Below are 57671 nucleotides of genomic sequence, written 5' to 3'. Positions count from 1 at the left end.
AAAAAGTGGGGAAGAATCTTGTTCCAGGGAAGCAGCGCTCTAACGTTGGATGCGAAAGGTCGGGTCTCGATACCGACCAAGCATCGTGACGCGCTCGTTTCTCAGGTCGAAGGCCGTCTCACCCTCACCCGTCACCCCGATGGATGTTTGCTTGTCTATCCCCGTTCCGAGTGGGAAAAAAAGCGTGAGCAGATTGCCGCTTTTCCAATGTCTGCGCGGCCGTTACAGCGTTTGCTTCTGGGCAATGCGCAGGACGTTGACATGGATGGTTCAGGTCGCATTCTTATTGCGCCTGAGTTGCGTAATGCGGTGGGGCTAACGCGGGAAGTCATGCTTTTGGGTATGGGCAGCCATTTTGAATTATGGGATGCCACCGAGTGGGCACGTCGCGAGGCAGAAGATCTTGCCAAAGGCATGCCTGATGTCCTGGAGCAGTTTTCGTTCTGAATCTGATATGGCGTTTGTGCATAGATCCGTGCTGTTGGAGCCTGCGGTTAACGCCCTCGTTGACCGGGATTTTGGCGACCGAGCTAAAAAACGTGGCGACGTTGCTGTAAGCGCTACGCCCGTCGATGGCATTTTTGTCGACGCCACGTTTGGGCGCGGAGGGCACAGCCGTCTGTTGCTTACACATCTGTCACCGCAAGCCCGACTGGTGGTGTTCGATAAAGACCCTGAGGCCATTGCCGCCGCTGAGGCATTGAGGCAGGAAGATGGCAGGGTAACGGTAGTACATGGCGGGTTTGCCCGCATGGCCGAGCATCTGCAAGAGCTCGGTATAACAAAGGTTGATGGCGTGCTACTGGATCTGGGGATTTCCTCGCCTCAGATTGATGACGCCGGAAGAGGGTTTTCGTTTATGCGCGAAGGCCCTCTCGATATGAGGATGGATACAAGCAGCGGTATCACCGCTGCGCAATGGCTGGCTGAGGCCAGCGTTGACGAAATAAAGGAGGTCATAGCTCATTATGGCGAAGAACGGTTTGCTTTCCAGATTGCAAAGGCGGTTGTTGCTCGCCGCGAATCCAGGCCGCTGTGCACAACGCTCGACCTCGCCGAGCTCGTCGCCAGTGTCGTCCGTACGCGCGAAAAGGGTCAACATCCGGCCACTCGTACCTTTCAGGCTATACGGATTTACCTCAATCAGGAACTCGAAGAACTCGCGCACGCCCTCGCGGCACTTCTGAGGGTATTGGCCCCGGGAGGGCGTCTGTCGGTGATCAGTTTTCATTCTCTTGAAGATCGTATGGTTAAGCAGTGCATCGCCGCGGCCGCAAGGCCCGGCGCGGCACAGGCTCGCCTGCCGATTCCCGAGAAAGATATGCCGCAGCCCATCCTGAAATCTCTGGGCCGCATTTTGCCTGATGCGGTCGAAATATCTGGCAATGTGCGTGCGCGATCGGCCGTACTGCGTGTGGCCGAACGCACCAGCACGCCTCTGCCGGCTGATGATGGTGTTTCTTTTGTGCCGGTTTCGGGGTTGATCAAAAAAACGACGGGGGCCAAGCGTGGTGCCGGAGCACGGCGACCGGGTCGGCCGACGCAGTCGACGAGGCGTGGCTCATGATCCGGCTAAGTTTTCTTTTCGCGGCCTTGCTTACCATTTCCGCGCTGTCATTGGTGACAGCGCGTTTTCAGTCACGCCAGTTGTTCGTGAAGCTGGATCGGCTTGAAGACAAGGCGCGCCAGCTGGATACTGACTGGCGGCGTCTGCAGCTGGAGCGCGCTGAGCTTCAGCGCAATGTGCGTGTCGACCGCTCTGCCCGAGAGGAACTCGGCATGGTGCCCACCACGCCAGATCGCACACTGTATGTTGAGGGGCCGCAGCCACTCTCTGCGCCAGGTGCTGGCAAAGCGGGGCGCCCATGAAGCGAGTCAGGTTTTACGACAGCCCCGTACTAAACAAGCAAATGCCGTTGTGGCGGGCGCGTCTGGTGATGGTTTTGCTGGTATTGGGGTTTGCCGCACTGGCCGGCAAGGCTTTGTACTTGCAGGGGCTCTCCAATGAGTTTCTGCAGCAGCAGGGCGAGCGTCGTTACGAGCGCACTCTGGTGTTGCCTGCAACACGTGGCAAAATATTTGATCGAAGCGGAACAGTTGTTATGGGCTCCAGCGTGCCTGTTCGCGCGATTTGGGCTATACCTGAAGATGCGCGCAACGCATCTGACGCGCAAATTGCCAAGCTGGGTGCGCTACTTGGCATGTCGCTGGCAGACATTAAAGGTCGTATCGCAGGCGAAGAGAAAAATTTTGTTTATATCAAGCGACAAGTTTCCATGGATGTCGCCGGGCAAATTGGCGCACTGAAAGTACCTGGGTTTCACCAACAGGCTGAAATGCGTCGCTTTTACCCAGAGGGTGAGGTTGCGGCTCACGTCATCGGCTTTACCAATATTGATGACAATGGCGTAGAGGGGGTTGAGCTTGCCTTCAATGAGGCCTTGTCCGGGCGGCCAGGTTCCCGCCGCGTCATCAAAGATCGTCTAGGGCGGGTCGTGGAAGATGTACAGGCCATCGTGCCGCCCGTCAACGGTCAAGATCTTATGTTGTCGATTGACGCGGGCATGCAGTTCGACACATACACCGCGCTGAAAGAAGCCTTGAAAGAGCACAATGCGCGTGCTGGTGCCGGCATTGTCATTGATGTTCAGACCGGAGAGATCCTGGCCCTAGTTAATCTGCCTACCTATAACCCCAATGATCGAGGTGATCGCAAAGGCCCGGCGTTGCGTAACCGTGCCCTGACCGACACATTTGAGCCTGGCTCGATCATGAAGCCGTTTACGGCGGGGCTGGCACTCGATATCAAACGTATTACGACCTCCACCCTGTTCAATACCGGTAATGGCCAATACCGCTATCAAGGTTCCACCATCAGTGACGTTAGCCGTAATGGCACGCTGAACGTAGCGGGTATTTTGAGGCGGTCGAGCAACATCGGCATGACCATGATCTCCGAGAAGCTCACGTCCGAAGAAATGTGGACCAGATTCACCGAGTTGGGGTTCGGGCGGCCGCCGCAAGCGAATTTTCCGGGCGTCGCGTCGGGCCGTCTGCGGCCTTGGGAGCGTTGGCGCCCCATTGAGCGCGCGACCATGGCCTATGGTTACGGGCTTTCGGTGTCTCTGATCCAGATCGCGCACGCTTACACCGTGTTTGCGCGTAACGGTGATATGGTTTCGCTGACATTACTGAAGCGTCAAGGCAAGCCAACCAGTGTGCAGGTCTATCGTCCCGAAATCGCGGGCCAGATTCGTGCCATGCTGGAAGCGGCGGCTGGGCCTGAGGGTGCCAAGCTGGCTCAGGTGCAAGGCTATCGTGTTGCTGGCAAAAGCGGTACAGCGCGCAAAATTGTTAACGGCAAGTACAGCCGATCGCTTTATCGCAGCTCTTTCGTGGGCTTTGCGCCCGTATCCAACCCCCGTATTGTGGTTGCGGTCACACTTGATGAACCCCAAGGCAAAGGCTATTACGGCGGTCGTGTAGCGGCCCCGGTGTTTTCGCAGGTCGTGTCTAGCGTGCTGCGCCGTATGGGCGTGGAGCCCGATGCACCTATCGAATCATTGGTGGCCCTCGGGCCTGACGAGGTGGCTCCCCGATGACCGCGCACGACATCATTCGGTGGCTTGAACAGCATGTGGCCCGACAGGCTGATTTATGCCTGGATACCCGCCAGCTTAAGGCTGGCGATGTGTTTTTTGCACGCCCAGGTAAGTCAACCGACGGGCGTGCGTTCATCGAGAAGGCGGTCGCTCAGGGGGCCGGCGCAATTGTTGTCCAGTCTGACGACGCCGCCCCTATTTTGACGACGTCGGTGCCATGGCTGTCTGTACCGGGCTTGCACGATTTGCTGGGGGCAGTGGGAGACCAGTGGTACGGTCGACCTTCCGCCGCTTTAACAATTGTTGCGGTAACCGGGACCAACGGCAAGACTAGCTGCGTGCAGTGGCTAGCCGCCGCCCTGAATGCCGAGGGCGTAGCATGTGGCAGCATCGGCACATTGGGTGTGTTGCTCCCAGATGGGTCCAGCCTGGGTGGGGTGTTGACCACCCCCGATGTGCTCACCGTGCACCGTAGCCTCGCTGAGCTGCGTGACGCTCAGGTGCACGTTGTGGCCATGGAAGCATCGTCCATAGGCCTGGATCAGGGACGGCTGGATGGCGTGGCAATTGATATAGCCGCCTTCACCAACCTGACACGTGATCATCTCGATTACCATCAAACCGAGGCGAACTATCGGCAGGCCAAGTTTTTGTTGTTCAAAAAGCCCGGGTTGCGTCGCGTGCTCGTAAACGCAGACGATGACGCGGGCAAGACCTTGCTGGCTACGTTGTCGCCGGATCTGGCGTGGTCATATTCAATTACTGAGCCTACGGCCGTTCTGTATGCGCGAGACCTTCATCCCTCGGGTAACGGGCAGGTGTTCACGCTGGCAGGGCGTGAGGGAAGTGCTCAGATACTTACGCGCCTCGTGGGCGAACACAACGTATCCAATCTGCTTTTGGTCGCCGGCGTGTTGAAGGAGTTGGGGTGGAGTATCGGACGTATCGCCCGTGCTTTGCCGACTTTGCGCGCTGTGCCCGGACGTCTGGAAGCTGTAATGGCTGTACCTGACCGGCCTGTCACAGATGCCACTGCGCCGCAAGATGCCGCTGTTGAACCAGACGTTCGGCGAGCTAATGTCGGGCCAGTGGTGCTTGTTGATTATGCGCACACGCCTGACGCACTGGAGCGCGCATTGGCGGCGCTTCGCCCTATGGCCGACGTGCGTGCCGGCAGGCTGGTCTGCGTTTTCGGCTGCGGCGGAAACCGTGATGCGGGCAAACGCCCCATAATGGGCCGTATCGCCGAAGAGGGTGCTGATTTTGTCATCGTGACCGACGACAATCCTCGCAGCGAGAACCCGAAAGATATTATTGCTGACATTGTTGCCGGTATGTCTGCACGGCCGCGAGTTACGAGTGATCGGGCTGTAGCGATCATGATGGCAGTCTGGGAGGCAAAGCCAGAAGATGTCGTCCTTGTCGCCGGTAAAGGCCATGAGACTTACCAGGAAGTAAACGGTGTGCGAACGCCGTTTGATGATAGAGAGTGGGCGCGTGCAGCGCTCACATGGCGATCGGGACAGCAAGTCGGTATTTCTACCGACTCACGCACGATAAAGCCTGGCCAGATATTTGTTGCCCTCAAGGGAGAAAACTTTGACGGGCATGGCTATCTGGCAGCAGTCGCGGACGCTGGCGCGCGCGCAGCCATTGTCGAAGTTAGCAACCCGGCTATAGCGCTGCCACAGGTCGTTCTCGGCGATACGCGCCAGGCCTTGATTCGTATGGCGACGGCGTGGCGTGCACAGTTCGATCTGCCCGTTATAGCGGTAACTGGCAGCAATGGAAAAACCACGACCAAGGAAATGATTGCGTCCATTCTGCGAGTAGCGCTTGGTGAGGCTGCAAGCCTGGCCACGCTTGGCAACTTGAACAATGACATTGGTGTGCCGCTGACCGTGTTGCGGCTACGAGCTGGCCACCAGGCCGCTGTTTTCGAGCTGGGCATGAATCACCCGGGTGAGATTGCCGTGCTGTCAGCGATCGCAAAGCCCACGGTAGCACTGGTCAACAATGCGCAACGCGAGCACCAGGAATTTATGCACACCGTAGAAGCGGTTGCCCAGGAAAATGGCGCCGTGCTGGAAAGCCTTGGCGTCGATGGCGTCGCTGTGTTCCCGGGAGACGATTCTTATACCGGATTGTGGCAGGAGATGGCGACGGAGCGTCAGGTACAGCGTTTTGGGCTTAATGCCGCGTGCGATGTCTTCGCTGAAGAGATTGTCGAAGCACCTGATGCCACTCGGTTCCGTCTGTGCACGCCTACGGGCAGTGCATTACTCTCGCTGACCGCGCCAGGTGAGCACAATCTGCGAAATGCGTTAGCTGCTGCTGCGAGTGCCATTTCGGCCGGCTTTTCGTTGAATGCCGTCGTCAAGGGGCTTGAAACATTTAGACCAGTGGCCGGGCGCATGCGACCGCGATCGCTTCCCGGCAATATTCGTCTGATTGACGATACGTATAACGCGAACCCTGATTCGGTACGTGCGGCCATTGATGTACTGGCGCGTCTTGCAGGCAGCAAGGCATTGGTGCTGGGCGACATGGCAGAGGTCGGTGATAACGGGCCAGCCATGCATGCAGAGGTTGGGCATTACGCGCGCGAGCAGGGTATAGACACTTTACTTGCCTATGGCGATGCATGCGCTCATGCGGTTGAAGCATTTGGTCCCGCCGCTCGTCGGTATGGTTCCGTCGAGGAGCTTGCACAAGATCTGATGTTGCAGCTCCCGGCCAATATTCTGGTTAAAGGTTCACGAAGCATGCGCATGGAGCGCGTCATTACGGCGTTAGAAGAAAAATTATCCCCAACTCAAGGGAGAGCCCACCATGCTTCTTGAATTGGCACGATGGTTGTCGGATGCGCATATTCGCGCATTTGGGGTTTTTGAATACATCACATTTCGGGCGGTGCTGGCCTGCGGGACGGCATTGATGATTGGCTTGTTTGCTGGCCCGAGCGTAATCCGAAAGCTGACCGAATTGAAAATTGGTCAGGCGGTGCGTGCCTATGGCCCTGAATCGCATCTGCAGAAGAACGGCACCCCCACCATGGGTGGAGCGCTGATTCTTATTTCTATTGGCGTCAGCACCTTATTGTGGGCTGACTGGACCAACCGTTTTGTTTGGGTGGTGCTGCTGGTGACATTTGGCTTTGGCTCGATTGGCTGGGTAGATGACTACAAAAAAGTCGTCAACCGCGATCCCGAAGGGATGTCATCGAGACGCAAATTCTTCTGGCAGGCATTAATTGGCTTTATCGCGTCGGTGTACCTCACCTTCGCGGTGTCGGCGCCTGCCAATGCTGAGCTGTGGCCGTTGTTTCGTGATTGGGTTATGAGTGGTTTCACCATGGAACTGCCCACCCGTGCTGACTTGATTGTTCCATTTTTCAAATCGGTAAGTTATCCGCTAGGTGCTTTTGGTTTTGCCACGCTGACCTGGTTGGTAATTGTCGGCTCGAGCAATGCCGTCAACCTGACGGATGGGCTTGATGGCCTTGCCATTATGCCGACCGTCATGGTGGGTAGTGCGCTGGGGATTTTCGCTTATGTCGTGGGACGTGTCGATTATTCCAAATACCTGTTGTTCCCATATATACCGGGTGCGTCCGAGCTTATGGTGCTATGCGCGGCCATTGCCGGCGCAGGTCTTGCATTTCTGTGGTTTAACGCCTACCCGGCGCAGGTGTTTATGGGTGATGTGGGTGCGCTGGCACTTGGCGGTGCATTAGGGACAATCGCAGTGATCGTCCGCCAGGAAATCGTGCTGTTCATTATGGGCGGCGTGTTTGTTGTGGAGACGCTCTCGGTCATGATGCAGGTGGTTTGGTTTAAGTACACCAAGAGACGCTATGGAGAGGGGCGACGTATTTTCCGCATGGCCCCGTTGCACCATCATTTTGAGGTCTCCGGCTGGAAAGAAACCCAGGTTGTGGTCCGGTTTTGGATTATCAGCATGATGCTCGTGCTCATTGGTCTTGCGAGTCTGAAACTGCGATGAATATCATGTCCATTCCCTCCGTGCGTATCGATGGCTTGACCCTGATTCTGGGGTTGGGCGAAACCGGTGTTGCGGCGGCATTATGGTGCGCGCGTCATGGGGCGCGTCTCAGGGTGCTCGACACGCGTGCACAGCCGGGTGGCCTGCAGGCGTTGCAGGACGGGTGCGAGGCCGCTCAGGTCGAATACGGGTTAGGGCTGGACGCGTTCACCGACGAGGCGCTGGATGAGGTTCACACCGTAGTATTGAGCCCAGGGCTGACGCCGTCGCACGAGCCAGTCAAGACATTGCTTGCGCAGGCTGCCGAGCGTGGCATTGAGGTTGTTGGCGAGATTGAGTTGTTTGCGCGTGCGCTTGCTGATATGGCTAATCAGGGGTACGAGCCCAAGGTGCTGGCCGTTACGGGTACCAATGGGAAAACGACAGTAACCGCCATGGTGCGCCAGCTTGTCGAGGCCAGTGGGTTGACCGCAAGGTCTGCGGGCAATATTAGTCCTGCGGCTCTGACAGCGTTGGCAGACGCCATTGAAACCGGATTGTTGCCCGATGTATGGGTACTTGAGCTTTCTAGTTTTCAGCTTGACGCGATCACGTCGCTTGCCGCCGATGCAGCGGTAGTGCTCAATGTGACGCAAGACCATCTTGACTGGCATGGCAGCATGCAAGCCTATGTAGCCGCCAAGGCGCGCTTGTTGAAAATGACGCGTATTGCCATTGTTAATCGCGATGATGCGCTTGTGTCAGCCATGGTGTCTGATGTGCGGGGGGCTTACGTACGCAGCTTCGGCTCCAGCGTACCAGAGTTTGAAGGTGATCTTGGGCTTGAGAACAGCAATGGTGTGCAATGGCTTGCTGCTGCGGAAGTAGCTGATTTTGACATGCCTGTCACGTCCTCGCGGCGTAAAAAGCCACAGGCCGAATTGCAGCGGGCTGAAGGACGTATGAGCAGGCTTATGCCTGGTGACGTACTGCACCTGCGTGGTCAGCACAATATGCTGAACGCACTTGCCGCGCTGGCGCTTGGCCGCAGTATAGGCCTGGGGTGGGCTGGCATGTTGCGCGCCTTGCGCGAGTATGGTGGTGAACCTCATCGCATGGAGTTCGTGCGTACCGTGGGCGGCGTCGATTTTGTCAATGACAGCAAAGGCACTAACGTGGGTGCAACTGTAGCTGCGCTTGAAGGCCTGGACACGCCAGTGGTGCTAATTGCCGGTGGGTTGGGCAAGGGGCAAGATTTCACGCCGCTGATCAAGCCTGCGCGCGAACATGCTCGTGCAGTCGTCTTGCTGGGGCAAGATGCCGGGCTTATGGCGCAGACTCTGGCTGAGGCTGAAGTTCCGATGGAACACGCCGCATCCCTGCAGGAAGCCGTTGTGCGCGCGCACGCTCTAGCCCACGAGGGCGACACGGTGCTGCTGTCGCCCGCCTGCGCAAGCATGGATATGTTTAAAAATTATGGGCATCGTGGTCAGTGTTTTGTCGATGAGGTTCAGGAACTGGCCTTGAGCCGGGGAGAGGTGGCATGAGCCTTTTTGCCGATTTTTCCTCTGGCGTGAATGCGGTTCGACCCGGGCGCACTACCATGCCCAGCGTGGATGTCCCGCTGTTGATGATGTCCAGTGCTCTTGTGGTGTTCGGGCTTTTGATGGTGTATTCGGCGTCTATCGCCCTGGCCGATGGCCCCCGCTACGAAAGCTATGGGCGTTATTATTTCGTGCTGAGACACGGGATGTTTATTGTCGTGGGGCTGTTAAGTGCGCTGGTGACGTTCAGCCTGCCGATGAAGTTCTGGGAGCGTTTCGCTGCGCCCCTGTTCATACTCTGCCTGTTGCTGCTGGTAGTTGTGCTGATACCGGGGATAGGCCGCGAAGTGAATGGCGCCAGGCGTTGGCTTCCTTTTGGTCCCGTCAATTTCCAGCCGTCTGAGCTGATGAAAGTCGGCGTGCTGCTGTACGCGGCCGACTATACGATGCGCAAGCAGGAACACATGCAGAACTTTCTGCGCGGCTTTCTGCCCATGGCCTGCGCATTGGCGGTAGTTGGCATGCTGTTGCTGCTTGAGCCCGATCTGGGCGCGTTCATGGTTATTGTTGCCATCGCGGTCGGCATACTTTTTATTGGTGGCATTAACGGCAAGCTTTTTTCTATGCTGCTGACTATATTGGTTGGCAGCTTTCTGCTGTTGATCTGGTTGTCGCCCTGGCGTCGGGAGCGGCTCTTTGTGTATCTGGACCCGTGGAACCCTGAAAATGCATACGGCAGCGCCTATCAGTTGTCACATTCGCTGATTGCGCTTGGCCGTGGCGAGTGGTTTGGCGTGGGCTTGGGGTCTAGCGTTGAAAAGCTGCACTATTTGCCAGAAGCTCATACCGACTTCATCGTGGCAGTCATTGGTGAAGAGTTGGGGTTTGTCGGGCTGATGTGCCTGCTTGCCGTGTTCATGTTTCTGATCTGGCGTGGCTTCGAGATTGGGCGTCAGGCCATCGCCATGGATCGTATTTTCAACGGGCTGGTGGCGCAGGGTGTTGCCTTGTGGTTTGGTGTGCAAACGTTTATTAATGTGGGTGTATGCCTTGGGCTGTTGCCAACCAAAGGCCTGACGCTCCCTATGGTGAGCTATGGTGGCACAGGCATCGTCATGAATCTGGTGGCCATGGCTCTGCTGGTGCGCGTTGATTACGAAAATCGCAATCTCATGCGAGGGAAACGCACATGAGCGCCCGTACCTTACTGATCATGGCGGGTGGCACAGGCGGGCATATTATGCCGGGCCTGGCTGTGGCGCATGAGATGAAAGCCCGGGGCTGGCGCGTTCAGTGGCTGGGTCATCCCGACCGCATGGAAGGCCGGCTGGTTCCTCCCCAGGGGTTTGATCTTGTGCCGTTGCGTTTTGCCGGCGTACGAGGCAAGGGTGTTGCTGGTTTGCTCAAATTGCCCTTTACGCTTTTGCACGCATGCTGGCAGGCGCGCGCTGCCTTGTCCAAGGTGCGTCCTGATGTCGTGTTGGGCATGGGAGGCTACGTGGCCTTCCCTGGTGGCCTGATGGCGGCATTGCGTCGGATTCCGCTGGTCATTCACGAGCAGAATGCAGTGTCAGGCACGGCCAACCGCTGGATGGCCAAATTTGCCGACAAGGTGTTGGTGGGGTTTCCGGGTGCATTGCCGGGTGCCGTCATGGTGGGCAACCCGGTGCGCGAAGCCTTTACCCAAATAGCACCTGCGGCCCAGCGCTATGGTGCGCGGCAGGGCCGTCTACGTATTCTGGTCGTGGGCGGCAGCCTGGGTGCCAAGCCCTTAAATGTCGTCATGCCCAAAGCGATTGCGTTATTGCCCGCCGAGGCTCGTCCACATATTACGCATCAGGCAGGTGAGCAACATCTGTCGGGTTTGCGCGAAGCGTACAAACTTGCCGCTGTCGAAGCTGATTGCCATGCCTTTATTGACGATATGGCTCAGGCCATGGCTGATGCCGATATTTTAATCTGCCGTGCTGGAGCGATGACAGTTGCCGAAGTTGCGGCCGTAGGCGTTGCTGCATTGTTTATTCCACTTCCGCATGCGATTGATGATCACCAAACTGCCAATGCCCGCTATCTCAGCGATTGCCACGGCGGGCTGTTGTGCTCTCAGTCGACACTAACGCCTGAATGGCTGGCGCAATGGCTGGGAAACGTTACACGCGAAGAACTGGCCGCGATGGCGGCCCATGCGCACGAGCACGCCTGCCTGCATGCCTGCAGCCAGATCGCCGACGCATGTGAGCAAGCTGTCAGGAGACAGGCATGAAACACCGAATTCAAAGCATACATTTCGTGGGTATTGGCGGCTCTGGTATGAGCGGCATTGCCGAGGTGTTACTTAACCTTGGCTATGCAATCAGTGGCTCCGATATTCAGGAAACGGCGATTACCCGGAGGCTGGCGCAGCTGGGCGCACGCATTGTCATTGGGCATGATGCCGCCAATATCGAAGGTGTGGGCGCCATTGTTACCTCCACAGCCGTTGCGGGTGATAACCCCGAAGTGCTCGCTGCGCGCGCCGCACGCATTCCTGTGGTGCCGCGAGCCCTCATGCTGGCTGAGTTAATGCGTCTGAAGCGCGGCATTGCCGTTGCAGGAACGCATGGAAAGACGACAACGACGAGCCTGGTTGCCAGCGTACTGGCTTCCGGTGATCTTGACCCCACTTTTGTGATCGGCGGGCGATTGAACTCGGCGGGTGCCAATGCACGCCTTGGTCAGGGCGAATACATTGTTGTGGAAGCGGATGAGTCTGATGCCTCATTTTTGAACCTTCTGCCGGTAATGGCCATTATTACCAACATCGACATGGACCATATGGATACCTATGGTCATGATGTGGCGCGGCTTAAGAGTTCATTCATTGAGTTCACGCAACGCCTGCCGTTCTATGGTTCGGCAGTGGTGTGCGCGGATGATGCCAATGTCAGAGAGATTATTCCGTTTATATCCCGTCCTGTAACAACCTACGGCATTGACAGTGATGCGCAAGTGCGGGCCATCAACGTACGCCCTGAAGGGACGATGATGCGCTTTGATGTCGAGCGTCAGGGGGCGATGGGGGCACTGCCTCCTATGTCGGTGTGTCTGAATCTTCCGGGACGGCACAATGTGCTTAATGCGCTCGCTGCTATTGCGGTGGCTACCGAGCTTGGTGTTGCTGACAGCGCAATTGCACAGGCGCTGGAAACCTTTCATGGTGTTGGCCGACGCTTCAGCCAAGTGGGTGACTTTGATGTTTCCGCTGAACGGGGCCGTGGCCGGTTCACGGTTGTGGATGATTACGGCCATCACCCCGTCGAGATGGCAGCCACGCTGCAAGCCGCGCGCGGTGCCTGGCCTGATCGCCGTATTGTTCTGGCATTTCAGCCACATCGCTACACGCGTACACGTGATTGCTTTGAAGACTTTGTACAGGTTCTCGGGCTGGCTGACGCGGTCTTGTTGACCGAGGTATATGCCGCTGGAGAAAAGCCACTGATCGCCGCAGATGGAAGGGCCCTGATGCGCGCCTTGCGCGTGGCCGGCAAGATTGAGCCCGTGTTTGTTGAGGACGTGGCAGATATGCCGCAGGCCATCCGTAGTTTTGCTTGCGATGGCGATGTGGTGATCATTATGGGGGCGGGTTCGGTCAGTAAAGTGCCTGCTCAGCTGGGAGAGGCAGCATGATCGGAGAATTCGGTCACGTAGGTGTGCTATATGGCGGTAGTTCCGCCGAACGCGAAGTATCCCTGATGTCGGGTACGGGGGTGCACGAGGCTTTGCGCAGCAAAGGTATTGATGCGCACTTGTTTGACACGGGCCGGTACACCCTGGTTGATCTTATCAGTGCGGGTTTTGACCGCGTGTTCATCGCCTTGCATGGTCGCCATGGTGAAGACGGCACTCTGCAGGGGGCGCTGGAGTTGATGGGGCTGCCGTATACAGGCAGTGGCACGCTTGCCTCATCCTTGGCCATGGACAAGATCATGACCAAGAAGATCTGGTTGCAGGCAGGTTTGCCAACCCCGAACTATGTTGCGTTGACTGCCGAATCAGACCCTGAAGCCGTGGCGCGTGAGCTTGGTCTGCCTTTGATCGTGAAGCCGCCTCACGAAGGGTCAACACTTGGTGTGACCAAGGTTGAAACGGTCGAAGCGCTGCAGAGCGCGTATGAACTTGCTGCCCGCTACGACGATGAGGTGCTTGCTGAGCAGTTTATCGATGGGCGCGAGCTTACCGTGGCGGTGCTGGGCAAGGGCAAATCGGTTCGTGCGCTTCCTGTCATCGAAATTATTGCGCCTGATGGCAACTACGACTACGAGCACAAGTATGTGTCGAATGAAACGCAGTATGTCTGCCCGGCGGAGCTGGATTCTGCCCTGACTGAATTCATTCTGCGTGTAGCAGAGCAGGCTTACGTGGCCCTGGGTTGTGAAGGCTGGGGACGGGCCGACTTCATGCTGGATCAGTCTGGCAAGGCCTGGCTACTTGAAATTAATACTTCGCCCGGGATGACTTCGCATTCGCTGGTGCCTATGGCAGCAAAGAGGGCTGGCATGAGCTATGCCGACCTATGTGTCGAAATTTTATCGACGGCGAGCTGCAAAGTTCGCACGCCGTCTACTAATTGAATCGGGGATATTGACGTGTTTTCAGACGCTCGCCTGACTAACTTCATCGCAAATACGCTGGCATTGCTGGCGGTGTTTGCTTTGCTGGCGGGTGTTGTGGCGTGGATTGCTCAGCGTCCCTATTTTGCGATCTCGCGGCTGCAGATTGAGCCTGTAGAAGAGGCGAGCAAGCTTGCATTCGTTTCTCCTGCCAGTGTGCGTGCCACCATTGCGGGCAAGCTGGCCGGCAACTTCTTTTTCGTCAGCCTCGATGAAACCCGGCAGCTGATTGAGTCGGTTCCATGGGTGCGCCATGCCAGCATTCGTAGGGTGTGGCCAGATACCTTGCGCGTGCAAATCGAAGAGCAACAGCCTCTCGCGCTGTGGAATGAAAACGAGATGATCAATACCTGGGGCGAAGCGTTTGTTGCCAATCAGGGTGAGTTGCCGGATGACGCGCAAATGCCGCAGCTGAACGGTCCCGAGAGCTCGGAGCGCCTGGTTGTGCAAAGGTACGCTGAAATTGCGCGCTGGTTTGCGCCTTTGAGCCTGCGCGTTGAAGAAGTCACGCTGAGCCCGCGTTACGCATGGGAGGTGCAGTTGTCTGACGGCATGCGCCTGAACCTTGGGCGTGACCCCGCTGCCGATGTGGCCGACCCTCACGGGCGCGCCGGCGCGCTGCCTTTTGCAGCCCGAATTGAACGATTTGTCAGTGTCTGGCCTCGGCTGGCCCCCAGAATGGAAGGGCACACCATCAGCACGGCAGATCTACGCTATCCCAACGGTTTCGCCATAACGTTGGCCCCTGTTCCAAACACCTCTACAAAGCACTGAAAACTATGACCCGTGACATCAAGGACCTGATTGTTGCACTCGATATCGGCACCAGCAAAGTGGTGGCCGTAGTGGCTGAGATCTTGCCCGAAGGACGCTTCGAAGTGCTTGGACTGGGTCAGCATGAATCCCAGGGCATGCGCAAGGGGGTGGTGGTAAATATTGAGTCTACCGTCAACTCCATTCAGCGTGCTCTCGAAGAAGCTGAACTCATGGCTGACTGCAAAATCCGTGAGGTATACACCGGTATTGCGGGTAGCCACATTACCAGCTTTAACTCCAGCGGCATGGTGGCTGTGAAGGACAAAGAGGTTACTGCAACCGACGTGGCGCGCGTCATTGAGACGGCCAAGGCGGTCAATATTCCGACCGACCAGCAGGTGCTGCATGTTTTGACGCAGGAGTTTATCGTCGATTCGCAGGAAGATATTCGCGAGCCTATCGGCATGAGCGGCCTTCGCCTCGAGGTGCGGGTGCACATCGTAACGGGCGCGGTCAGTGCAGCACAAAATATTGTGAAGTGTGTGCGTCGCTGCGGTCTCGAAGTGCAAGACCTTATCTTGCAGCCACTGGCCTCCAGCTTGGCTTGCCTTACTTCGGATGAGAAAGAGCTGGGCGTCGTGCTTGTCGACATTGGTGGCGGTACCACGGACATTGCCATTTTTACGGGTGGTGCCATACGCCATACCGCTGTCGTGCCTATCGCCGGGGATCAGATCACCAGCGACATCGCCGCCATGTTGCGCACGCCGACGCCTGATGCCGAAGAAATCAAGCTGCGCTTTGGCATTGCCAAACAGATGCTGGCCGGCGCAGATGAACTTATTGAAGTGCCTGGCCTCGGGGATAGGCCCAACCGACAGGTCAAACGGCAGGCGCTTGGTGCGGTGATTGAGCCGCGCATTGAAGAGCTTTTTACGTTTGTACAGCAGGTTGTGCGCCAGTCTGGCTACGAAGATTTGCTGGCCTCAGGTGTGGTGCTTACCGGAGGCACGGCGCTCATGCCAGGCATTGTCGAGCTGGCCGAAGACGTATTTTTGAAACCTGTGCGTGTGGCAGTGCCTGCCTATGAAGGCAGCCTGGCCGATGTTATGCACAATCCGCGATTTTCCACGGTAATGGGCCTGCTGACCGAGGCTCGTTTGCAGCGCGCCCGTGGGCGCAAGGTCGCTCAGCAAAAGGGCAGTTTCAAGACCCTGCTGGCACGCATGAAAGAGTGGTTTATGAATTAGAGCTGTGGTGGTTCTGATTGACAGGCGGGATAAGCCTGCTCACGGAAGCGCTTCAATCCAGGTGCGAGCAATTTTACGTTGGCATTTCGTTTGAAGTCATTCCGGACAATAAGTAAGTAGTACTGGGGATTTGTTCTTGGGTTTTATGTTTTCTTTGGATCTGTGAGGGAGTCAGTCATGATGAATTTTGAAATGCTCGACACGAGCTCAAACGGCACCGTTATCAAGGTGGTCGGAGTGGGCGGCGCAGGCGGCAATGCCGTGGCGCATATGATTCGATCTGGTGTACAGGGAGTGGATTTTATCTGCTGCAACACCGATTCGCAGGCGCTGGTTACCACTGAAGCGCCAGTGCAAATCCGCCTTGGCCGCACTGGCCTGGGTGCAGGTGCGCGACCTGAGCAGGGGCGTGCTGCAGCTGAAACTGCACGCGAAGAAATTCGTGCCGCTCTGAACGGTGCGCACATGGTGTTTATTACCGCTGGTATGGGTGGTGGCACGGGTACGGGCGCTGGCCCTGTGGTCGCTGAAGTGGCCAAAGAGCTTGGGATTTTGACGGTTGGTGTGGTCACTAAGCCTTTCTCGTTTGAAGGCGGCAAGCGCCTGAAGATGGCAGAAGAGGGTATTACCGAGCTGTCAAAGCATGTGCATTCTTTAATCGTCGTGTTAAACGAAAACCTGTACGATTTGATGGATGACGACGCAACACAAGAAGACTGCTTCAAGTCGGCTGACGATGTGTTGCACAACGCATGCGCAGGCATTGCTGAAATCATTAATGTTGAAGGCAATGTCAACGTCGACTTTGAAGACGTCAAGACCATCATGGGCGAGCAGGGCCAGGCCATGATGGGAACTTCGATTGCTTCGGGTGTCGATCGTGCACGTGTTGCAGCCGAGAATGCAATTGCCTGCCCGCTGCTCGAAGGTGTCGACCTTCATGGCGCACGTGGCATGTTGGTCAACATTACTGCCAGTCGCACACTCAAAATGCGCGAGACACGTGAAATCATGGATACCATTCGTGGCTACGCAGCTGACGACGCTACTATCGTCTTCGGTACTGCGTACGACGAGGCCATGGGCGAGAACCTCCGTGTCACCGTAGTGGCCACAGGCCTTGGGCGTGCCCAGGCGCGCCCACAGCTGGTAGCGCATTCCAACGAAGATCTGCGCACCGGCACCGACAATATGTCAGTGTCCGGCGGCTATGACTTCAACACTGATGTACCTGCTGTCATTCGCAACCCCCGTGGCCAGGCTTCGGCACAGGTACGGGCTCTTGAAACCGCTGGCATGGATCATTTCGATATCCCCGCGTTTCTGCGCAAGCAGGCCGACTGATATTGATTTTGCCGGTCCACCGCCCGGCAGATCCAGCCTCTCTCATTCTTGACGGGCTGTACGCCGTCAAGATCCCGGCAGGCACACCTCCGTACCCCAGTGGAGGTGTGCCGTCGCGCATATACGTCGTGCACATGTTACTGAACGCTGCGCTGAGTGGCCCCTGTGCCATCTCAGGCCATTTTGTCCAGGGCCCGTCCTTTGAAGTACCGCGAATACATCGCAGAAAAGGGCGAATTCCCTCTTCCGTCCATTGAAGCCGACTGAAACAAGTATAGTTATGGGTTAACCCTAGGATCGGTTACACTGGGTTTTAATGAAAAGTGCCAGTTTTTTGCGGGCGCCATCACTGTGAAAACCGATCATGCTACGTCAACGCACCATACAACAGCCCGTCAGTACCAAAGGCGTCGGCCTGCACTCAGGCCGTAGGGTCGAGCTTACGCTGCGTCCCGCCGAGCCCAATACGGGTATTGTGTTTCATCGCATTGATTTGCCCGAAATCGTCGACCTGCCGGCCAAGGCTGATCAGGTGGGTAACACCCGTATGGCGTCGGTGCTGCAAAAAGGCAATGTGCGCGTTTCAACGGTTGAGCACCTTATGTCCGCGTTGGCGGGGTTGGGTGTCGACAACCTGCACGTTGATCTTACCGCCGAAGAAGTACCTATCATGGACGGAAGTGCAGGTACATTTGTGTATCTGCTGCGTTCAGCAGGTCTGCAAGAGCAGGCGGCGGCCAAACAGTTTTTGCGCGTACTAAAGCCAGTCGAGGTGCGTGAAGGTGAGGGCGACGACCTTAAATGGGCAAGGCTCGAACCCTACGACGGCTTTGCCTTGTCATTCGCCATCGACTTCCATCATCCAGCCATTGACTCCACAGCCAATTTCGCTGAGGTTGATTTCGAGAAAGATTCTTACGTCAAGTCTATCGCGCGGGCGCGTACATTCGGCTTTGTCAACGAGGTCGAAGCCCTGAGGGCTGCGGGTTTGGCTCGCGGCGGTAGTCTTGATAACGCCATCGTTATGGACGAATTCCGTGTGCTTAACTCAGACGGCCTGCGTTACGATGACGAGTTCGTAAAGCATAAAATACTTGACGCCATTGGCGACCTGTATCTCATTGGCAAACCTCTGGTTGCGCGCTACATAGCGTGCAAGTCGGGGCATGGCCTTAATAACCAGCTGGCGCGTGCGCTGCTGGCCCAGAGCGATGCCTGGGAAATCGTTACTTATGCTTCGGCCGAGTCAGCGCCCAAGGCATTCAGCTACGAATGGAAACTGGCCTGAGGTCAGCTTCTGTGGTGGGCGAGCAAACGGCTTACTGCATCGGCCAACGGCCCTGGTCGCAACTGGCTTCTTAATGTGTCGAAGGCCTGCAGAGCGTTTTCGTCCAGCGGTACGGCCTCTCGTGCAAGTACCGTTGTCGTATTCTGGTTCAGTGCGGCCTGCACGCGCACTTGTGCATTTTCTAGGTTCCAGCCCTTCTGGTTCAGCAAATGTATGATGCGTGGTGCCATCTGTCTGAGCTTTGAGGCGTAGGCGGCACTGGGAACTGCCAGCGTCAGTTGCTGTCTGTCTATACGGGCTACCCGGCAAACCGCTGCCAGCGCAGGTGGAAGCACTGCTTTTGTCGCTTCTTCGGCTGCCAGCAAGTTTCGCGCCATGGCGAGCACGCTCGCGCCATGCTGGTCGCTACCAAGCCAGCTGAGTGCCAGCGAAGCCGGGCTGGCCTTGTGGCCGGCGGTTGCAGACGAAGAACGTGGCATGCGCGTCATGTCAAAATATTTTTGAAAGAGATCTCTGTTTATGCGGAATCGTACAGTTCATTCTAACCCTAACGGCTTGCGGCGCGTATTCATTGCGCTGGCGGCCATTACTGCCATGGGTGTTTCGGCAGCAGCAGGCGCGCTGGTTCAGTCACGCCTGGCTGAGACCGACCAGATCATGTTAAGCCCCCATCAAGAGCGCATCATCAGCGATCAGGTCTCACGAGATTCTGCCTATGTGCGCGAAAACGTCAATCAGCTCGCTGTCAAAGTGGGCGATCTTAAAGCGCAGCTTATTGCCATGGATGGCCTGAGTAAGCGTGTTGCGGATGCGGCCGGAGTTTCGTACACCGACCCCGAAATACTCACCAGCCTGGCCCAACCTGTCGTTGACGAGCCTGTCATCATGGACGACATACAGGCTGGCATACCCACCCAAGTTGGGGCAAGGCCTGCCGGAATTAGCTGGAGTGCAGAGGGTCTTGGTCGTCAGCTAGACGAGTTAACCCATCAGCTCTCCGAGCAGAAAGACTGGTTCAGCATGCTTGATCTGGTGCTTACCAAGCGTATGGGCGTTGAAGCGGGCCTGCCCGATATCATGCCGGTCGATTACCCCTACCTGAGTTCATCGTTTGGCTGGCGCCGTCATCCCATCAGTGGCCGCCACATCATGCACGAAGGGCTTGATTTTGCGGCCCCACGTGGCACTCCCATTCACGCTGCGTCCGGCGGGGTAGTTACCGAGGCCCGCTATGTATCAGGCTACGGAAAATTGGTCGAAATCAATCACGGCAATGGTGTGGTTACTCGTTATGCGCATGCCTCCTCTGTTAACGTCAAGCAGGGTGATCTCGTCGAGAAAGGCCAGGTGATTGCACGGGTTGGCTCCACAGGCCGTTCCACAGGCCCGCATTTGCACTTCGAAGTGCGGATGGCTGGCCATCCGCTAGATCCCACGCTATTTCTGCCTTCGCAAGACGATTCTGCCCCTATGGTGGCCAGTGTCTCTGGCAGCAAAAAAGCCAATGTGCCGCAGCTGCGTTAAACTGTAGCGTTTTCCTGCGGAATCTTCCGCCAACCCATTGACATAGCATGCAAGGTTGCGCCGTGACGGGCGTGCCGGCATCGACGACACAAGAATGGTTTCTTTGCTCAAAAAGCTGATTGGCAGTCGCAACGACCGCATCCTCAAGCAATTTCGCAGACAGGTGGCGCAGATCAACGCGCTTGAACCTGCCATGCAGGCGCTGTCTGACGAGGAGCTGGCTGGCAAAACGCCGGCGCTTCGCCAGCGCTTGGCAGAGGGGGCCTCGCTTGACGATTTGCTTCCCGAGGCCTTCGCTGTGGTGCGCGAGGCAAGCAAGCGGGTGTTCGGCATGCGGCATTTCGACGTCCAGATGATGGGTGCCATCGCCCTGCACAATGGCAAAATTGCCGAAATGCGCACGGGCGAAGGTAAAACGCTTATGGCGACGCTGGCTGTTTACCTGAACGGGCTCACCGGTAAAGGCGTGCATGTTGTAACGGTTAACGATTACCTCGCCAGGCGTGACGCAGAGTGGATGGGTCGGCTTTACAACTTCCTGGGTATGTCAGTGGGTGTGGTCGTTCCGCAGCAAGAAAACGACGAAAAAAAGGCAGCCTATCAGGCCGATATTACTTACGGCACCAATAACGAATATGGCTTTGATTATTTGCGCGACAACATGGAATACCGCGCAGAAGATCGTCGCCAGCGCCCACTTAGCTATGCCATTGTCGATGAGGTTGACTCCATTCTTATCGATGAGGCGCGTACTCCACTCATTATTTCAGGGCAGGCTGAAGACAATACCGAGTTGTATATACGCCTTAACGTCGTGCCGCCCATGCTCAAACGCATGGCTGCCGAGCCCAAACCCCAAGAACCTGAGCCAGAGGGCGATTACTGGGTAGATGAAAAAGCCCAGCAGGTGTTTTTGTCTGAGGCGGGCCAGATACGTGTAGAAGAGGTATTGGCCGAGATTGGTGTGTTGCCAGATGGCGAGTCGCTTTACGACCCGCGGCATATTTCGCTGGTGCACCATCTTATGGTGGCGCTACGTGCCCACACGTTGTTCTTCCGTGACCAGCAGTATGTGGTGCAAAACGATGAAGTCGTCATTGTTGACGAATTTACCGGGCGTCTCATGGCAGGCCGACGCTGGTCTGATGGCCTGCATCAGGCGGTCGAGGCTAAAGAAGGCGTCAAGATCCAGAACGAAAACCAGACGCTGGCATCCATTACCTTCCAGAATTACTTTCGCATGTACGAGAAGCTGTCCGGCATGACCGGTACGGCTGACACGGAAGCCTACGAGTTTCAGGAAATCTACGGGCTTGAAACCGTCATTATCCCCACCAACCGTCCAATGGTTCGCAATGACCAGAACGATCAGGTGTTCAAGACTGATGACGAAAAATACCACGCGATTCTGGACGACATCAAAGATTGCCATAAGCGCGGCCAGCCTGTTCTGGTGGGTACCACCAGTATCGAAAACTCTGAGCGCCTTTCTACTCAACTTCAGAAAGAAGGGCTGGTCCATGAAGTGCTAAACGCCAAGCAGCACGCGCGTGAGGCCGAAATTGTCGCCGAGGCTGGCAAGCCCGGCCATATCACCATTGCAACCAACATGGCTGGCCGAGGCACTGACATTGTGCTGGGCGGCAGCGTCGAGAAGCAGGTAGCGCTCATATGGGCTGACGAATCTCTGAGCGATGCCGAGAAAGAAGAGCGCGCTAAGGCGATCAAGTCAGAATGGGCTCCGGCCAATGAGGCCGTCAAGGCTGCAGGTGGGTTGCGCATTATTGGTACCGAGCGCCATGAGTCGCGGCGTATCGACAACCAGTTGCGCGGACGTGCAGGGCGACAGGGTGACCCAGGGTCATCACGTTTTTATCTGTCTCTTGAAGACTCGCTCATGCGCATTTTTGCGGGTGACCGTGTGCGTTCCATTATGGAACGTCTGCGTCTGCCCGAAGGCGAGCCTATTGAGGCCAAAATGGTTTCGCGCTCCATCGAGTCTGCGCAACGCAAGGTAGAGGCTCGCAACTTTGACGTGCGTAAGCAGCTGCTTGAGTACGATGATGTGGCCAATGATCAGCGCAAGGTGCTGTATACGCAGCGCAACGAAGTGCTTGAGTCTGAAGACGTCTCTGACACCATCGCAAACCTGCGCATGGCTGCCATCTCTGATCAGTTCAGGGCGTTTGTGCCTGACGATTCGGTCGAAGAACAATGGGATATCGCCGGGCTGCAGGCCGTGCTTGAGTCTGAATGGCAAATTTCCCTGCCGTTGCTCGATATGCTCGAGAAAGAGCCTAGTCTTACCGATGACGATCTGCTAGAGCGTACGTTGGCCGAGGCTCATCGTCTTTATCAGGCCAAAGTTGACCTGGTAAGCAAAGAGGGCTGGGCGCCGTTTGAGCGATCCATGTTGCTTCAGGCCATTGACACGCACTGGCGCAACCATCTTTCCTCACTTGATCATCTGCGGCAGGGTATACATTTGCGCGGCTATGCGCAGCGCGACCCTAAGCAAGAGTACAAGCGCGAGGCCTTTGAACTGTTTTCCGCCATGCTTGACCGTGTGCGCGACGAAGTCGTTAAAACGTTGATGACGGTGCGTATTCAGTCGCGCGAGCAGGTTCAGGTAGAAGAAGCCGAGCCCGCTCTCGACAATGTGCGCTACCATCACTCCGATTATGATGCGGCGCTCAGTGGCGAAGATCCGGGTATTGCTGAAGACTCTGCCCAGGGCCGTGCTGGCGCAGCAGCGGGTGCGGCAGCAGGTGTTGCTGGAGCCGCAAAAGTGGGCCGTAACGACCCATGCCCATGCGGAAGTGGCAAAAAGTATAAGCATTGCCACGGGCGCCTGGCTTAAGGGCGTAAACCAACAAAGCGGCTCGTTTTGAGTACATCACTCAACGCGAGCATTCGTGGGCTTAGTGATGCGGGGCATGCCCCGTATTTCAGGCGTAGCCTGCAATTTATACGGCAAGCGTGCCGGGTAGGTAGGCAATGCGGTTGCTTGAGTACTCACATGTTGGAGCGTGCGACTGATTTAAGTGTGTGCTCCAGCGCGAAGCCGATACACTTAAATCAGAAATATCGTCGCTAGCCCCAGAAATATAAAAAAGCCCAGCGAGTCGGTGGCGAAGGTAAGCAGTACCGATGAGCCCATGGCGGGATCTTTGCCAAACTTGTCGCGCAGCATGGGTATTAAAACACCCAGCGTCGCACCGATCAGCATGTTGCATACCATGGCCGCCATCATGACGCCGGCAATAGCTGCTGACCCAGAGATAGCCCAGGCGAAGGCGGCGGCGACAAGACCGCCGCACAGGCCAACCAGCAGGGTAACGATTAGCTCGCGCTTGACCAGTGTCCACGCGTTTGAGCCTGTTACGCGCCCCACAGCGAGTGCGCGGATAATCATTGTCATGGTCTGGTTGCCCGAATTACCGCCTATGCCCGCCACGATGGACATCAGGAAGGCAAGAATCACGATGTGGCTAACCGTACCTTCGAAACGTGAGGCGACCAGCGATGCAATAGAGGCGGTACACAGGTTGATAAACAGCCACGGTGCACGGTTGCGTAGCGCGTCTGACAGGGGGGCAAAGATGTCTTCTTCTTGCAGACCTGCACGCGACAGTGCTTGCTCTTGTGAGTCTTCCTGGATAACGTCAACAACGTCGGCAATGGTGACGCGGCCGATCAGCCGGCCCTGATCGTCCACCACAGGTGCGGACACCAGATCGTAGCGCTCAAAGGCGCCTGCTGCGTCGGCGTCGGAGTCGAGCGGGTTGAGCGTCAGGTAATCGGTAAGCATAACTGACGACACCAGTGTTTCTGGGTCTTTGACCAGCAGCGATGTCAGGTGCAGCGTGCCCTGAAGCTTGTCCTGACGGTCTACGACAAAGATCTGGTCAGTGTGATCGGGCAGTTCTTGCAGACGGCGCAGATAGCGCAGCACCACTTCGAGCGATACATCTTCCCGCACCCTGACCATTTCGAATTCCATGATCGCCCCGACCGTGTCTTCGGGGTAACCCATGGCTTCGAGTAACTGCGCGCGTTCGCCTTCAGTCAGGCCTTTTTGTACTTCGGCAATGACGTCGGGCGGAAGGTCTGCCGCCAGGTCAGCGATTTCATCGGCATCCATGGTGCCGGTGGCGGCCACCAGATCTTGGTGGTCCATGGATTCGATGAGTGACTCGCGGGCCCAGTCATCGACTTCGAGCAGGACGTCGGCGTCATGTTCGGCACTGACCTGTTGCCATACGACCTGTCGCTCCTGCACCGGCAACGATTCGAGAATGAAGGCAATGTCAGCCGGATGCAGATCGTTGATAATCGCCCGGATCTCGTTTTCGTGCTGCTTGTGCAGCAGGCCTCCGAGCTGATGCGATTTGTCGTCGGACTCGTGACGCTGGGCGAGCGATTCCACAACATCTTGACGCTTCAGGATGGTTTGCAGCTCTTGCAGTGCCAGCTGTGCATCTTCAGGCTCGAGACGGCGCGGAATGGAGAGCGGGACGTTTTCCGCCCGTTGCTGGGGATCCGGCATGTGTGGCCTTGCTTTAAACAGGTGGAATGGCGCGGCGTTTGCGCTGATCGTCAGTCGCGACGTAGGTAAGAATAGCCTCGGTTACTTTGACGACTTCAGCTTCCATGCGCTGGCGCTCGGCATACACTTCAACGGAAATCGTGATTGAAGTGGTGCCTACTTTGATGATGTCGGCATAAAAGCTGAGCAGATCACCTACGAATACGGGCTGTTTGAACGTAAATGAGTTAACGGCGATGGTGGCGACGCGCCCGCCTGCACGGCGAGTGGCCGGTATGGAGCCGGCGATATCAACTTGCGACATGATCCACCCGCCAAAGACATCTCCATGGAGGTTGGCATCAGAGGGTTGTGGCATGACGCGCAGTATGGCGCGCCGCTCGGGCGGGGGTAATGTAGTGTCGTGATTCTCGGTATTCAACGTCGCAGTTCCATAAATTACGGTGCTCAGGCGGGTTGTGCTGCCAGCCATTGGCGGGCCAGTTCCACCCAATACGTGGCACCTAGCGGGATAAGGTCATCGTTGAAATCGTAGCTGCCATTGTGCAGCATGCAGGGGCCCAGGCCGTGACCACCTTCGCGATGGTCGCCGTCCCCGTTGCCGATCCATACATAGCAGCCGGGTTTTTCCAGAAGCATGAACGCAAAGTCTTCGGCGCCCATGGAAGGGCGGATTGACTGTCTGACATGCTCTTTTCCCACAATGCTTTCGATGACCTGGGCGCAAAATGCAGTGGCCCCCTCTTCGTTGAGCGTGGGGGGGTACTTGCGATGAAAGGCAAAGTCGACTGAACATTTCATGGCCTGGCAGCTCAGCGTGGCGATGTCGCGCATACGCGTTTCGATGAGATCGAGCACGGCTTCTGAAAAAGTGCGTACTGTACCGCGCAGAAAAGCCTCGTTAGGAATGACGTTGTCGGCTGAACCGCTGTGTATTTGCGTGATACTGAGAACGGCATTGTCGAGTGGGTCTAGCTCGCGTGAAATAATGGTTTGCAGGGCTTGTGCCAGCTGCACGGCGGCCATGACTGGGTCGTTGCCCAGGTTGGGCATACCGCCATGGGCACCTTTGCCCTCAATGCGGATCTCGAACGTATTACTGGACGCCATCATGGCCCCTGGGCGTAGAGCAAACGTGCCTACCGGCATACCAGGCCAGTTATGCATGCCGAAAACGGCCTGCATGGGGAAGCGGGTAAACAAACCGTCGTCGATCATGGCCTTTGCACCGCTGAAGCCTTCTTCGGCAGGCTGGAATATGACGTAGACAGTGCCGCCGAAATCACGGTGCTGGGCCAGGTGGCGTGCCGCAGCCAGTAGCATGGCGGTATGGCCATCGTGGCCACAGGCGTGCATTTTTCCTGGAAACTTACTGGCATGCTCGAAGGTGTTGGCCTCTTGCATGGGCAGGGCGTCCATGTCGGCGCGCAAGCCCAGAGCGTAACCATTTTGGGTGTTGCCTTCGATTACGCCCACCACCCCTGTTACGCCAAGGCCGCGATGAACGGTGATGCCCCAGGACTCTAGCTTTGAGGCTACAAGGTCGGCAGTACGGACTTCTTCGTAAGCCAGTTCGGGGTGTGCATGTATATCGCGGCGTATGGCAGCAATTTCGGATTTCCATCCAACGATAGTTTCAGCAAGTTTCATGGCCAAGTGTCCTATGTATTGTCAGGGTGAAACCGTTGGCGAGCTAAGTCGGTATTTTAGATTTTTTTCATGTGAGGCTGGATCATGGCGTCAAGAGCCGGTGCCGTGTGCTCGTTGCCTGCATAGACATAGCCTTTGATGGGCCATGAGTCTTGATGGCGGATGTCTTCGCATATGCCACCCGCCTCGCGCACAATAACGGTGCCAGCAGCAACGTCCCAAGGGGCAAGACCCATTTCCCAGTAGCCGTCGTATCGGCCGCAGGCTACCCAGGCAAGATCTAGCGCTGCAGCGCCATGACGCCGTACGCCACGTGTATGCCGTATGGCATGATGCAGTGTGGGCATGTACTCATCATAAAACGAGAAATCGCGAAACGGGAAACCCGTACCCACGACCGAGTCTGCCAGCGAACTTGCGTTTGATACCGTGATGCGGTGTTCATTAAGCCACGCACCTACGCCGTACATTGCTGTGAAAAGCTCTTCGCGGTTGGGGTCGTACACTACCCCTATGACGGGTGTGTCGCGCTCAAGAGGCTTGTCGCCATCGACCAGGGTGCCTGCATGCGCAATCAATGCAATGGACACTGCATATTGCGGAATGCCATGCAAGAAGTTGGTGGTGCCATCAAGCGGGTCGATATACCAGCTCGCCAGGCCTGCTGTCTGCCCACCGCTCTCTTCGGCTACGATGCCATAGTCGGGCGTGCGCTGGCGCAATATTTCGATGACGGCGTTTTCAGATTCGCGGTCAGCCTGCGAGACTAGATCATTGCGCATTTTGGTGTCGATAACCAGATCTGCCCGATTATGCGAGTACGCCTGTAAAATGGCCGCAGCGGCGTGCGCGGCCGTAACGGCGGCGTCCAGACAGTCGCTGAGAGGAAGACGGGTTGGTTGCATCGTGTTTAAGGCCCTTTGTCGACATGAGCACTGCGCGCTCAATCACACCACGCATTGTACGTGATGACTATTCAGTTTGGGTTTCAAAGGTTTATGCCTCGCTCCTATCAGCCGCTCATTCCGGCCACCCTGTCGTTTAATGAAAATGGGGTTCCGTTCAGCACCAGGTTTGGCGATGTGTACCATGCGCGCGCCGGGGCACTGGATGAAGCGCGCAATGTCTTTCTCGTAGGCAATAACCTGCCAGAGCGTTGGCGCGGAAAATCCACCTTTACCGTCTGCGAGGCGGGTTTTGGCTTGGGCCATAATTTTCTGATGCTGTGGCATGCATGGCGTAATGACCCAGCCCGCCCTGCGCGGCTGCACATGGTGTCGTTTGAGGCGTATCCTTTTTCACGCGCTGATATGAGCGGCTTTCTGCTGACGTATCTTGATGGGCCCGAGCGCAAGCTGGCCGCGCAACTAGCCGAAGCCTGGCCTCCGCTGCTGCCCGGTATGCACAGGCTAGAGTTCGAGGGTGGGGCAGTTACGCTCACGCTGGCATTCGGGCCCATCCAGCGCCTGGCCCGTCAAGTGTCGGCCCGTGTAGACGCATTTTTTCTCGATGGTTTTGCGCCCCGTCTCAATCCCGATATGTGGTCGCCCGCTTTGTTCGGGCAGATGGTGCGCATGGCGAATAAAGACGCAACGGTCGCCACATGGTGTTGCGCGGGGCAGGTAAGGCGTGACCTTGCCAATGCTGGCTTTCTGGTCAAAAAAGTGGCAGGCTTTGGCGGTAAGCGTGAAATGACGCTTGCGGTGCTCAGGCCCGAAATACGACGTCCGGCAGGTGGTCGGCGTGTGCTTGACCCCGTAACGATCATCGGGGGTGGCCTGGCAGGGGCGGGGGTGGCGCAGGCGCTCGCCCTGCGTGGGCACGAAGTGACCGTCTTTGACCCCGTCTTCGCGCAAGGCCTGGGGGCCAGCCACCTGGGCCATTTGGCTGCGGGGCTTACCCCTCTCATCAGTGGTGATGACGATTTTCGGGCGCGACTGAGTCGCGCTGGCTGCCTGCGCGCGCTGCAACGATGGCAAGGCTTGGGGTTGGGAGCTCGTCCCAAGGTCTGCGGCACACTTGATATTATGCGAGCACCCGAAGACGTGACCACGTGTTACAAAGCGCTCGCATTTTTAAAGTTTCCTCCCGATTGGGTCCGCTGGCTCGATGCCCAAGAGGCATCTGATAGAGTAGGAGTGTCACTGGACGCCGGGGGGCTCTGGTTTGAGCAGGGCCAGGTTGTGAGGCCTGAGCTCTTGCTTGAGGCCTTGTTCAGTCAGCCAGGCATACGGTGCGAAGCGCGCGCGGTCGGTGCGCTGCGCCGCGACGCGTGTGGCATGTGGCAGCTGTTTGATACGCAACACAGGTTCCTGATGCGTACCTCTCAGGTGGTGCTGGCCAATGCTCGGGCGGTACCGAGTTTGTTTTCCTCGATTCCGGGGCAGACAGTCCCGCCGCTGCTTTCGGCCATGTTGTCCATGGCAGGCCAGGTTAGCTACCTGCCAGCCGATGATGCGCCCGCACTGAGCGCGATTGTGGCGGGTGCAGGTTATGGTCTGCCGTCAGTTCAGGGGCGTTATGTGGCCGGCAGTACGTATGAACCTCGTGCCGTCGCCAGTGCCATTACCGAGCAGGGGCATCGTGAGGTGATGGCAAGGCAGGCCGCTTTGCTAAATCAGGCTTTTCCGCCGTCGGGGGTCATGCCGGGTGTGCTGGACGGCTGGGCTGGCTGGCGTGCAATGCTCTCTGACCGCCTGCCAGTTGTTGGCAAGGCGTGCAATGTTTTACCTCAAAGTGTGCAAGATGTTGCACAGCGGCGGGGGATGGTGGATGATGTACGGGGGGAGACCGGCCTGTGGCTAACTTGCGCGTATGGCTCGCGGGGGTTGAGCTGGGCGGCGCTGGCAGGCGATATTATTGCCGCACGCCTGGGCAATGAGCCTGTGCCGCTGGAACGAGAGCTTTTGCACCGAATTTCGCCACGCTAGCAGGCTTTACTGTAATTCAATTTGCAGGTCTATTCCTGTTCGGGGCAGTTTTCAGGCGTTTTGAAAGGCGCATGAATACTGTCGATTTTATTTTATAGCTCAAATCCGTCAAAATAATGGCTTTTGAATGCTTTACGGGCGAAAGCCCAGAGGATTGCGCTGTGCCGCCCAAGTCTAATCTTGAACACGTGACGCAACTTGCCGACCTGGACTTCCTGTCATCCAAATCGATGCGCGCCGAATTTTTTGCGGGCAATGTCGGGCTGCAGCTTCAAATTGAAGCGCATGCTCCGGGGGTCTACCGGGTTCGTTGTGCAAAGCCTGATGAACTCTTGCCCGAAAAGGCCAATGCTCGCGCCAGAGCCAGGGCGCAAATGCTTCTGGCACGCGAAGAAGCCGTTGGCGAGCTTGCCGTCAGCTCGGTAACCGACCTGTCTCACGAGGGATGGCGCATTGAGCAAGGCGATATTGCGCTCGAACTTACCCGTTCTTCCATGCATATCTCAGTATGGCGCAACGACGATCTGGTGTTTTCTACCGTCGATGGGGCTACGTTGGGGCTTGCCGAGGGTGACACACCTATCTGGCAGTTCTGTGCAGAGCTCGATGGCGACGATCTGCTTTATGGCGCGGGTGAGTGCCCAGGTCAGCTCGATCGCAATGGTTCGCATCTTGTTACTGATGACGCTGCCGCACGGGCATTGCCGTTAGTCTGGAGCACGCGTGGCTGGGGGTTGTATCTGAACACGCTCTCGCGCGTCGAGCACGATTTCGGTGCGACCGATGCCGGTCAGTATCAGCTTACGCTGCATGACGAAATCTTCGATCTGTTTATATTTATCGGTGAGCCTGCCGAAATCATCAACCAGTACACGGCGCTCACTGGCCGTGCAGGTCAGCCTGGCCTGCCGCTCATGGGGGTTTGGCTCGATCAGGCCAGCGGCCAGTCGGTTGATGAGATTCTTCAGGTCGCACAAAACTTCCGCGCCCAGCAATGGGGGCTTGATGTTGTCAATCTTGCTCCGCCTGCGCTCAATGGTTTCCAGACCGACAAGCCGGCTTTTGAGTGGGATGCTTCACGCATCACTGACATGCGCGAGCTCGCGGGCCGTTGTGAAGAAGCCACTCTGCAGCTGGCTGGGCCTACGTTTCCGGGCGTACTTGCAGACACCGATTTGTTTTCCGACTGGGAAGACCGGGGTTGGCTGCTCATAAATGACGACAGCGAGGCGCTGGTGTTGCCAGGCATTGAGGCCACGGGCGGCAGGCCGTTTGGTCTGCTCGACCTCACTCACAAAGATGTCTATAAGCTGTGGGTTGAGCGCCAGCGTCAGAGTTTTGAAGATGGTCTGGTGGCACCTTCCTGCAACGCGCAATTCGATATACCTGACGACATAACTGCCCGCGGGGGTGAGAGCGGCGCGCTGCTGCGCACGCTTTATCCCATGCTGGTACGTCAGGCATTGTTTGATGCCGTCGCGGGCCACAAAACGCCGCAAGAGGGCGTGGTCTGCAGTGCCGACCTTTTCCCTTCCGTTCAGCGCTTCGCGTGGCAAACGGGGCCGCGTACCGGCAATAACTGGCAGGCCATGGAGCACACGTTGCGCACGGCGCTCTCGCTGGGTAACAGCAGCGTGCCTGTACAGATGCATGCCTTGGGTTCTGCGGTTCATCCCACTGATGACATGACGCCAGAGCTATACGTGCGTTGGCTTGCCATGTGTGTCTTTTCAGGAAACTTCAGTTTTCAAGCCCTGCCAGGCTTGTTGCCATCCAGCTTTGACGAAGCCACGCAAGAGCTGGTGCGCCACTGGCTGCAATGGCGATATCGTCTGGTGCCTTATGTACTGGGCATTATCGAAGAGGCTGTACGCACGGGTCAGCCTGTGCAGCGTTCAATGGCGCTTGCGTTCCCAACTGACTACGTAGCCCAGCAGTGGGATACGCAATATATGCTTGGGCCTGCTTTGTTGGTGGCACCAGTGGTTCAGCCCGGTAACAAGGTGCAGGTATATCTGCCTGCCGGCGACGCATGGTGGGATCTGAACACTGGCTGGCGTTACGAGGGCGGCACAACCTGGACTGTCGAAGTAGGGCTTGATGCCTTGCCACTGTTTGGTCGCGAGGGGCATATGCTGTGTCTCGGCCCTACCGTACAGCACTCGGGGGACTTCAACTCGGCCCGTATTCTTGATGAGGTATGGATGTTCGGCATGCCCGAGCACAGCCCCGTAGTCATGCGCAATAAAATTCGCGTTATGCAAATGCAGGGTTCCAGCTATATCAAAGGCCTTGAGGGGCTGCGCATATTGCCTTCCGAGGGGCTTGAGGTCAAGCGGCGCGGTGCTGAAGTGCGTATTTCACGCGCACGTTAAACGCGTGCTGGGGGCATGGTCGTTACCGCAGTACTGACGACTTCCCCAGCTGCTTCATTCCTGCAGCGACCGCTAAGGCGGTTCCTGCTGCGGTCCTAGAAACGACCTCTACAGCGATTCATTCCTGCAGCGACCCCTACAGCGATTCCAGCAGGGATCCTAGCAGCGATCTCTACGGGATTCCAGCATTGATCCCCTGCAACGATCCTTACAATGATCCCAGCAGCGATTCCCACATTACTCTCCAAAACAACGCCCTCACAGCAATCCCAGCAGGCGCTCTAGGCGCTGGCATTGCAGCAGGGGCGTCAGGCCTAAGAAAAGGCCGTGGCAGGGGGTTTGAGGCAGTTTACGTTATGCCTTGGCGCCTTCCTTGCTGTCTGTGGATGATAAAACAGCAGCCTGCAGTGGTACATCAATCGTTAGTGTGGGGTTGAAGGTGGCGTTTTCTATTGTGTCGTCGCGTACGTAGCCACGAGGGTTGCACACTACGCGGGTGCCGTTCACCGTATAGTCAAAACTGTCGTGCGTATGCCCGTGTATCCAAAGCGCTGTGCGGTCGGCGCTCATAAGGTGGTCGCTGTCTGACACGAAGCAGCAGTTGATCAGCGAGCATTCAAAGCGTGGATGCACGCTTTTCGTCGATGGCGCATGATGGGTAATGACCACAGTGGGCCCGGCGTGAGGCTGCGATAGTTTGTTTTCAAGCCATTGGCAATTTTTTACGAAGACGCGCTCCACTTCAAGAGGCGTTAACGTGGTGCCAGCTTTTTCACTTGAACCAATACGAGAAAAATCACGGATCATTTCAACTGCTTTCTGCATGGCTTGCTCACGGCGCGGCCCTGAGCCGTAAAGATTGAAGCCACTCCACAGTGTGCTGCCCAGGAAGCGAACGCCGCCCAAGATGATTTCGTCATTGTCGAGCACATGGATCTGCGTGCCACTGGCCAGTTCTTTTAGCTGTTTGATGGTGTCAGGAAGATTGCTGCCATAAAACTCGTGGTTTCCGGGCACATACAGCACAGGCTGTTCAAAATCGCGTGCCCAGGCGATAGCCTGGGCTGGTCGGCTGATGTCGCCTGCCAGGATAACTATGTCTGCGTCAGTATGAGGATGAGCCATGCCGGCCACCCCCAAATGCAGGTCTGACAGAATCTGCAGCCGACAAAATAGGCTATTTGCACAGCTTGATTTGACAGCTGAAAAATATTCGTTCATAATCTCGCTTCTTCGGTTGGGTCGTTAGCTCAGTTGGTAGAGCACCGGACTTTTAATCCGTTGGTCGCGCGTTCGAGCCGCGCACGACCCACCAACCTGTTTTGGAAACCAGCCCTCGTGGCTGGTTTTTTTTTGCCAGCAATATGCTCAGTCTACGTGCATGTTTTGTTGATGGGTTGCGCCGTTACTGCATACCATAGGCATAGCGTGCGGCTGATGCAAGTGCTGCCTTATTGGCAAGGTATGCCCGCAACGGTTTATATGTCTGTGGGCTATAAGAAATTACTAATTTGATAATATCTGTTATGTTAAATTAGGCAGGCGTTTTTTTGTAGCATACGCTTGTTCCCTGAAAGCTGTCATCTTGATCCTCCTAGAAAACATCCACAAAACTTATGCTTCGCCAGGCCGTGTTTCGCATGCGCTGGCGGGAGTCGACCTGACTATTGCTCAGGGAGAAATCTTTGGCATTATTGGCCGCTCCGGCGCGGGTAAAAGCACGCTTATCCGCATGCTTAACCTGCTCGAACGCCCAACCCAGGGGCGTGTTGTTGTCAGCGGTGAAGACATTACACAGTACAACGACGCCCAGTTGCGTGTTTTCCGGCATCGCGTAGGCATGGTATTTCAGCATTTCAACCTGCTGCGTTCACGCACCGTACTGGATAACGTTAGGTTTCCGCTTAAGCTGGCAGGGCTTGACCGTGCCAGCCAGATTAAGCGTGCGCAAGAGATGCTGGACCTGGTGGGGCTTACCGATCATGCCAACAAGTATCCTCGCCAATTATCGGGCGGGCAGCAGCAGCGCGTAGGCATTGCCCGCGCACTGGCCAACCACCCTGAGCTTTTACTGTGTGACGAAGCCACCTCAGCGCTAGACCCCGAGACCACACAGTCGATTCTTCGATTGCTGCTCGACATCAACAAGCGTCTGGGCCTCACCATTGTCCTCATTACGCATGGCATGGATGTCATACGCAGTGTGTGTGACAAGGTAGCAGTCATTGATGCTGGCATTATTGTTGAAGCAGGTGACGTGCTAGATGTTTTTCTGCATCCACAGCACCCGGTTACTCAGTCTCTGCTTTCCGAAAGCGGTATTGACGCCGAGGGTTGGCGTGATATGGCGCACCAGGTGCAAGGGCGGCTGGTGCGGCTTAGTTTTCGGGGCGACGCAACTGTGCAGCCCATGCTAAGCCGAGTTAGCCGCGAGTTGAGCGTTGATCTGAGCATTTTGCAGGGTTCGGTGGGCAGCATCAAGGGCACGCCCTATGGCCAGCTTGTGATCGCGGCACAGGGCGCCTCGTCGGCGTTGCAGCAGCTGGAATCGCTGTTTGCTTCCGAAGGTGTTGAATGCGAGGTACTCAGGGCATGATGTTTTCAAACGTAGACTGGCCGCTCATCTGGGAAGCGACCGTAGATACCTTCTTGATGACAGGGTTTTCGTTGCTGTTCACGATCATCATTGGCTTGCCGCTGGGCATTGTGCTGTTTCTGACAAGCAAGCACCAGTTACTCGATAACGCGCCGGTTTATCATGTGCTGTCGTTTGTTGTAAACGTGTTGCGCTCCGTGCCGTTTCTCATTTTGCTCATCGTCATGATCCCGTTCACGCGCGTTCTGGCAGGCACCTCGCTGGGTGTGCAGGGGGCGATTCCCCCACTGGTGGCCAGCGCCGCCCCATTTTTTGCCCGCTTGGTAGAAAATGTCCTGCGCGAACTTGATCCCGGTGTATCAGAAGCCTGCCGCGCCATGGGCGCGAATTCCCGCCAGACCGTATTGATGGCGCTGGTGCCTGAAGCCACCACAGGTATTGTGGCGGCCGTCATTGTCACCGCCATTGCGCTGGTCGGTTACTCGGCGATGTCAGGAGTAATTGGCGGTGGAGGGCTGGGTGACCTGGCCCTGCGATTTGGTTATCAGCGTTACCAGACAGACGTCATGGTCGTGACGGTTGTCATTCTTGTTGTCATGGTTCAGCTTTTACAAGTGTTTGGCGACAGGCTTGTCGCCAGGCTGAACCGCAAATAAGCTCACTCAGGAGTTGCTCATGTTGCTCAAAAAATTCGTCCCCGCCCTTGCCTTGGGTATTGCCGCCGTGCTGGCAGGCCCGGTTCATGCCGAAAAACTTAGCGTTGCAGCAACGCCGGTTCCGCATGCCGAACTGCTTGAACACGTCAAGCCAATATTGGCCAAAGAGGGTGTTGAACTCGATATCAAAGTGTTTACTGACTACGTGCAGCCAAATCAACAGGTTGCCGATGGGCATATCGATGTTAATTTTTTCCAGCACCAGCCTTATCTTGATTCGTTCAATAAGGAGCACGGCACCAAGCTCGTTACCGTGGGGCTGGTTCATGTCGAGCCCTTTGGTGCATATTCTACAAAAATCAAAAATATTGCTGATCTAAAAGAGGGAGCCTTGGTTGCTCTGCCTAATGACCCTTCCAATGGGGCGCGGGCGTTGCTGTTGTTGCAGAAAGAGGGGCTGCTCAAGCTGAAAGACCCATCCAATATTTTGGCTACATCGCGTGACGTGGTCGAAAACCCCAAGAAGCTTAAGTTTCGCGAGCTTGAGGCAGCGACACTGCCCCGTGTATTGCCTGACGTTGACCTTGCGTTGATCAATACCAACTATGCGCTGGAGGCGGGCCTTAACCCTCTCAAAGATGCGTTGTTCATAGAAGGTGCTGATTCGCCTTACGCCAATATCATTGTGACAACGCCCGCAAAAAAAGATGACCCGGCTGTCAAAAAGCTGGTCCAGGCCTTGAATAGCGCTGATACCCGCGAATTTATCAAAACCCAGTACAAAGGCGCGATTGTTCCTGCATTTTGATGTTTTCTTGAGCAATGCACGATTTGGCCTTGCCCAATAGGGCAAGGCGGCCGGTATACGAGATGTGTCAGTTTGCCCATACAGCATGAAGTGCCTTCCACGGATGGCAGTTCATGCTGTTTTTATTGCGGGATTACCCTTGTTTGGCCACGTTTTTGGTGTTTTTTGCAGGGTTTTCCCGCCAGCCCTTAAATGGCTTTCGGTTACCATACTCTTTTTGCAAAGGAGCCTCCTCTATGTTCAAGAATAAAGTCAAAGCTGTACTGGTCGGTTTGACGCTGGCAATGGCGCTACCTGCCATGCATGTCTCGGCACAAGAGAAGGAACTGCTGGTTGCGACCGATACGGCGTTTGTGCCATTTGAGTTCAAGCAAGACGGCAAGTACACCGGTTTCGATATTGATCTGTGGGACGCCATCGCCAAAGAGGCTGGCCTTAAGTACAAGCTGCAGCCCATGGACTTCAACGGCATTATTCCCGGCCTTCAGACGGGTAACATTGATGCTGCGCTGGCCGGCATTACCATACGTGACGATCGTAAAAAAGTCATTGATTTCTCCGACCCGTATTATGAAAGCGGCCTGGCTATTCTGGTCAATAACGCGACCAACGACATCAAAACTGCCAAAGACCTTGAAGGTAAAACTGTGGCAGTAAAAATAGGCACAGCCACTGTCGATTATCTGAAAGAAAACGTGCCTCAGGCCAAGCTCAAGCTGTTTCCCAACATTGACAACGCATTTCTCGAACTCGCGACCAACCGCGTCGACGCAGTTGTGCACGACACGCCCAATGTGCAGTATTACGCCAATACGGGTGGCAAGGGCCGTGTAAAGGTTGTTGGGGCACTAAAAAGTGGCGACTACTATGGCATTGCTTTCCCCAAAGGTAGCGATCTCGTGCCAACGGTAAACAAGGCGCTCAAGGCTCTGCACGATAACGGCAAGTATGACGAGTTGTATACCAAATGGTTTGGTGACAAGGCCGCAAAGGTCGATTGATCGAGTCGCTTTTGTTTGTACGGCGATCGGGTGAAAACACCGGGTCGCCGTTTTTCGTTCAGAAACACCGGTGCTGCAGAACAGCTCTGCACTTTTTAAGGCGATTAACGTGGAATTTGACTGGTCTGTCATCTGGGCTGCAATGCCCAGCCTTTGGGAAGGTACCAAGCTTACCATTCAGATTACCTTACTGGGCCTCGTTGGTGGCACAGCCATAGGTTTTCTGACGGGGGTCACAACCACCTATGTGCGGGTGCAGGTTACCTGGAAAAGTCTTGCTGTGGCGGTTGTCACCCTGATTGTGCTGACACTCTTGTGGAAGCTGCTGGCCTGGCTGGGTGCCATATTAAGTGTGCCGGGTTGGGCCTGGACGGCGATGCAGGTGCTGGTTGCCGTTATCTTGATCTGGCGCTTTGCCTCATACATACCTGCTGCATTGTCTTTTTTGTCGCAAGTGTATATTTTGGTGATACGCGGCACGCCCATTGTGGTGCAGGTCATGTTTATTTATTTTGCTGTTCCGCTTATTTTTGGATGGCGCATCGAAGCGGTACCGGCTGCCATTTTTACTCTGGTTATCAACTCGGGCGCTTATATAGCCGAAATTGTGCGGGGAGGCCTGCTGTCAGTGCCTAAGGGCCTGAAAGAGGCGGGGCAGGCCATGGGGCTGCCGTTTTACAAGATATTGGCATACATAATCGGCCCGGTTGCACTGCGCCGCATGATTCCGGCCATGGGCAACCAGTGCATTATCAGTCTTAAAGACTCGTCACTATTTATTGTAATTGGCGTGGCCGAGCTTACGAGGCAAGGCCAGGAAATTATCGCTGGTAATTTCAGGGCAGTGGAGATCTGGGGGGCCGTGGCTGTGATTTATCTGATTCTCACGGGTATTATTGCGCTCGCGCTCAAAGTTATTGAACACAGGACGCAAATTGTATGAGCATCGTCGAATTCAAAAACGTCGTTAAGCGGTTTGGCGATACAACGGTACTCAATGGCATTGACCTTACCGTCGATAAAGGTGAGGTCGTTGTTATTGTTGGCCCTTCGGGCTCGGGCAAATCAACCATGCTGCGTTGCATTAATGTGCTTGAAACCATTGAAGACGGTGACCTTACGGTCAATGGCCTGAGTGTACGTGGCAAGAGCGCACAGGTTCGTGAGCTGCGTCGCGAAGCGGGCATGGTTTTTCAGCAATTTAACCTGTTTCCGCAGCTCACTGCCCTGGAAAACGTGATGTTCGGGCCGCTGCATACGCGTGGTGTTGGCAAGGCCAAAGCGCGTGAGGAAGCCATGGCCTTGCTCGACAAAGTTGGCCTGGCAGCCAAGGTAAATAGCTATCCTGGAGAATTGTCAGGTGGACAGCAGCAACGCGTGGCGATTGCCCGGGCGCTTGCCATTCGGCCCATACTCATGCTGTTTGACGAGCCCACCTCGGCACTCGATCCCGAGCTGCGGCATGAGGTTTTGACCGTTATGCAAGATGTGGCCGAAGAGGGCATGACCATGATTGTGGTGACGCACGAAATGGGTTTCGCGCGTAAAGTGGGTACCCGGCTTATTTTTATAGACCAGGGCAAAATTGCCGAAGATGGGCCTCCGGGCGAATTGCTGGACAACCCGCCCAGCCAGCGCTTGCGCGAGTTTTTACAGCACGTAGCCTGAGTGTTTGGCGCTTTACTTTGAGACAATCAAGGTGCGGGTTGCCACAATTTTTTCAGCGCCATCGCGACGAATTTTGACGGTGACCTGACGTGGGCGGAAACCCTCGGGCAGATCCAACTCGCCTTCGGCTTGTACGTAACGCTCCAACGCCAGTTCAAACGGCGGCAAGGTAATGCTGCCCGATTTGCCGTTGCTGTAGCGTCCGGCAACGGTAAACTCGGCATTGCCATTGAATATCGCTGTTTTGCCTGCGTCTTGCATGACCAGAATCTGATATGTAAGTTTGTTGTTGTCGAAGCCAAATGTTGCCGCGCGAATGCCTGGCGATGTACCGCGAGGGTCTGCGGGCATGGCCTCGGCGAACATCTTGATGTCCCCGATTTGTTTTGCGATCTGCGCTTGCGCCTGTGAAAGCGATTTTCCCTGAGACTCAACCTTGGCGGTAGCCTCGGCAAGCTCTCGTGTGGTTTTTGTAAGCTCTGACTGCAGACGCTGTTTGTCCATGCCCAGACTGTTCAGATCATAGTGCAGCTGTTCTGACTGCTCCACTGTGAGGCGCGTGGGGCCGTAGCTTTTTTGCAGAAAGAGCAGTCCGCCTGCGCCAAGAACGATGCCTGTAAGCAAGAGCACCAGCCAGCGCGGAATGCGCCGGGTACGTCGAGTAGCTCCGTAAGCGGTGGGCTTGAAAACATGGCGTTGCTGACGACCAAACATAAATTGAGTATTCCTTTTGTTGCTGAAAGCGCGCGCAGATTGATGTGCGCAGCAAGAAAACGTTAGAGAATAGCCCGGAATGCGTTAGTGTTACAGCGTCAGGCAGGGCTCGTTTCATTATGAATACCGTTGAAACATATTGTCACGCTGTTTTTCACGGTACGAGACCCTATAAAGTTTAACGTGAGGCTGCTGCTCGGCCAAGCGCGTCCCATCTTTCCTGGCGGGGCCAGTAGGTGAGTCGCCTGTGGAAATAAGCAGTGAGGTCATCGTTGCAGGGTGGTAGTGTGCACGCGGGGCTTGTGGAAAGTTAACTGCCGTACTGGGGTTCGGCGATTGTCTAGCCATATATTTAGCCAGCGCTGAGGCGGCGGTCTAACGAGGCTAGACGTGCCGGGGTGCCAACATCTTCCCATTGGCCGCTATGGTGCATGCCGACAACCATACCCGCTTGCATCGCCTGACGCAGCAAAGGCGCGAGCTTGGCAAATTCCCCTTTTTGTACAGAATGGAACAGAGTGGGTTGATACACACCAATGCCTGCAAAGGTGAGAGGGTGAGCGCGCGAGTCGGCTGTGTTGCCTGGTTTGTCGGTTAGCCTGCCATCTGTGTCCAGTACGAAATCACCCTCGGGGTGTTGAGGAGGGTTGTCTGCCATGAGCAGCCATGCTAGATGATTTTCAGTAAGCAGACGCTGGCCCTGTTGAATGGCTTCAGAGGGTTGCCAATCGCTCCATACGTCGCCATTAACGACAAGAAACGGTTGGTCTTGAAAAAAATCAAGGGCTTGTGCAATGCCACCTGCGGTTTCAAGGCCGCCTGCGGGTTCGGCCGAATACTGTAGTCGGGCACCAAACTGCGAACCGTCTTTCAGGGTTTGTTCGATTTTTGAGCCCAGCCAGGCGTGGTTGATAATGATGTCAGTGAGGCCGGCATGAACGAGACGCTGTATGTGCCAGACGATAAGCGGCTTGCCGCCGACAGGTAGCAAGGGCTTTGGGGTGGTGTCGGTGAGAGGCCGCATGCGAGTGCCGCGACCGGCCGCAAGAATCATGGCTCGCATCAAAACGTGAAACCTGTAGTGGTTTGATGGTTTTCAAGCCTGTCGAGAATACGCAACAGTGGACGGAATACGCCGTATCGGTTGGCCACTTGCCGTGTATAGCTACTGACGCGGGGAATGTGGTCAAGATAATGATGCTTGCCATCTCGGTGCGACAGCCGCGCAAAGACCCCGAGAATACGAAGATTACGTTGAAGGCTCATCCATTCGTAGGCACGGTGAAATGACGCGAAATCGTCATCCACAGGCAGGCCTGCGGCGCGGGCGGCCTCCCAGTAGCGGATAGCCCAGTCAAGTTGCTGTGGCTCTTCCCAGGTTGTGCGGGCATCCATGACCAGTGACGCGATGTCGTACGTGATGGGGCCGAAAAGTGCATCTTGGTGATCGATAACGCCAGGGCAGGCGTCATCGGGGCCCACCATGAGGTTGGGCGAATGAAAATCGCGATGCACCAGCACCGAGGGTTGACGGGCGTTGTCTTGAACCAGGGTGTCAAAGATGCTGGCTAGTGCTGTCTGCTCGGCATCGCTGAGCGGACTCTGGCAATGTTTTTGCGCATACCACTCTGGAAATACAGTAAGCTCTTGCTGCAGTCGCACGACGTCATAATGTGCCAGGCCGGTAGCATCGGCGTGCTGCATCTGTACCAGCGCGCCGATGGCGCCCTTATACATGGCCTGTAGGCGTGAGTCAGGCAGCCCGCTCTGGATAGCCTGGTAAAACGTGCTATTGCCCAGGTCAGATAGCAGCAGAAAGCCTTGCGCCAGGTTTTGCGCCAGTATTTTCGGCACGTTCAGGCCCGCCTTCGCCAGGCGTTGGCTGACATCGACGAAGGGGCTACAGTCTTCGTGCGGAGGCGGAGCATCCATGATGATGACAGGCCCCTGGCTGGCGTCAATACGGTAGTAGTGGCGAAAGCTGGCATCACTTGACGCCGGTTGCAGCGTCTCGGGAACGAGTCCCAGGCTTTCGGGCAGGTCATGCAGCCATTGTTGCAATGTAGCAAGACGCTGGGTCGCGTCGTGTGTCATGGTTTGTTCCATATTGGGTGTGTAGACAAATACGATAGGCGTTGCGTCATGCTTTAATCACGCATGCGAAGGCTTCTCTATAATACCGGGTTGCCAATCCTGGCGGTCGGGGGTTGTGTCAAAATATAGTCTGTTTCAGGAGACGAGATCCTCGTGCGTTCGGTTTTGTGGGCAATTCTAATCGCGTTCGGCTGCGTGCCGGCGGCGCAGGCGCAGGCGCAAAAGCCGGCGTCGGGAACGCTGCCGTCCCTCACATCCAGCGGCCTCACTGTTGCTCCCAAGCTAAATTTGCACCAGAACATTAATGAAGACGAAATGTCTTCTTTTCTAGTCGCTGACAAAATCGAAACTGATCAAAGCGGCAAGGTCATCATGACCGGCAACGCCGAGGTGCGTCGTATTGATTCGGTGGTTAAGGGCGACTACATCGACTATGACCGTAGCACCGGCGATGCCCGTGTGCGAGGAAACGGCCTCATCATGCGTGACGCCACCATTGTGCGTGGCTCAGAGCTCAACTACAACATTAACAGCGAAACGGGTGAAGTTACTGATCCCAATTTCTGGCTGGGTTCGACGGGTGGTGCAGGCAAGGCGGCGCACGCTGACATCTTGAGCCGCACCCGGCTGCGACTTACTGATGTTAATTACGCTGGCTGCCCTTGTCCCGATCCGGCCTGGTATATCTCATCGCAGCAAGTCGATCTTGATTTCGATAAAAACGAAGGCATCGCCCGCAACGGCGTGTTGTACTTCAAGAAAGTCCCCATTCTGTATTCGCCCTATCTGACCTTTCCAGTCAAAAAAGAGCGTAAATCGGGGTTGCTGGTGCCCACTTACGGGGCGTCATCCAATAGTGGGTTCGATCTCTCAATACCGTATTACTTCAATATTGCCCCTAACTACGATGCCACGCTTACGCCTCGCTACCTCAGCAAACGCGGTGTTCAATTGGGGGGGCAATTTCGCTATCTAGGGCGTAAATACAGCGGTCAGCTCGACGGCACCTGGCTGGGTCACGACCATGTCACTGGTGAAGACCGCTGGATGCTGCTCGGTCAGCACAAACAGATTCTGGGTAATGGATTCAATGCCTATCTCGATTATCGGCGTGTGTCAGACGACGATTATTTTCGTGATTTCTCGTCATTTGGCATGAGTGACGCGTCTGTCAATTATTTACCCAGTTCGGCGCGCGTTACCTGGAGCGGCTACAAATATTTCAGTGGCTCTTTGTCGGCATTCAAATACCAAACCTTGCAAGATAAAACCACCAACTACGAGCAGCCGCAGTTTGATAAACTGCCCGAGCTCTACATGCGTGCTGCGCGATATAACTGGGGTGGGTTTGATGTTGTGTCTGAAAATTACGCCACACGCTTTAGCATGCCTTTTTATTCAGGCCGGCTGTCCAAGTTTGATTACTGGCGCAATCATCACATTGCACCCGACGGTACTCGCCTCAGTTCGTACACAACGATAGCCTACCCCATTGTGCGTGCAGGCTGGTATGTAACGCCTAAGATGGGCTTGCACATGAGCCAGTACAATACCAATTGGTATGGAGCCGATACAGGTTTTGTGGGGCTTCCAGATTCGCAAAGCCGTGTGCTGCCCATTATGTCGCTTGATTCCGGCATGACCTTTGAGCGCAATACCACGCTGTTCGGCAATGACTCCATTCAAACCCTTGAGCCTCGCGTGTATTATCTGAATGTCCCGTATCGGGATCAATCAGATATCCCCATCTACGACACCAGCATTGCCTCATTCAATTATGCGCAGGCCTTTGGTGAGAATATTTTCAGCGGTGGCTGGGATCGCATTTCCAATGCAAACCAGTTGACTATCGGTCTGACATCGCGCTGGCTCGACGCTGAAAGTGGTTTTGAACGCTTGTCTCTGTCGGCTGCCCAGCGGCTGTACTTTGAGGATCAGCGTGTCACTCTGGGCGCCGAAACACCCCGCACAAACACGCGGTCAGATTATCTTGTCGGTGCCAGTGCTGCGCTAACCGATAAGTTCAATGTGCGGTTCGACGCGCAATTTAACCCAGAGTCGCGCGAACGCAATCGCATGTCGGCAGGAGTTCGCTGGAGCCCCAAACGTCTCACCTCATTGTCGGTATCGTATCGTTATGAACGTGACCCGCTCATGGTCGCCAACCCTGACGTCTATGTGGATCCCGAAGATGATCGCACGCGTGAACAGATTAGCCTGGCGGGTCAATGGCCGTTGACCCGCAGTCTGTATACCATGGGGCGCTTCGATTACTCATTACAAGAAAAGCGTAATACTCAGACCATTGTTGGTCTGGAGTATAAAGGCGACTGCTGCTGGACAGCGCGCATGGTGCTTCAGCGCTATGCCGTATCCCGCGGTGACACCAATACCGCAGTATTTTTCCAGCTGGAGCTGGCCGGACTCGGGTCGCTTGGTACCGACCCGATGCGGCTGCTTAGCGACAGAGTTATCGGATACGAGCCGGTAACTCCTCCTATATCTGAAAAAACGACCTTCGAGAGGTATGAATAATGCATAGACTGCCCGCCAAACGCTGGATTGTGTCTTTTTTGGTTGCCCTGGCGGGAGCCATATTGCTGCCAGGCACCTCCCTGTTAGCGAAGCCGGCAACGTCTTCCGCCAAGAGCCCTGCAGAGCCTGCAGCCAAGCCCGCCGGTGCCCAGTTTGTCGACGGCATTGCGGCTGTCGTCAACACCAACGTAATTACTTTGCAGCAGGTCAATGCCGATATGCAAACTGCACGACAGCAGTTGCAGCATCAGAATATTCCGATACCCGATGAGGCAACGTTACAAAAACAGGTTTTGCAGCGCATGATCACGCAAGAGCTCCAGCGCCAGGAGGCAGAGCGCCTGGGTATTCGGGTTTCCGAGGCGCAGCTTGCCCAGGCCGTGCAGGCCGTAGCGGGCCGCAATAAGCTTACCGAGGCTCAGTTGCGACGCGAAATCGAAAAATCAGGCGTCAGCTGGGACCATTATCTCGACAGCGTGCGTACTGAGGTTCGCATGGATATGCTGCGCCAGCGCGCCGTCGACAGTACTGTCACCATATCCGATGGCGAGATTGACTCGTTTCTGAAAAATCAGGATCGACAAGCTGGCCGTACACCTCAACAGAGTAGGCAACAGTCGGTAGCACCATCGCGCGCGTCGGCCCAGTCTGGTCCTCAGATGCTGGGTATCGCACAGATTCTGGTAGCCGTCCCCGAGGGCGCAACGGCCTCTCAGGTTGAGTCATTGCGGCAAAAGGCCGAGGGCCTGCTGGCCCGAGTTCGTAGCGGGGCTGACTTCGCCGGCGTGGCTGCGGCCTCTTCAGATGGCCCGCAGGCACTTGAGGGCGGCAATTTGGGTGTGCGCCCTGTTGATGGTTGGCCTGATCTGTTTGTGCAGGCAACCCAGTCACTGAAAGCAGGCGAAGTGGGCAAAGTTGTCCGCAGTGCTAATGGTTTCCATATTCTCAAAGTAACTGCCAAGGGTGCCGCGTCGGCCCAGCCTCAGGCCAGGCCTGCGGCGCCACCCACGCTTGCCGATGCATCGCCCACGCCGCAGCAGCAGGGGCCCATGATTGTCACGCAAACGCATGCACGCCACATTCTTATCAAGATCAGCAAGGTCATGTCTGATCAGGCCGCGCATGATCGCGTCGAGCAACTGCGTCAGCGCATTCTCAACGGTGAAAGCTTCGAAGACCTTGCCAAGCGTTATTCAGAAGACGCAAGTGCGCCACAGGGTGGCGATCTTGGCTGGCTTACACCTGGCGAAACCGTGCCAGCGTTTGAACAGGCCATGAATGCGCTACAACCCGGCCAGGTCAGTGAACCAGTTCGTTCGCAGTTTGGCTGGCATCTCATTCAGGTGATCGAGCGGCGCAATAAAGACATGGGCGACGAGTTCAGGCGTATGGAAGCACGCAAAACGCTGTTCGAGCGGCGCATAGAGCCTGCGTACGAAGAATGGCTTAGCCAGTTGCGTGGTCATGCTTATATTGACAACCGCCTCGATCCCGAATCGAGCAGTGGCAGGCGTTAAGACGATGGTGCATCAGGCGCGCAAGCGATTCGGTCAGCATTTTCTCGTTGACCAGGGCGTTACGGAGTCCATCGTCAGGGCAATAGACCCAGGCCGCGATGATACGGTTATTGAAATCGGGCCTGGGCTTTCGGCCCTGACGGGGCCGCTGCTGCAATCGCTCAATCATTTGATTGTGGTTGAAATTGACCGTGATCTGGCGGCACGCCTGCGTAGGCAACATCCGGCTGACCGGATCACTGTTATTGAAGGCGATGCACTAAAAACTGATTTTTCTGCGCTTGGAAGCCGATTGCGTCTAGTGGGCAACTTGCCGTACAACATTTCCAGCCCGTTGTTGTTTCATTTAATCGATTGTGCTGATCAGGTCGTCGATCAGCATTTTATGTTGCAACGCGAGGTTGTAGACCGCATGGTGGCCAAGCCTGCCACCGGTGACTATAGCCGCCTGTCTGTCATGCTGCAGTCGCGCTACCGCATGTTCAAGCTGTTTGATGTTGCGCCTGAAGCGTTTGATCCGCCGCCGCGGGTGGTGTCGGCCATTGTGCGTATGGTTCCGTTGCCAGAATCCAGGCCACGTCCGCGTAGCGACCGCGTATTTGCACGCGTCGTAGCGCGTGCATTTGCTCAGCGGCGCAAGATGCTGCGTCGTGGGCTGGCAGATTGGGCTGAACACATCGACTGGGATGCGTTGGGAATACCCCCGACGGCTCGCGCCGAGGAGCTTTCCGTGTCGCAATTTATAGCACTGGCAGATTGTCTCCTGGATGCGGGCGTCATAAAGGCCGAAACCGCCTGAGGTCAGTTCACGTGTTTCGAGAGAGCGCTGTTGGACGTATCCGCCTGCGGTCGATATGGCCGGCAGGCCAACACATGGGCGCAGAGGCCAGCACCATGTGTTGCAGGCAAGAAGAGCGCGTGAACCCAGACTACGTCTCGCAGCCTGGCGCGCTTTTTTATGAGAGCCAGTGTTTCAAGTCGTAGTAGCGCACCGTGGTGCCATCTTCGACGCGGGTGCCAGCTGGTATGCGGGCAAAGCCACTGGCCCAAGGCAACGAGCTTATGATGCCTGATCCTTGTTGAAAGTATGGCCGTAGGCGAGGCTGGTCGTCGGCCACGAACTCGGCATGAACACGCAGAAACTCTTCACGTTTTTCTTCAAAAGGCCTGTCAGCCATAATTTTGCCGAACTGCACATCTGGGATCACGGTGGCACGGCCCTGCATGGTGCGAATCAGTGGCGTGACCAGTAAAGTGAACACGGCGAAGGCTGAAACGGGGTTGCCGGGCAGGCAGACAATGGGCTTGCTGCCGATGTGGGCGAGAGCTACGGGCTTGCCCGGTTTCATGAGTACGCGCCACAGATCGAGTTTTCCTCCGGCCTGTTCGATGGCAGGCTTGACCAAGTCTTTTTCGCCGACTGACACGCCGCCTACGGTCAGCACGACATCGCAGTCATTTAGCAGCGTGGACAAGGCGTTATCAAGTGATTCGGCGGTGTCCAGCGCATGCAATGCGTGTACAACCTCGACCCCGAGGTTTTCTGCCATGGCTGTCAGCATGGGGCCATTAGAGTTATAGATGTTTTCATCGCTTCTTTCTTGCCCGGGCAGAATCAGCTCGTCACCTGTGGTCAGAATGCCCACACGCAGCGTTGGGTAAACATGCACTTCGGCATATCCTTGCGAAGCGAGCAAGGCGATTTCAGCGGGGCCCAGCAAGGTGCCCTTGGCAAATAGCTGTGCGTCAGTGGCAATGTCTTCACCTTGGCGACGTATATGCGTGCCAAGTACAGGCGGGACTGAGATCGTAAAACCTTCTTCAGTTTCTGCGCCATCTTCTTGCATGACGACAGTATCTGCACCCTCAGGAATCAGGCTGCCCGTAAAAAGGCGTATGCACTGACCTGGCTGTAGTGGCTCTGGGCGTACCCCCGCAAAGCAGCGCTGTTGTACGGGTAGTGGTTTGCCTTGCTCATAATCGGCCAGGCGGATGGCGTAACCGTCCATGGCGCTGTTGTCGGCCGGGGGCAGATCCAGCGATGCAAACAGAGTTTGCGCCAGAACCCGACCTCTTGCCTTGCGTATCGGGCAGACTTCGGTGATATTGGGAGGTGTACCGGCCGAGGCCATGCGGGCCTGGGCTTCATCGAATTCAAGCATGTAAAAACACTCCAGAATGACGGGGCAGTTAGGTTTTGTTCGCTGGCGCGTCCAAACCTTTGTTAAGTTTTGTCCGCTGGCGCGTCCAAACCTTTGTTAAGTTTTGTCCGCTGGCGCGTCCAAACCTTTGTTAAGTTTTGTTCGCTGGCGCGTCCAAACCTTTGTTAAGTTTTGTTCGCTGGCGCGTCCAAACCTTTGTTAAGTTTTGTCCGCTGGCGCGTCCAAACCCCATTGTTGGGTTTTGTCGGCGTCGGACTGGCGCTGTTCTACCCAGAAGCGTTTGCCGTCGGCCAGGGTTTCACGTTTCCAGAAGGGGGCGCGGGTTTTGAGGGCGTCGATGATGTATTCGCAGGCGCGGAAGGTGTCGCCGCGGTGGGCGCCAGCGACTGCAACGAATACAATTTGATCGGTGTTGCTGAGTTCGCCCACGCGGTGTACCACCAGACACTCAAGCACGTTCCAGCGAGTGCAGGCCGTTGTGCAGAGGGCTTCTATTTCGCGTTCGCACATGCCTGGGTAGTGCTCAAGAAACAGAGTGTGGGTGGGCGCGTGTTCGGCATAATCGCGCACATAGCCGGTAAAGCTGACCAGGGCCCCTGTTTTGCCGGGGTGTCGCTGACGCAGTGCTTCGGTTAGTTGGGCGGCGTCGAAATCGTCTTCTTGTACAACAACCATGGTTAGCCTCCGGTCACGGGTTCAAATACGGCTACCTCGTCGCCCGGTTGTATGAGCGTGTCATGTGGCACATGGTATTGATTGACGGCAAGTTTGAGGCGTGTAACGGGTGCAAGTTGGGGGAAGCGGGCTTCGAGCTGGGCTAGCCAGTCGCTTCCCGTTATGGGGGCGTCAAACGGGCAGGATTCGTGTCGCTGTCCGGTAAGCTCGGCGACTTGGGCGAAGTAAAGTACGGTAATGGTTGCTGGGTTGGCCACGTTAGTCTCCTGGCGGGGCATGCAAACACGGGCCCCGTTGTTATGGCCTATTCTAGCTCATCGAAATAGGGTGTTGCCGTGCTTAAGTGCAAGGCTGCAGGCTATGCATGTGCCAGTGTGACGGCAAGGCCGGCACCAGCGAGAAAAGGGCCGAATGGGTAGCTGCCTTTGGCGAATACAGTGCGCTGATGGCTCATGGCGAATAGGGTGCCGGCGAGGCTGGCCAGCATCAGCACATACAAAATGTGCTCAATGCCGCAGCAGGCGCCCAATGCGGCCGCCAGTTTGAGATCGCCTCGCCCCATGCCTTCTGTTTTGGCGATTTTTGAGAACAACCCCATTACTAGCCAAAGAAAGCCGTATCCCACGAATGCGCCAAGCAGTGCATGAGTAACATTGGTAGCGGCTGAGGGTTGCAGGGCCACGATCAGGCCTGCGGAAAACAACGGCAGGTTCAAGGCGTCGGGCAACAGGCCTGTACGGATGTCGATGAGCGCCAGACTGCAAAGCAGAGATGCTTGAAAAGCTAGCGCAAGCGCATGCGCGGACCACCCGTACCGACCAAGAAACCAGATATGGCTGGCGGCGAGAACGAGGACGCACACAAGCACGGCAAAGCGTTGGGCGGGGGTTGAAAAACGAAACTGTGGATGTGCGAGCGAATAGAGCAGGGTGGCTGTGTTGGCCAGTTTACCTTGCTCGATGGCCTTGGCATACGCTGCGGCGAGCGCAGCGCTGTATAGCCCCGACAAGCCTCCGAGTAAACTGGCGAAAGCAAACGCCCACATAGTGAGTGTATTAAAGTGAGGGGCCTGTGCGGGCTGGAAGTGCGCTAGTGCTTAGTTGGCGTTTGCCCGCCACTCGCCGCTTTTTCCGCCTGACTTGTACAGCAGTCGAACCTGCTCGAGTACTATGCCTTTGTCGGCTGCCTTGCACATGTCGTAGAGTGTGAGGGCGGCCACGCTGCAGGCGGTCATGGCTTCCATTTCTACGCCGGTTTTGTAGTCGCTGCGGCAGGTGGCCTGCACGCGGATAGTATGTGCTGCATCATCAGGGAAGAAGTCAATGCCCGCAAAGCTGAGTGGCAGGCTGTGGCACAAAGGAATAAGTTCGGCGCAACGTTTGGCAGCCAGTATGCCGGCAATGCGTGCTGTATTGAGTGCGTCACCTTTGGCGTTGTTGGCGGCTGACAACAGGGCGTAAGCGGTAGGGCTTAGGCGGACAACGGCTTCGGCGATGGCTGTGCGCTGGGTTGATTGCTTGTCGCCGACGTCAACCATGCGGGCTTCGCCGGATTCGTCGATATGGGTAAGCGTGGGCGTTTGCCCGGAGATTTTGGTCATGTGTGGTGTCGCTGCGAATGAAACAAGAGACCTATCATATACGGTATCTGGTCTTGAATAATCCGTAGTTGCCGTAGTAGGTGTTGCACCAGCGTGCCGCAATGCAACAGTTTTGCGTGGATATCCTGACCACGCGGTACCTAGGTCGCGACGTACCCTGCATCGGGAGCGTATCATTATGCATTCATGCCGCCGATGGCTGCGGATGGCAGGCCTCAAAGGTCATGTCGTGGCCGTGCTTTACCTATTTCGGGCCTGGCTGCGTTTTTTCATGGCGTCAGCGCGTTCGCGACTGCCGCCGTTTTTCGTTCCCTCACTACGAAGGGAAATCAATAATTGCTTGCGGAGATTGTCATGGCTATAAAAATTGGTGACCAGGTTCCAGACGGCGTTCTCACCGAGTTTATTGAAACTGAGACCGATAGTTGTGCAGTCGGTCCTAATCAGTTTCAGGTTTCAGAAATGGTCAAAGGCAAGAAAATTGCCCTGTTTGCGGTTCCTGGCGCCTTTACGCCAACGTGCTCAGCCAAACACCTTCCAGGCTATGTTGAATTGGCTGAGCAGATGCATAAGCATGGCGTCGACGAGATCTGGTGCGTGGCAGTCAATGACGCGTTTGTAATGGGTGCCTGGGGCCGCGATCAGGGTGTAGCCGGCCGCGTACGCATGCTGGCCGATGGCAGTGCCGCCTGGGTACGCGCTTTGGGGCTGGATGCTGATTTTTCTGCGCGCGGCATGGGCGTGCGTTCGCAACGCTTTTCGGCTGTGCTTGAAGATGGCGTGGTCAAGCATTTGAATGTTGAGCAAGCTGGCAAATTTGATGTCAGTGACGCTGCCACGCTGCTCAAGCAGCTTAGTTAGTTAACCCTGTTTTTTTGCCAATAGTCATACGGAGCCCTGCGGTACGCCATGGTGCAAATGATTGCCTCGTTTTTTTCACTCTATCTTGCCACCGTGTTGTTGCTGGTCGGGTCGGGCTTGTTCAACACTTACATGGGTCTAAGGCTGACCGCCGAGTCGGTGTCGGAACTTTGGGTGGGCAGTCTGATTGCCATTTATTATCTCGGGCTGGTCTTTGGGGCGCGTATAGGGCACAAAATCATTATCCAGGTCGGGCACATTCGCGCGTATGCGGCGACAGCAGCCATTGTGACTATTACCATACTGGTCTTGGCCCTCGTTAATAACCTGTGGGCCTGGCTGGGTTTCAGGTTTCTTGCCGGCATTGCCATGGTCACTCAGTTTATGGTGATAGAAAGCTGGCTTAATGAGCAAACAGAAAACGCCCAACGCGGTCGTGTTTTCGGCTTTTATATGATTTGTTCAAGCTGTGGCACCGTGCTGGGGCAGTTGTCGCTCACGCTGTTCCCCAGCCTGAACTACGAGCCATTGATCTTTGCCGCTATGTGCTCGGCGCTGTGTCTGGTGCCTGTGGCGTTGACACGTCGCATGCACCCCACTATTCAGGTGCCGGCCCCCATTCATGCCAAGTATTATCTGGCACGGGTGCCCATGTCGCTAATCATTCTGTTTGTCGCCGGCATGGTAACGGGTGCATTTTATGGGCTTGCGCCCGTGTTCGCGCTCAAGCAAGGGCTTAACAATAGCGAGGTTGCTGTATTTTTGGCGGCATCGGTGGCGGCTGGGCTGTTGGCGCAGTGGCCGCTGGGGTGGCTGGCCGACCGTGTCAATCGCGCCGGCATGATACGTTTGTGTGCACTGATCCTGGCCTTGTCCACTATCCCCTTGTGGGGCTGGTGGACAATTCCATACTGGGGCCTGGTGGTATTTTCATGCATATTGGGCGCGTTGCAGTTTACGCTTTACCCGTTGGGGGCTGCTTTCGCCAACGACAACGTCGATCCCGACAGGCGTGTAGGACTGAGTGCGATCCTCTACATGGTGTACGGCATGGGCGCATGTGTGGGGCCCATGTTTGCCGGCTTGCTCATGCGCGAGTTGCACCCTGAGGTGTACTTTGTGTTTGTTTCTGGCTGTGCGTTTGTGCTGGTAGCCGTAATTCGTCCGCAGCAGGTTACGGGCGCCAACCTGAGTGAAGACGCCCCTACGCATTTCGTGCCTATGTCTGACAGCCTGCAAAGCTCCAACATTGTGGCATCGCTTGACCCTCGCGTAGACGTGGAGAGCGATGTGTCGTTTGAAACCCCGCCCGAAGAAATGCCGGCAGGCTCCCTGCCGCCCGATCCTGACGAAGCGGTGCAGGCTGGAGCTGGTTTGGAAGAAACTGCGTCAGCGGTGGCTTCGGCAGCGCCAGGGTTGGTCACAAGCGTCGCGGCTGAGACGGGCGATTTAGCGGCAGATGCACCGGAGTCGGCATTGCCGAGATCGGTATCGCCAGAAGTGAAAGTCGGAGCTGCGGCACCAGAGTCAGCATTGCCAAGGCCGACCGCGCCAGAAGCGGCAACAGCGGGGTCAGTAGCATCAGGTTCAATCGGAACAGCTACGACAGCGGCTGACGCAAGCGATGCATCGTACTCAGCATCGAATGCGGCCAGGCACAGACGATCGCAGCAGAGCGACTCAGAACCATCGATTGGGCCAAACCAAAAGCCAGATCCGGCTATTGGTTAATAATTCGCGCCAGACCTAGCGCCCCACAAAACAACCTCGTGGGGCACTTGGTCTGCATAACACCTCTGAGCCGTGTGTACTTAATACTCTGCGGTCTGAAAGAAAGCCCTGAGCTTTTGGGTACGCTGGCCTGGCCTGGGTCTGCTTCTGAGTGGTTTGGGTAAGTTTCTACGCCCAAGCGGGATCAGCGAGGGATGAGGATCACAATGGCGCTAATGGCAAGCACAATGCCTAGTGCGTTTACCCACGACAGACGCTCACGAAAGAAGCCCGCACCGACCAAGGTTCCCAAAGAAATAACCCCGATGTTCATGGCTGAAAAAACCAGCGTGGGGTTGTCGGGAAAGACCTGATGGGCGCGGATATAAAAGTAAATGTTGCCGAAGTTAAGCAGGCCCAGCACCAGGCCCGCCACAATGTTGCGCCGCTGCCATACCGTGCGCCTGAGCGTCAGGTAAATAAAAATTAGAATCCCTGCCAGTGCGAAGGCGGCGAACAGACTGCTGGAAAACACGGCACCGCTTTTTGCCAGTTGCTTAAATAGTATGTCTATGGTGCCGTAGCCCACCCAAACCGCAAGCAGCAAGCCTGTGGTTTTGAACGTGTCACCGGACCCTGAAGATTGGCGGGGACGCAGCAGCAGACAGACAAGTGCGACCAGCGCAATGGCAATGCCCATCAGCTTGGTGCCGGAAACGTCCTCGCTGAAAATGACGAAAGCGGCGATCAGCGGTATGAACAGCGATAGCCGTTGTGCTGCATCGCTTAGCACGATGCCTGCGTGCCGAACTGCGCCGGCCATAGCCAGAAATATGGTGGGCAGCAAAACACCAAGCAACGCCAGTATCCACCACGGGGTAGAGGGGCTGAGCAGCGAGGCAGGCTGCGGCCTAAGCACAATAAGACAGAGCGCGGCCGCCACGACGTAATTGACGGCGATGGCCTGATCAATGGCAATGTTCTGCCTTCGGGCCATCTTGAGCAAGATTGATACGGCAACGCTACAGGCGATGCTGATAATGAGAGTGTGCATTGAAGTGTGATCGCCTGAGTTTTAGCGTGCCGTCTCGTGGCAAGGTGTGTCGGAGGGTGCTTGAGCGGCGGAGGAAGAACCGGCCTGGGCCGTATCGCTAGCTGGTGTGCTGCCTGTGGCCGACATATCCAGCCGCTGCAGCAGCTGCTTGTCGCGGATGACGTTGGGGTTGCCCGTTGTCAACAACTGATCACCGTAGAAAATTGAGTTGGCACCTGCCAGAAAGCACAAAGCTTGCAGTGAGTCGTCCATTTCTTCGCGCCCTGCGGAAAGCCGTACGACGGCGCGCGGCATGGTGATGCGCGCTACAGCGACTGTGCGCACAAACTCGAAAGGGTCGATGTCTTCGCCTTGAGCGAGCGGAGTGCCTGGCACCTTGACCAGGTTGTTGACGGGCACAGAGTCGGGGTACGGTGACAGGTTTGCTAACTGCTGTATCAGGCGCGCTCGGTCGCGACGCGTTTCGCCCATGCCCACAATGCCCCCGCTGCATACGTTAATGCCCGCTGCCCGCACACGCTCGAGCGTGTCGAGGCGGTCTTGGTAGGTGCGTGTGCTGATGATGGTGCCGTAGAATTCGGGCGATGTGTCGAGGTTGTGGTTGTAGTAATCAAGGCCGGCATCGCGCAACATTTCGGCTTGGCCGGGCTTGAGCATGCCCAGGGTGACGCAGGTTTCCAGCCCCATACCTTTAATGGCTGTGACCATTTCGGCGACCAGATCGACTTGGCGGGCAGTGGGTGAGCGCCACGCAGCGCCCATGCAAAAGCGCTGTGCTCCGCTTTCTTTGGCCCTTCGAGCCGCCTCAAGCACTTCTTGCACGGGCAGCAGGGCTTCTTTTTCGACTTGTGTGTCATAGCGCGATGATTGCGGGCAATACGCACAGTCTTCCGGACACCCCCCTGTCTTGATGGAGAGCAGCGTAGACAGTTGAACCGTGTTGGGTTCATGGTTTTGCCGGTGCACGACTTGGGCACGAAGCAGCAGATCCATAAATGGGAGCTCGTACAAGGCGAGGATGTCGTCGAGTTTCCAGGCGTCGTTGGCGTGGTTGGTGGGCGAATGCCTGGCTACCTCTGTAGCCGTCATGGTTGAGCGGGGCATGCTGACGATTCCTAAGCAATATGGAGCGGCTATGTTAGGAGTATGAAGGCGAGTTCACAAGCGCGAAATTGAGAGAATAAGGAGGAAAATAAAGACTATTTAATCGTATTTGATGGATTTTGCTGCCTACAGCGCTTCAGAGTAATGCAACTGTGTCGAAGTCGGTCGCGTCGTAAATTAGTGTCAATTTGTTACTTTGGTGTTTGGCGCCCCGCGATGAGCCTCCAAGCATTATTTTTTGCCTGATGCGCGGCGTTGTGCGTCAGAGCCATCTAAGCACGGGCATGCCTTCTTGGCCCAACAGTACATAAGCCAGTTGCCCATAGCGTTGGGCGAGCGCGTCGGCCTCTGCTTGTGAAGGCCTGAACAGCACCACGGTGGGCTCGATAGGCGGGCTTCCATCCTCGGCACTGTTATACCCCTGCATAGATGTTAGGCCCAGCGCCTCAGTGTCGCGCTGTAGCGCGCGCTGAGCTGCCTGGTTGATGGCATGGTCTACGACACACCCTCCAGGGTTGTAGGCAGTGATAAGTGCGGCACAGTTAGCCTCAAGGGCTATAAGAAGTGCCCGGGCCGCAGTGCTGGCTTGCCCAATGTGCAAAACAATGTCGGCGCCAGGAGCCTCGATGACATACCGGGCGGCGTCAAAGGCTTGGCGAATGCACACGCTATTGCTGGTATTGGGCATGGTGTATCTGTGCGAAGGCGTTTCGCCTGCAGCATACAGGGTGTGGTGATTTTTCAGCAAGCGTGCGGGCGTGGGTTAAGTCCTTGGCCGTTGCGCTTGGGCGCATTTCAACGATGTCTCTATTCAAGCAGATTTACCGTTGATGCGTAACCGCCCCGTGCAGAGTTGATGCTGCGCGTTGAACAGCGAGCGGAAGGCCAGTAGCGTTACCCCGAGTGTGCCTAGTGCGGTAGCTGCAGCAATGATGAACATGATAATGATCTGGTAGCGCACGGCTGCTGCGGGCGAGGCGCCTGCCAGCATCTGGCCGGTCATCATGCCCGGCAGGCTCACCACGCCCATTACCATCATGGCATTAATGGTAGGAATGAGCGCAGTGCGCATGGTCTCGACGATTAGCGGGTGAGCTGCCTCCCAGCGCGTGGCGCCCAGCGCCAGGTCGGCCTCGATCACATCAGATTCGCGCGCCACCCCTTCCATGAAGCGATCCAGCGCCAGTGATACGCCAGTGAGCAAGTTGCCCAGTACCATGCCCAGAACCGGAATCGCGTACTGAGGAGAAAACCACGGGTGAACGTTGATAATGCCTGCCAATGCTGCCCCAGTGACTACGAAGGCCGCGCCCAGCACTGATAGCAGGCTGTTCCAGTAGATGCCCTGAAAGCGCCGCCGGGTGCGGCGTACTGCAGCCGCGCTGGCCAGCGCCGCCATCACCAGACCGATGCCGACCACTGGTAATGGCGTGCGTAATGCAAAAATCGATTCAAGAATGAAGCCGACCAGCAGTAGCTGTACCGTCATGCGTATGCTGGCCACCAGCAGGCTGCGAGCCAGCCCCAGGCGCAGCCACATTGAAATCGCCAGATTGGCCACAATCAGCGAGGCCGCAAAACCCAGCTGCCAGTTGCTTAGGTTGATGTAGCTGGTGTTCATTCGGCAAGCTCCAGCGTGATCAGGCGGTCACAGGTGCGCTGCAGTTGGATGCTGTCATGACTAGTCCAGATACAGGCGCGATCAGCGGCATCGGCCATCCAATGTTCGATAAGCAGCTCGATCGCCGTTACGGCATTGGCATCGAGCGAGGCGGTCGGCTCATCCAGCAGTAACACTTCTGGCTCCAGCAGCAGTGCGCGCAGCAACGCCACAATTTGTGCCTCACCACCAGATAGTCGCTCGCAGCGCTGCTGCAGGAAACGATCCTCGCGCCCCAGCGCGGCCAGCAGCTCGTGGGCGCGATCAAGTGGGAACGAGCTGTGTGCATGGGCATGAAAACTAAAAGGGGCGCGCAACGCAGCCTCTACACTGCCCTCACGCAGGGCCGGGCGTTGAGGGATGTACGCGACCTGGGCACGGTATGCCGGCATCTGCCAGTTTGTTAATGCACGGCCACGATATTCAAGCTTGCCTTGCTGCAGCGGCTCCAGGCCAGCCAGCGTGCGCAGCAGCAATGTCTTGCCACAGCCCGAAGGGCCGGTGATGCCAAGTCGCTCACCCGGTTGCAGGGTTATTGCTAAATCATGCCATAGCAGCTGGCCGCCGATTTGAAACCCTAGATGCTGTGTGCGCAACAGCGGCGCTCGAGGCGGGGGCGCGGCGGTTTGGGCTGGTGAGTGGCGCATGACTCGGCTGGCTTCCTGTCTGGTTGGCCTGACCACTAAAATTCGAGCGTCAACGTAACGAACCCGCCAGACGAGACATGGATAGGTATTGACCTACCTAGTGTTGAGTAAGGTTCTTGCGGTTTACGTGGCGTAGCAAGGGCACAGTGGACGGCTTATTGTCTGTTGGTCAGTCTGCCGTACACGGGTTCGTTTGGTACTGCATGATAATCGTCTGGTCGGGCGACATGACCACGGTCGTAAATATCTGCACTCAAGTGTATTTCAGATTTTGAATATTTAAGGGTGGACAAGCAAAAAGGGCCAGCCCAATTGAATGGCTTACCCGTCAGGGTTTTCCTAGGTTTGACAAAAAAATAACAATATTACAGAATATTTCAACTGTCTTAAGGCTGTAAATATACTGTAACTCTTCCCCTTTTTTCGCAGGATGAGGCACCATGAAATATATTTTACGACGTGTGGTTCCTGTGGTCCTGGCGTTTGGCCTAGTGGGTTGTTCGGTCACCTCGCAAGATACGGTAATGACGACCGAAAAACGTACGGGAGGTTTTCTGGGCCTCAGCACTAAGAGCGATATTGATGTTGATACGCCCAAGGCATTCGCCGAAGTGCAGAAGGTAGTGATAGGCGGTTTCAAGGTTGGCTTCAACCAAAGCAAGAAGCTGCAGAAAAAGGCTGGAGGAATGTTCTCGGGCGGCATGGGGGGCAACTCTACGGGGCTGGTCAAGCTTGACGGTGTCAGCCCTGAGGTCCATCAGCGTATCGTGAACGAGGCTCACGAAAAATTCGTTCAAGCTTTAATCGCCCAGGGCTACGAGGTCCTGCCGCGCGAGACTTTCACCGGCAACCCGGCATACGCAGGTACAACGGAATACGACTTTCCGTATAAGCACGATCAATCCGGACTGTTTTCCTCCTACGGTGTCGGTACCTTCTACTCCCCCTCGCAGATCGGGCCCAAGCAGCCCGTTTTCTTTGGTGAGATTCAAGGTGTCACTGGTGGCCTAGGCACCTCAAACCCAGGTATTGCCGTCGCCAAGTTTGGCGAACAAACGGGCGCTCACGTAATCAATGTCACCTATCTGCTCGATTTTGCCGGAGCAGGTGGACACGCCGGTGGCTCTTTCAGCACGCTGGGCGTCGGGCAGGTAATGTCGGTGG

Annotated in this window: 50 protein-coding genes and 1 tRNA gene (1 of these 51 running past the window's edge); 32 read left to right on the top strand and 19 right to left on the bottom strand. The window is 56.2% G+C overall.

Annotated elements, in window-relative coordinates; translation table 11 throughout:
- The first annotated feature begins 18 nt into the window (after positions 1–18).
- The 15 genes from mraZ (at position 19) to lpxC (ending at position 18417) form a co-directional block, all read left to right on the top strand.
- Entirely contained in the window at positions 19–447 is a 429-nt protein-coding gene (gene mraZ, locus FQ179_RS18485; protein WP_180123305.1) for a division/cell wall cluster transcriptional repressor MraZ, read from the top strand.
- A gap of 7 nt (positions 448–454) precedes the next feature.
- Complete coding sequence (gene rsmH, locus FQ179_RS18480; RefSeq protein WP_149398810.1) at positions 455–1567, top strand: 16S rRNA (cytosine(1402)-N(4))-methyltransferase RsmH; 1113 nt, start codon at positions 455–457, stop codon at positions 1565–1567.
- Positions 1564–1869, top strand: a complete 306-nt coding sequence (gene ftsL / locus FQ179_RS18475; RefSeq protein ID WP_149398770.1) for a cell division protein FtsL — start codon at positions 1564–1566, stop codon at positions 1867–1869. Before rsmH ends, ftsL begins: the two co-directional genes overlap by 4 nt.
- Positions 1866–3602 carry a penicillin-binding protein 2 gene (locus FQ179_RS18470; protein ID WP_149398769.1) on the top strand — a complete coding sequence of 579 codons (1737 nt, stop codon included), beginning with the start codon at positions 1866–1868 and terminating at the stop codon, positions 3600–3602. Before ftsL ends, FQ179_RS18470 begins: the two co-directional genes overlap by 4 nt.
- A complete protein-coding gene (gene murF / locus FQ179_RS18465; protein WP_149398768.1) occupies positions 3599–6445 on the top strand; it encodes a bifunctional UDP-N-acetylmuramoyl-L-alanyl-D-glutamate--2,6-diaminopimelate ligase MurE/UDP-N-acetylmuramoyl-tripeptide--D-alanyl-D-alanine ligase MurF in 2847 nt (948 codons plus the stop codon). Before FQ179_RS18470 ends, murF begins: the two co-directional genes overlap by 4 nt.
- A complete protein-coding gene (gene mraY / locus FQ179_RS18460; RefSeq protein WP_149398767.1) occupies positions 6435–7607 on the top strand; it encodes a phospho-N-acetylmuramoyl-pentapeptide-transferase in 1173 nt (390 codons plus the stop codon). Before murF ends, mraY begins: the two co-directional genes overlap by 11 nt.
- Positions 7604–9133, top strand: a complete 1530-nt coding sequence (gene murD / locus FQ179_RS18455) for a UDP-N-acetylmuramoyl-L-alanine--D-glutamate ligase (RefSeq protein ID WP_149398766.1) — start codon at positions 7604–7606, stop codon at positions 9131–9133. The genes mraY and murD overlap by 4 nt, the downstream gene beginning before the upstream one ends.
- A complete protein-coding gene (gene ftsW, locus FQ179_RS18450) occupies positions 9130–10323 on the top strand; it encodes a putative lipid II flippase FtsW (protein ID WP_149398765.1) in 1194 nt (397 codons plus the stop codon). The genes murD and ftsW overlap by 4 nt, the downstream gene beginning before the upstream one ends.
- Complete coding sequence (gene murG / locus FQ179_RS18445; protein ID WP_149398764.1) at positions 10320–11393, top strand: undecaprenyldiphospho-muramoylpentapeptide beta-N-acetylglucosaminyltransferase; 1074 nt, start codon at positions 10320–10322, stop codon at positions 11391–11393. Before ftsW ends, murG begins: the two co-directional genes overlap by 4 nt.
- The gene (murC, locus tag FQ179_RS18440; protein WP_149398763.1) at positions 11390–12796 is read left to right on the top strand and encodes a UDP-N-acetylmuramate--L-alanine ligase; all 1407 of its coding nucleotides are present in this window, start codon (positions 11390–11392) and stop codon (positions 12794–12796) included. Before murG ends, murC begins: the two co-directional genes overlap by 4 nt.
- Positions 12793–13740, top strand: a complete 948-nt coding sequence (locus FQ179_RS18435) for a D-alanine--D-alanine ligase (RefSeq protein ID WP_149398762.1) — start codon at positions 12793–12795, stop codon at positions 13738–13740. The genes murC and FQ179_RS18435 overlap by 4 nt, the downstream gene beginning before the upstream one ends.
- A gap of 15 nt (positions 13741–13755) precedes the next feature.
- Positions 13756–14553 (top strand): cell division protein FtsQ/DivIB, encoded by a 798-nt coding sequence (locus FQ179_RS18430; protein ID WP_149398761.1) that lies wholly within the window; start codon positions 13756–13758, stop codon positions 14551–14553.
- A 5-nt stretch (positions 14554–14558) separates the two neighbouring features.
- The gene (ftsA, locus tag FQ179_RS18425; RefSeq protein WP_149398760.1) at positions 14559–15785 is read left to right on the top strand and encodes a cell division protein FtsA; all 1227 of its coding nucleotides are present in this window, start codon (positions 14559–14561) and stop codon (positions 15783–15785) included.
- 177 nt (positions 15786–15962) lie between these two features.
- Positions 15963–17129, top strand: a complete 1167-nt coding sequence (gene ftsZ, locus FQ179_RS18420; RefSeq protein WP_149398759.1) for a cell division protein FtsZ — start codon at positions 15963–15965, stop codon at positions 17127–17129.
- A gap of 364 nt (positions 17130–17493) precedes the next feature.
- Positions 17494–18417 (top strand): UDP-3-O-acyl-N-acetylglucosamine deacetylase, encoded by a 924-nt coding sequence (lpxC, locus tag FQ179_RS18415; protein ID WP_149398758.1) that lies wholly within the window; start codon positions 17494–17496, stop codon positions 18415–18417.
- Between the two features lie 2 nt (positions 18418–18419).
- Here lpxC and FQ179_RS18410 read toward each other — a convergent pair whose 3' ends face one another.
- Positions 18420–18905: a DUF721 domain-containing protein gene (locus FQ179_RS18410; protein ID WP_149398757.1), complete on the bottom strand. Its 486-nt coding sequence runs from the start codon at positions 18903–18905 to the stop codon at positions 18420–18422.
- A gap of 31 nt (positions 18906–18936) precedes the next feature.
- Between FQ179_RS18410 and FQ179_RS18405 the strand changes: the two genes are divergently transcribed.
- Together FQ179_RS18405 and secA are read left to right on the top strand one after the other, a co-directional pair.
- Entirely contained in the window at positions 18937–19941 is a 1005-nt protein-coding gene (locus tag FQ179_RS18405; RefSeq protein ID WP_149398756.1) for a M23 family metallopeptidase, read from the top strand.
- Between the two features lie 94 nt (positions 19942–20035).
- On the top strand, positions 20036–22801 hold the full coding sequence (gene secA, locus FQ179_RS18400; RefSeq protein WP_149398755.1) for a preprotein translocase subunit SecA: 2766 nt from the start codon (positions 20036–20038) through the stop codon (positions 22799–22801).
- 213 nt (positions 22802–23014) lie between these two features.
- Here the strand turns inward: secA and mgtE are convergent, their stop codons facing one another.
- From mgtE to FQ179_RS18380, 4 genes are all read right to left on the bottom strand, one after another.
- Positions 23015–24490: a magnesium transporter gene (gene mgtE / locus FQ179_RS18395; RefSeq protein ID WP_149398754.1), complete on the bottom strand. Its 1476-nt coding sequence runs from the start codon at positions 24488–24490 to the stop codon at positions 23015–23017.
- 13 nt (positions 24491–24503) lie between these two features.
- Complete coding sequence (locus tag FQ179_RS18390; protein WP_370459898.1) at positions 24504–24848, bottom strand: acyl-CoA thioesterase; 345 nt, start codon at positions 24846–24848, stop codon at positions 24504–24506.
- Between the two features lie 89 nt (positions 24849–24937).
- Entirely contained in the window at positions 24938–26140 is a 1203-nt protein-coding gene (locus FQ179_RS18385) for a M20 aminoacylase family protein (RefSeq protein ID WP_149398752.1), read from the bottom strand.
- Between the two features lie 56 nt (positions 26141–26196).
- Positions 26197–27045: an inositol monophosphatase family protein gene (locus tag FQ179_RS18380; RefSeq protein WP_149398751.1), complete on the bottom strand. Its 849-nt coding sequence runs from the start codon at positions 27043–27045 to the stop codon at positions 26197–26199.
- 93 nt (positions 27046–27138) lie between these two features.
- Between FQ179_RS18380 and mnmC the strand changes: the two genes are divergently transcribed.
- Both mnmC and FQ179_RS18370 read left to right on the top strand, forming a co-directional pair.
- Complete coding sequence (mnmC, locus tag FQ179_RS18375; protein WP_149398750.1) at positions 27139–29070, top strand: FAD-dependent 5-carboxymethylaminomethyl-2-thiouridine(34) oxidoreductase MnmC; 1932 nt, start codon at positions 27139–27141, stop codon at positions 29068–29070.
- Positions 29071–29231: 161 nt separating this feature from the next.
- Positions 29232–31445 (top strand): glycoside hydrolase family 31 protein, encoded by a 2214-nt coding sequence (locus FQ179_RS18370; RefSeq protein WP_149398749.1) that lies wholly within the window; start codon positions 29232–29234, stop codon positions 31443–31445.
- 354 nt (positions 31446–31799) lie between these two features.
- On the opposite strand, the gene FQ179_RS18365 is transcribed toward FQ179_RS18370, so the two are convergent.
- A complete protein-coding gene (locus FQ179_RS18365; RefSeq protein WP_149398748.1) occupies positions 31800–32666 on the bottom strand; it encodes a metallophosphoesterase in 867 nt (288 codons plus the stop codon).
- Positions 32667–32684: 18 nt separating this feature from the next.
- Between FQ179_RS18365 and FQ179_RS18360 the strand changes: the two genes are divergently transcribed.
- The 7 genes from FQ179_RS18360 (at position 32685) to glnQ (ending at position 38174) form a co-directional block, all read left to right on the top strand.
- Positions 32685–32760: transfer RNA gene (locus tag FQ179_RS18360), tRNA-Lys, on the top strand.
- Between the two features lie 270 nt (positions 32761–33030).
- Positions 33031–34041: a methionine ABC transporter ATP-binding protein gene (locus FQ179_RS18355; protein WP_149398747.1), complete on the top strand. Its 1011-nt coding sequence runs from the start codon at positions 33031–33033 to the stop codon at positions 34039–34041.
- Entirely contained in the window at positions 34038–34697 is a 660-nt protein-coding gene (locus FQ179_RS18350) for a methionine ABC transporter permease (RefSeq protein ID WP_149398746.1), read from the top strand. Before FQ179_RS18355 ends, FQ179_RS18350 begins: the two co-directional genes overlap by 4 nt.
- A gap of 19 nt (positions 34698–34716) precedes the next feature.
- A complete protein-coding gene (locus FQ179_RS18345) occupies positions 34717–35505 on the top strand; it encodes a MetQ/NlpA family ABC transporter substrate-binding protein (RefSeq protein ID WP_149398745.1) in 789 nt (262 codons plus the stop codon).
- A gap of 236 nt (positions 35506–35741) precedes the next feature.
- A complete protein-coding gene (glnH, locus tag FQ179_RS18340) occupies positions 35742–36506 on the top strand; it encodes a glutamine ABC transporter substrate-binding protein GlnH (protein WP_149398744.1) in 765 nt (254 codons plus the stop codon).
- Between the two features lie 109 nt (positions 36507–36615).
- Positions 36616–37449, top strand: a complete 834-nt coding sequence (locus FQ179_RS18335) for an ABC transporter permease subunit (RefSeq protein ID WP_149398743.1) — start codon at positions 36616–36618, stop codon at positions 37447–37449.
- On the top strand, positions 37446–38174 hold the full coding sequence (gene glnQ, locus FQ179_RS18330) for a glutamine ABC transporter ATP-binding protein GlnQ (protein ID WP_149398742.1): 729 nt from the start codon (positions 37446–37448) through the stop codon (positions 38172–38174). The genes FQ179_RS18335 and glnQ overlap by 4 nt, the downstream gene beginning before the upstream one ends.
- 12 nt (positions 38175–38186) lie before the next feature.
- On the opposite strand, the gene FQ179_RS18325 is transcribed toward glnQ, so the two are convergent.
- From FQ179_RS18325 to FQ179_RS18315, 3 genes are all read right to left on the bottom strand, one after another.
- The gene (locus FQ179_RS18325) at positions 38187–38888 is read right to left on the bottom strand and encodes a DUF6776 family protein (RefSeq protein ID WP_149398741.1); all 702 of its coding nucleotides are present in this window, start codon (positions 38886–38888) and stop codon (positions 38187–38189) included.
- Positions 38889–39240: 352 nt separating this feature from the next.
- Positions 39241–39951 carry an N-acetylmuramate alpha-1-phosphate uridylyltransferase MurU gene (gene murU / locus FQ179_RS18320; protein WP_149398740.1) on the bottom strand — a complete coding sequence of 237 codons (711 nt, stop codon included), beginning with the start codon at positions 39949–39951 and terminating at the stop codon, positions 39241–39243.
- Positions 39951–40982 (bottom strand): aminoglycoside phosphotransferase family protein, encoded by a 1032-nt coding sequence (locus FQ179_RS18315; RefSeq protein WP_149398739.1) that lies wholly within the window; start codon positions 40980–40982, stop codon positions 39951–39953. Before FQ179_RS18315 ends, murU begins: the two co-directional genes overlap by 1 nt.
- A gap of 153 nt (positions 40983–41135) precedes the next feature.
- Between FQ179_RS18315 and FQ179_RS18310 the strand changes: the two genes are divergently transcribed.
- From FQ179_RS18310 to rsmA, 3 genes are read left to right on the top strand one after another with little or no spacing between them, the layout of a single operon-like run.
- The gene (locus FQ179_RS18310; RefSeq protein ID WP_149398738.1) at positions 41136–43517 is read left to right on the top strand and encodes an LPS-assembly protein LptD; all 2382 of its coding nucleotides are present in this window, start codon (positions 41136–41138) and stop codon (positions 43515–43517) included.
- The gene (locus FQ179_RS18305) at positions 43514–45034 is read left to right on the top strand and encodes a peptidylprolyl isomerase (RefSeq protein ID WP_370459897.1); all 1521 of its coding nucleotides are present in this window, start codon (positions 43514–43516) and stop codon (positions 45032–45034) included. Before FQ179_RS18310 ends, FQ179_RS18305 begins: the two co-directional genes overlap by 4 nt.
- Positions 45035–45038: 4 nt before the next feature.
- A complete protein-coding gene (gene rsmA / locus FQ179_RS18300) occupies positions 45039–45833 on the top strand; it encodes a 16S rRNA (adenine(1518)-N(6)/adenine(1519)-N(6))-dimethyltransferase RsmA (RefSeq protein ID WP_149398809.1) in 795 nt (264 codons plus the stop codon).
- 157 nt (positions 45834–45990) lie between these two features.
- Here rsmA and glp read toward each other — a convergent pair whose 3' ends face one another.
- The 5 genes from glp to moaC all read right to left on the bottom strand — a co-directional run bounded on the left by glp (position 45991) and on the right by moaC (position 49471).
- Positions 45991–47196, bottom strand: coding sequence for a gephyrin-like molybdotransferase Glp (gene glp, locus FQ179_RS18295; RefSeq protein ID WP_149398736.1), 1206 nt, complete (start codon positions 47194–47196; stop codon positions 45991–45993).
- A 198-nt stretch (positions 47197–47394) separates the two neighbouring features.
- Positions 47395–47871, bottom strand: a complete 477-nt coding sequence (locus FQ179_RS18290; protein ID WP_149398735.1) for a molybdenum cofactor biosynthesis protein MoaE — start codon at positions 47869–47871, stop codon at positions 47395–47397.
- A 2-nt stretch (positions 47872–47873) separates the two neighbouring features.
- Positions 47874–48149 carry a MoaD/ThiS family protein gene (locus tag FQ179_RS18285; RefSeq protein ID WP_149398734.1) on the bottom strand — a complete coding sequence of 92 codons (276 nt, stop codon included), beginning with the start codon at positions 48147–48149 and terminating at the stop codon, positions 47874–47876.
- A gap of 80 nt (positions 48150–48229) precedes the next feature.
- Complete coding sequence (locus FQ179_RS18280) at positions 48230–48916, bottom strand: A24 family peptidase (RefSeq protein ID WP_149398733.1); 687 nt, start codon at positions 48914–48916, stop codon at positions 48230–48232.
- A 51-nt stretch (positions 48917–48967) separates the two neighbouring features.
- A complete protein-coding gene (moaC, locus tag FQ179_RS18275; protein ID WP_149398732.1) occupies positions 48968–49471 on the bottom strand; it encodes a cyclic pyranopterin monophosphate synthase MoaC in 504 nt (167 codons plus the stop codon).
- 354 nt (positions 49472–49825) lie between these two features.
- Between moaC and FQ179_RS18270 the strand changes: the two genes are divergently transcribed.
- The gene (locus tag FQ179_RS18270) at positions 49826–50332 is read left to right on the top strand and encodes a peroxiredoxin (protein WP_149398731.1); all 507 of its coding nucleotides are present in this window, start codon (positions 49826–49828) and stop codon (positions 50330–50332) included.
- Between the two features lie 48 nt (positions 50333–50380).
- Positions 50381–52063: an MFS transporter gene (locus FQ179_RS18265; RefSeq protein ID WP_149398730.1), complete on the top strand. Its 1683-nt coding sequence runs from the start codon at positions 50381–50383 to the stop codon at positions 52061–52063.
- 184 nt (positions 52064–52247) lie between these two features.
- On the opposite strand, the gene FQ179_RS18260 is transcribed toward FQ179_RS18265, so the two are convergent.
- The 5 genes from FQ179_RS18260 to FQ179_RS18240 form a co-directional block, all read right to left on the bottom strand.
- A complete protein-coding gene (locus FQ179_RS18260) occupies positions 52248–53096 on the bottom strand; it encodes an EamA/RhaT family transporter (RefSeq protein ID WP_149398729.1) in 849 nt (282 codons plus the stop codon).
- Between the two features lie 21 nt (positions 53097–53117).
- Positions 53118–54185 (bottom strand): biotin synthase BioB, encoded by a 1068-nt coding sequence (gene bioB, locus FQ179_RS18255; protein ID WP_255475062.1) that lies wholly within the window; start codon positions 54183–54185, stop codon positions 53118–53120.
- 277 nt (positions 54186–54462) lie between these two features.
- Positions 54463–54888: a DUF3293 domain-containing protein gene (locus FQ179_RS18250; protein WP_149398727.1), complete on the bottom strand. Its 426-nt coding sequence runs from the start codon at positions 54886–54888 to the stop codon at positions 54463–54465.
- A 123-nt stretch (positions 54889–55011) separates the two neighbouring features.
- Positions 55012–55821: an iron export ABC transporter permease subunit FetB gene (gene fetB / locus FQ179_RS18245; protein WP_149398726.1), complete on the bottom strand. Its 810-nt coding sequence runs from the start codon at positions 55819–55821 to the stop codon at positions 55012–55014.
- The gene (locus FQ179_RS18240) at positions 55818–56507 is read right to left on the bottom strand and encodes an ATP-binding cassette domain-containing protein (protein WP_149398725.1); all 690 of its coding nucleotides are present in this window, start codon (positions 56505–56507) and stop codon (positions 55818–55820) included. The genes fetB and FQ179_RS18240 overlap by 4 nt, the downstream gene beginning before the upstream one ends.
- Positions 56508–56947: 440 nt before the next feature.
- Between FQ179_RS18240 and FQ179_RS18235 the strand changes: the two genes are divergently transcribed.
- Positions 56948–57671 carry the 5' portion of a hypothetical protein gene (locus tag FQ179_RS18235; RefSeq protein ID WP_149398724.1) on the top strand. Its footprint extends 305 nt past the window's final position, so the window shows 724 of its 1029 coding nt (coding positions 1–724); its start codon is at positions 56948–56950; the stop codon falls past the right edge of the window.

The organism is Pusillimonas sp. ANT_WB101, assembly GCF_008369125.1.
Taxonomy (GTDB): Bacteria; Pseudomonadota; Gammaproteobacteria; order Burkholderiales; family Burkholderiaceae_B; genus Allopusillimonas.
This window is presented reverse-complemented; position numbering and strand designations above follow the sequence as displayed.

Excerpts from the sequence above, each read along its gene's own strand:
- moaC (WP_149398732.1), bottom strand. The coding sequence starts at position 49,471 with ATGACCAAAATCTCCGGGCAAACGCCCACGCTTACCCATATCGACGAA.
- FQ179_RS18470 (WP_149398769.1), top strand. The coding sequence starts at position 1,866 with ATGAAGCGAGTCAGGTTTTACGACAGCCCCGTACTAAACAAGCAAATG.
- mgtE (WP_149398754.1), bottom strand. The coding sequence starts at position 24,490 with ATGCCGGATCCCCAGCAACGGGCGGAAAACGTCCCGCTCTCCATTCCG.
- FQ179_RS18260 (WP_149398729.1), bottom strand. The coding sequence starts at position 53,096 with ATGCACACTCTCATTATCAGCATCGCCTGTAGCGTTGCCGTATCAATC.
- secA (WP_149398755.1), top strand. The coding sequence starts at position 20,036 with ATGGTTTCTTTGCTCAAAAAGCTGATTGGCAGTCGCAACGACCGCATC.
- murC (WP_149398763.1), top strand. The coding sequence starts at position 11,390 with ATGAAACACCGAATTCAAAGCATACATTTCGTGGGTATTGGCGGCTCT.
- glnQ (WP_149398742.1), top strand. The coding sequence starts at position 37,446 with ATGAGCATCGTCGAATTCAAAAACGTCGTTAAGCGGTTTGGCGATACA.
- mraY (WP_149398767.1), top strand. The coding sequence starts at position 6,435 with ATGCTTCTTGAATTGGCACGATGGTTGTCGGATGCGCATATTCGCGCA.
- FQ179_RS18365 (WP_149398748.1), bottom strand. The coding sequence starts at position 32,666 with ATGAACGAATATTTTTCAGCTGTCAAATCAAGCTGTGCAAATAGCCTA.
- bioB (WP_255475062.1), bottom strand. The coding sequence starts at position 54,185 with ATGACGGCTACAGAGGTAGCCAGGCATTCGCCCACCAACCACGCCAAC.
- FQ179_RS18265 (WP_149398730.1), top strand. The coding sequence starts at position 50,381 with ATGGTGCAAATGATTGCCTCGTTTTTTTCACTCTATCTTGCCACCGTG.
- FQ179_RS18240 (WP_149398725.1), bottom strand. The coding sequence starts at position 56,507 with ATGCGCCACTCACCAGCCCAAACCGCCGCGCCCCCGCCTCGAGCGCCG.
- murU (WP_149398740.1), bottom strand. The coding sequence starts at position 39,951 with ATGCGAGCCATGATTCTTGCGGCCGGTCGCGGCACTCGCATGCGGCCT.
- FQ179_RS18390 (WP_370459898.1), bottom strand. The coding sequence starts at position 24,848 with ATGCCACAACCCTCTGATGCCAACCTCCATGGAGATGTCTTTGGCGGG.
- glnH (WP_149398744.1), top strand. The coding sequence starts at position 35,742 with ATGTTCAAGAATAAAGTCAAAGCTGTACTGGTCGGTTTGACGCTGGCA.
- FQ179_RS18410 (WP_149398757.1), bottom strand. The coding sequence starts at position 18,905 with ATGACGCGCATGCCACGTTCTTCGTCTGCAACCGCCGGCCACAAGGCC.
- FQ179_RS18290 (WP_149398735.1), bottom strand. The coding sequence starts at position 47,871 with ATGGTTGTTGTACAAGAAGACGATTTCGACGCCGCCCAACTAACCGAA.
- FQ179_RS18285 (WP_149398734.1), bottom strand. The coding sequence starts at position 48,149 with ATGCCCCGCCAGGAGACTAACGTGGCCAACCCAGCAACCATTACCGTA.
- rsmA (WP_149398809.1), top strand. The coding sequence starts at position 45,039 with ATGGTGCATCAGGCGCGCAAGCGATTCGGTCAGCATTTTCTCGTTGAC.
- fetB (WP_149398726.1), bottom strand. The coding sequence starts at position 55,821 with ATGAACACCAGCTACATCAACCTAAGCAACTGGCAGCTGGGTTTTGCG.
- FQ179_RS18380 (WP_149398751.1), bottom strand. The coding sequence starts at position 27,045 with ATGCAACCAACCCGTCTTCCTCTCAGCGACTGTCTGGACGCCGCCGTT.
- ftsZ (WP_149398759.1), top strand. The coding sequence starts at position 15,963 with ATGATGAATTTTGAAATGCTCGACACGAGCTCAAACGGCACCGTTATC.
- rsmH (WP_149398810.1), top strand. The coding sequence starts at position 455 with ATGGCGTTTGTGCATAGATCCGTGCTGTTGGAGCCTGCGGTTAACGCC.
- FQ179_RS18270 (WP_149398731.1), top strand. The coding sequence starts at position 49,826 with ATGGCTATAAAAATTGGTGACCAGGTTCCAGACGGCGTTCTCACCGAG.
- FQ179_RS18405 (WP_149398756.1), top strand. The coding sequence starts at position 18,937 with ATGCGGAATCGTACAGTTCATTCTAACCCTAACGGCTTGCGGCGCGTA.
- glp (WP_149398736.1), bottom strand. The coding sequence starts at position 47,196 with ATGCTTGAATTCGATGAAGCCCAGGCCCGCATGGCCTCGGCCGGTACA.
- ftsA (WP_149398760.1), top strand. The coding sequence starts at position 14,559 with ATGACCCGTGACATCAAGGACCTGATTGTTGCACTCGATATCGGCACC.
- FQ179_RS18315 (WP_149398739.1), bottom strand. The coding sequence starts at position 40,982 with ATGACACACGACGCGACCCAGCGTCTTGCTACATTGCAACAATGGCTG.
- murG (WP_149398764.1), top strand. The coding sequence starts at position 10,320 with ATGAGCGCCCGTACCTTACTGATCATGGCGGGTGGCACAGGCGGGCAT.
- FQ179_RS18435 (WP_149398762.1), top strand. The coding sequence starts at position 12,793 with ATGATCGGAGAATTCGGTCACGTAGGTGTGCTATATGGCGGTAGTTCC.
- FQ179_RS18345 (WP_149398745.1), top strand. The coding sequence starts at position 34,717 with ATGTTGCTCAAAAAATTCGTCCCCGCCCTTGCCTTGGGTATTGCCGCC.
- ftsL (WP_149398770.1), top strand. The coding sequence starts at position 1,564 with ATGATCCGGCTAAGTTTTCTTTTCGCGGCCTTGCTTACCATTTCCGCG.
- FQ179_RS18385 (WP_149398752.1), bottom strand. The coding sequence starts at position 26,140 with ATGAAACTTGCTGAAACTATCGTTGGATGGAAATCCGAAATTGCTGCC.
- FQ179_RS18250 (WP_149398727.1), bottom strand. The coding sequence starts at position 54,888 with ATGCCCAATACCAGCAATAGCGTGTGCATTCGCCAAGCCTTTGACGCC.
- FQ179_RS18325 (WP_149398741.1), bottom strand. The coding sequence starts at position 38,888 with ATGTTTGGTCGTCAGCAACGCCATGTTTTCAAGCCCACCGCTTACGGA.
- lpxC (WP_149398758.1), top strand. The coding sequence starts at position 17,494 with ATGCTACGTCAACGCACCATACAACAGCCCGTCAGTACCAAAGGCGTC.
- mnmC (WP_149398750.1), top strand. The coding sequence starts at position 27,139 with ATGCCTCGCTCCTATCAGCCGCTCATTCCGGCCACCCTGTCGTTTAAT.
- murD (WP_149398766.1), top strand. The coding sequence starts at position 7,604 with ATGAATATCATGTCCATTCCCTCCGTGCGTATCGATGGCTTGACCCTG.
- ftsW (WP_149398765.1), top strand. The coding sequence starts at position 9,130 with ATGAGCCTTTTTGCCGATTTTTCCTCTGGCGTGAATGCGGTTCGACCC.
- FQ179_RS18280 (WP_149398733.1), bottom strand. The coding sequence starts at position 48,916 with ATGTGGGCGTTTGCTTTCGCCAGTTTACTCGGAGGCTTGTCGGGGCTA.
- FQ179_RS18350 (WP_149398746.1), top strand. The coding sequence starts at position 34,038 with ATGATGTTTTCAAACGTAGACTGGCCGCTCATCTGGGAAGCGACCGTA.
- murF (WP_149398768.1), top strand. The coding sequence starts at position 3,599 with ATGACCGCGCACGACATCATTCGGTGGCTTGAACAGCATGTGGCCCGA.